This is a genomic window from Massilia sp. Bi118 (genome assembly GCF_918697865.1).
Lineage (GTDB): Bacteria > Pseudomonadota > Gammaproteobacteria > Burkholderiales > Burkholderiaceae_D > Telluria.
Window position 1 is genome coordinate 508,327 of record NZ_CAKKMV010000001.1, and the last position, 57,671, is coordinate 565,997.

A 57,671-nucleotide genomic window follows, 5' to 3' on the forward strand; every position below is an offset into this window, starting at 1 on the left:
GAGAGGATCTGTTCGATTTTCATTATCGAAGTGTAATGAAAATCGGGCGTTAATGCAGCGTCCGCTTTCACGCGCTCAGGCTGGCCCAAAGATGGGCGGCAGCCATCGTCCGATGCGGGCGATATGTTGCGAGAAAGGCCGCGGCTTCCGCCAGATTCGGACGTTCCGCGGAACCGAGCAGGCGGCCGATGGCGGTACGCACGGCCACGTCGCCTTCGAGCGAGCAATCGGCGAAGCCATAGCCGCGCAGCAGCGCGTAGTTCACTGTCCAGGGGCCGATCCCTTTCACCGCCAGCAGGCGCTCGCTGACCGTAGGCAGGTCGGCGTCGCGCGCCAGGTCGAGCGCGCCTTCGTCGGCCAGGCGGGCCAGGCGCAGCAGGGTCTCGGCCTTGGCACGCGAGAACTTGCGGCTCGTAAGATCCTCGAGTTCGAGGCGGGCGGCATCCGCGGCTTCCGGATAGCACCACAGGCCGCCCGGATGGGCGCGGCCGGCCAAGGAAATGAAGGTGCGCCGCAAGGCAATCGCGAAACCCAGGTTGATCTGCTGGCCGATGATGGCCCAGCTCAGGGCCTCGAAGATGGTGGCGGACTGGATCACGCGCAGGCCAGGTTCGCGCGCCACCAGCGGCGCGAACAGCGGGTCGTCCCGCACGGCGGTCTCGAAGGGCTCGGGAGCGATGCGCAGGCCCAGCACGTTGCGCAGGATGTCGTCGAGCTGCGCCGGGGCCAGCGCGCCGTCGGCGTCTGCGGTGCACAGGGCCTGGCCGGGCCGCGCACCCAGGTCGATCGCCAGCGCGACCGGCACGCCGTCCACCATCACGCCTTTGCGGATGCACTCGCCATCGATGCGCTCGGCCAGGCCTTCGGCATCGCGGCCGTGGAAGCTGAAGAGATCCTGCCGGCGGTAGTCCTGCGGCAGGTCGATGGCCAGTTCGACCTTGTTCATTTGCTGGCGGCCGGCGCCGCGGCCGTACGACGCTTGATGCGCGGCACGAAGCCCGTCACCAGTGCGGTGCCGACCAGCGTGATCGCGGAGCCGGCGATGGTGTACCAGCCGACCGTCTCGCCGAGGAAGAGCGCGCCCCACAGGATGCCGAAGACAGGATTCAGGAAGGTGACCGTCAGCGCGGAGGTGGTGCCGACTTCCTCGATCAGGCGGAAGTAGAGGATGTAGGCGATGCCGCTGCACAGCACGCCCAGCGCCACCACGGCGCCGACGATGCCGGCGGTGGGCTCGCCCGTCATCGGGAAGAAGGACAGCACCGGCAGCACCATGATGCTTGATGCCCACATGGTGCCATGCGCATTCGCGAAGGGTTCGACGCTTTTCGCCGCGCGCGCGTACTGGCTGGCGATGCCGTAGCTCAGGCTTGCTGCCAGCGCGGCGATCACGGCGAGGCCGGCGCCCGGCTTGCTCGACACATGATCGAAGCCGACCAGCAGGGCCACCCCTAGAGTCCCCAGCAGCAGCCCGACAGCGGTGCGCAGGCCGATCGCATGGCGGGTCCACACGGCGCCGACCAGCGCGCCCCACATCGGCGCGGTGGCGTTCAGCACCGACAGCACCGAGGCGGACAGCGTGCGCGCGCCAAACGCAAACAGCAGGAAGGGCAGGGCCGAGTTGAAGAAGCCGAGGATGAAGAAATGCTTCCAGTTGGCGCGCAGGTCGAGGCGCTTCTTCAGCACGAAGCCGACGATCGCCAGGAACAGCGCCGCGAACAGCACGCGGAACTCGATCAGCACCGCCGGCCCGAGCACGGGCGCGCTGATGCGCATGAAGAGGAAGGAACCGCCCCAGATGGCGGCAAGCAGGATGAGGCGCAGCAGGTTGGCGGTGTTCATTGCGGTCTTCTTGGTTGGAGCGCAGGCATGATGGCCTGGCTCTGCGGCTTTGCGCTTCCTGATTCTTGCGATTGAATCCGGGAGGCGGCCGGGGAATTGGCAATGATACAAGCAATGCGGGATGGTTGCTGACGGCCCGGGACTTATAAACGTCATTCCCGCGAAGGCGGGAATCCAAGTTTGTGTGCGTAGCCGTAACGTATGCCAGCGGCCCGCGACGAACTTGGGTCCCCGCCTGCGCGGGGACGACGGTCTTGAAGCTAAAGGCTCAGGGCACCAGCGCCTTCTTCGCCTTCTTGTCCGCCTTGATCTCCGCCTGCGCTTTTCCAATCGCTGCCAGGCGTGCCGCCAGCGCCGGGTGATTCGCGTTGTACCCGTTCAGCACCGTGGCCGGGTAGGTTTCGTTCAGGCGCTTCCAGAAGTTGTCGGCGTCGTCGACGTCGTAGCCGGCGCGGGCGGCCAGGTAGAGGCCGAGGCGGTCGGCGGCGGCGTCCATCTCGGGCGGCATCGCCTTGATGCCGCCGCTGCCGATCAGCATCGAGGTGTCCGGCGTGACGCTCTTGAGGTTGTCGATGATGCTGCCGATGGTGGAGACGTTGCGCTGCGCAGCAGCGTGGCCGAGCATGTTGTGGGCCATGGTCTTGGCCAGCACATAGGCCAGTTCTTCATCGTTGCGGGTGAAGGCGATCATGCCGCGCGTGACCAGCACGCGCGAGCCGTCGGCATAGGCGTTGACGTTGTCGGCGTTACCGAGTTCGATCGCGAAGGCGCAGGCGCGCGTGACCGGGATCGACAGCTGGCGCTCGCTGTTGCGGCGTTCGACCGTCAGCGGCAGCGCGGCCTGGGAGGCGGTGATCTTGTTGAAGACAGCGCCGGCCTGGCTCAGCGCATGCTGGCCGGTCGGCAGCGGCTTGCCGGCGGCGGCCAGCAGCACGTCGCCGGTCTGCAGGCCGGCCTTGGCGGCGCCGCTGCCGGTCAGCACGCTGGTGACCTGCAGGCGCTCGTCCATGCCGAACGCCAGGTGCGCGGCTTCGTTGTAGTCGCCCGGGTAGGACCAGCGGTTCTTGGCGGTGAAGCCGAGCAGGGGCCGGGCCTGGCCCTTGCACAGTTCGGCGTTGTGGATGAGGAGCGGAGAAGCGGCCTTGTACAGGCGGTTCTGCAGGTCGGCCATCTTGCTGAGCGTGTCGGCGGCGGCGGCCATCTGCGGATTCAGGCCGGGCGCTTCTGGCGTGCGTTCGACGACGCGCGGTGCGGTACCGGGCTGCTGCGGCGCCTGGGTGGCGCAGCCGGTCAGCAGAAAGGCGGTGGCGGCCAATACGGCCGCAAGGCGAGTGGCGCTCATAAGCTCCTCATGTCATTTTATTGTTTGCCGGTGCTGCCGAAACCGCCGGCGCCCCGGTCGCTCGATGCGAATTCCTCCACGACCTTGAAACCAACCTGAACGACGGGAACCACGACCAGTTGCGCGAGCCTGTCCATCGGCTGCAGCGTGAACGCGGACTGCCCCCGGTTCCAGGTCGAGACCATCAGCTGGCCCTGGTAATCGGAGTCGATCAAGCCTACCAGATTGCCGAGAACGATGCCGTTCTTATGGCCGAGCCCGCTTCGCGGAAGGATCATGGCCGCATGGCCCGGATCGGCGATGTGGATGGCGAGGCCGGTCGGCACCAGCACCGTCTGTCCCGGTTCGAGCGTCAGCGGGGCATCGATGCAGGCGCGCAGATCCAGGCCCGCGCTGCCGCCGGTGGCGTAGGCGGGCAGGAAGTCCTTCATGCGCGGGTCGAGAATCTTGAGGTCTACTTGTTTCATGGAGAGCGGTGCGTTGATGGGTAAATCAGGGGTGGTTCAGGGGTGCGTCAAGTAAGCAGCGAGCGCTGTTCGAGGCGCTTGGCGATTTCGGAGACCAGCTGGCGCGCCAGCTGCAGCTTGCCCGCCTGCGGCAGCACGGTGTGGCCGCTGTCGTCGAACAGCACAATCGCATTCTCATCCTGCCCGAAGGTATGGTGGCCGATATTGCCGACCAACAAAGGGATGCCCTTCTTTTCGCGCTTGGCGGCGCCGTATTCGATCAGGTTTTCCGACTCCGCGGCAAAGCCCACGCAGTAGGGCCAGCCGTTCAGCGACGTGGTGCCGGCCACGGTCGCGAGGATGTCCGGGTTCTGCGCGAACTGCAGCTGCGGCGTGCCGCTGCCGTCCTTCTTGATCTTCTGTTCGCTGGCATTCTCGACGCGCCAGTCGGCCACCGCCGCCACGCCGATGAACACGTGCTGGCCGTGGATGCCGGCCATGACGGCGTCCAGCATCTGCTGCGCGCTTTGCACGTCGATGCGGCGTACGCCGTGCGGCGTCTCCAGCGCGGTGGGGCCGGACACCAGGGTGACTTCGGCCCCGGCTTCGCGCGCGGCGCGCGCCACCGCATAGCCCATCTTGCCGGACGAGAGATTCGTGATGCCGCGCACCGGGTCGATCGCCTCGTAGGTCGGGCCGGCCGTGATCAGCACGCGCTTGCCCGCCAGGAGCTTGGGCTGGAAGGACGCCACCAGTTCCTCGAGCAGCTCGTTCGGCTCCAGCATGCGGCCCATGCCGGTCTCGCCGCAGGCCTGGGAGCCGGCGGCCGGGCCGAAGATGCAGACGCCATCCTCGCGCAGTTGCGCGACGTTGCGTTGCGTGGCCGGCTTGTCCCACATCTCGACGTTCATGGCCGGCGCCACCAGCAGCGGCACCTGGTTCGGGCGCGCCAGGCACAGCGTCGACAGCAGGTCGTCGGTGGCGCCGTGGGCCAGCTTGAACAGGAAGTCGGCCGAGCAGGGCGCCACCAGGATCGCATCGGCGTCGCGCGTCAGGTCGATGTGGGCCATGTTGTTGGGGATGCGGCCGTCCCACTGGTCGGTGTAGACGGTGCGGCCCGACAGGGCCTGCATCGTCACCGGGCCGATGAAGTGGGTGGCGGCCTCGGTCATCACGACCTGCACGCTGGCGCCTTCCCTGGTCAGCGCGCGGCACAGCTCCGCGGCCTTGTAGCAGGCCACGCCGCCGGACAGTCCGAGGACGATCTTCTTGCCCTTCAGCTGGGTGGTCATTTGTTCACCCGGCGCAGTTCGTCCACGATGAACAGGATCGCGCCGATGGTGATCGCGGTGTCGGCAATATTAAAGGCCGGGAAGTGGCCCACGCCGGACAGGTGGAAGTCCAGGAAGTCGATCACGTGGCCGTAGGCCAGGCGGTCGATCAGGTTGCCCAGCGCGCCGCCCATGATCAGGGCCAGGGCCCAGCAGAACATCCTCTGGCCGGCATGCTTGCGCAGCAGGTAGAGGATGAAGACGACCGCGCCGATGGCGATGGCGGCGAAGAAGTATTTCTGCCAGCCGCCCTGGTTGGACAGGAAGCTGAAGGCCGCGCCCGGGTTATAGGCCAGCACCAGGTTGAAGAAGCCGGTAATCGGCTTCTCTTCGCCATGCATGAACATGCGCGTGATCGTGATTTTGCTGATCTGGTCGAGCAGGATCACGATGAAGGCGATGCCCAGCCAGGGCGTCAGGCTGGCCCCGCCGCTGGATTTGACGGCGGTGAACGAGGATTTCTTCTTGGTTGCCATCTCTATCCTTATCAAGCGAAGCGGCGCGGCTCGCCGCTGCCGAACAGGTTGCTCGTGCAGCGTGCGCACAGGCCCGGATGGGCTGCGTCATGGCCGACGTCGCGGCGGTAGTGCCAGCAGCGCTCGCACTTATCAAACGTCGACGGCGTCACCGTGACCGCTTCCTGGGCCGCGTCTTCGGCTTTTTCCACGCTTGCCTGCGAGGTGATGAAGACGAACTTCAGGTCGTCGTCCAGGCTCGCCAGGGCGTCGTACTTGTCGCCGGCAGCCTTGAGCGCCAGTTCCGCCTGCAGCGAGGAGCCGATGGCGCCCGAGGCGCGCACTTCTTCCAGCTGCTTGGTGACGTCGGTGCGCACGGCGCGCAGCAGCGTGTACTTGGCCAGCAGGGCTTCACGGTCGGCGATCTCCGGGAAGTTCCAGAGCGTCTGGGTGAAGATGGTCTCGTCGCTGTCCGCGAAGGCTTTTTCGCCCGCGAACACGGCCCAGGCTTCCTCGGTGGTGAAGGACAGGATCGGCGCCATCACACGCAGCAGGCTGTGCGCGATGTGCCACAGCGCAGTCTGGGCCGAGCGGCGGGCCAGCGAATCGACGCCGGTGGTGTACAGGCGGTCCTTCAGGATATCGAGGTAGAAGCCGCCCAGGTCTTCCGAGCAGAAGTTCTGCAGGCGTGCGACCACCGGGTGGAACTCGTAGCGCTCGAAGTGCGCCGCGATGTCGCTTTGCAGGCGAGCGGTCTCAAGCAGCGCGTAGCGGTCGATCTCGAGCATCTCGGCCACCGGCACGGCGTTCTTGATCGGGTCGAAGTCCGAGGTGTTCGCCAGCAGGAAGCGCAGGGTGTTGCGGATGCGGCGGTAGGACTCGGTCACGCGCTTGAGGATCTCTTCGCCGATCGACAGCTCGCCGGTGTAGTCGGTCGAGGCCACCCACAGGCGCAGGATGTCGGCGCCCAGGGTATCCGAGATCTTCTGCGGCGCCATCGTGTTGCCCAGCGACTTCGACATCTTCTTGCCGTTCTCGTCGACCGTGAAGCCGTGGGTCAGCAGGGCTTTGTACGGCGGACGTCCGTTCAGCATGGACGAGGTCAGCAGCGACGAGTGGAACCAGCCGCGGTGCTGGTCCGAGCCTTCCAGGTAGAGGTCGGCCGGGAACGCGGACTGCTGTTCGTGCGAGCCGCGCAGCACGGTCTGGTGGGTGGTGCCGGAATCGAACCAGACGTCCAGGGTGTCGCGGTTCTTTTCGTAGGTCTCGGCATCGTCACCCAGCAGCGTACGAGGATCAAGCTCGTGCCATGCGTCGATGCCCTTCGCTTCGATCAGCTTTGCCACCTGCTCCAGCAGTTCCGGGGTGCGCGGGTGCAGCTCGCCGGTCTCCTTGTGGATGAAGAAGGCCATCGGTACGCCCCACTGGCGCTGGCGCGACAGGGTCCAGTCCGGACGGTTCGCGATCATGCCGTGCAGGCGCGCCTGGCCCCAGTCCGGGAAGAACCTGGTCTCGTCGATGCCGGCCAGCGCGGTCTCGCGCAGTGTCGGGCCGCCATCCTTCGGGGTGACGTCCATGCCGGCGAACCACTGGCTGGTGGCGCGGTAGACGATCGGGGTTTTATGGCGCCAGCAGTGCATGTAGCTGTGGTCGAACATCTTGAGTTCGAACAGGGCGCCGGCTTCGGTCAGGGCCGAGCAGATCGGCTTGCTGGCTTCCCAGATCGTCATGCCGCCGAACAGCGGCAGGGTGCTCGCGAAGCGGCCGTCACCCATCACCGGTTTGAGGATCTCGTCGTCCTTCATGCCGTGGGCTTTGCAGGACTGGAAGTCTTCCAGGCCGTAGGCCGGCGCCGAGTGGACCACGCCGGTGCCGCTGTCGGTGGTGACGTAGTCGGCCAGGTAGACCGGCGACAGGCGGTCGTAGAACGGATCGGCCGCGTGCAGCGGGTGCTTGAAGCGGATGCCGGCCAGGCTGGCGCCTTCGGTCGTGGCGACGACTTCGCCCTCGAGCTTGTAGCGCGCCAGGACCGATTCGGCCAGGTCCTTCGCCAGGATCAGCAGCAGCGGCTTGCCTTCTTTTTCGGCTTTGACCAGCGCATACGTCACTTCCGGGTGCACGTTCAGCGCCTGGTTCGACGGGATGGTCCACGGGGTCGTGGTCCAGATCACGATGAAGCCATCGCCTTCCGGCAGTGCGCTCAAGCCGAACGCGCTTGCCAGCTTTTCCGGCTCGGCAAACGGGAAGCCGACGTCGATCGCCGGGTCGCGCTTGTCCTGGTATTCCACTTCCGCCTCGGCCAGCGCCGAGCCGCAGTCGAAGCACCAGTTGACCGGCTTCAAGCCGCGGTACACATAACCCTTCTCCAGCAGCTTGCCGAGGGCGCGCAGCTCGTCGGCCTCGTTACCGTAGGCCATGGTCATGTAGGGGTTGTCCCATTCGCCCAGCACGCCCAGGCGGATGAAGCCGGCGCGCTGGCGGTCGATCTGCTCGAGCGCGTAGGCGCGGGCCTTCTGCAGCACTTCGGCGGTCGGCAGGTTCTTGCCGAACTGTTTTTCGATCTGGATCTCGATCGGCATGCCGTGGCAGTCCCAGCCCGGCACATAGGGGGCGTCGAAACCGGCCATGGTACGCGATTTGACGACCATGTCCTTCAGGATCTTGTTGACGGCGTGGCCCAGGTGGATGTCGCCGTTGGCGTACGGGGGACCGTCATGCAGGATGAACTTCGGACGGCCGGCAGCCGCCTTGCGCACGCGTTCGTAGATCTTCTTGTCCTGCCACTGCTTGACCCAGCCCGGCTCGCGCTTGGCGAGGTCGCCGCGCATCGGGAAGGCGGTGTCGGTCATGTTGACCGGGTATTTGCTGTCGGGTTTGTTGCCTTGCTTGGCGCCTTTCGGGCCGTTCTTCGTATCGGACATAGGATTCTTCTAAAGTGAAATGCTGTTGTGCGTGACGTGACGCCAGGCCGCGGCAAGCGGCCTGACCGTATCGTTCACGTTCAAATTCGGTCGGTGGCGGTGAGGGCGGACCTGCGCTGGGCGAACCAGGCGCGCGCCTGCTGGGCGTCGCGGTCGATGGCGGCAGTCAGCGTCGGCAGGTCGATGTATTTTTCTTCGTCGCGCAGCTTCTTCAGGAATTCGACGCGCACCAGTTTGCCGTAGCAGGACTGGTTCCAGTCGAACACGTGGACTTCGAGCAGCATGCGGCCCGCATCCTCGACGGTCGGGCGCACGCCCAGGCTGGCGACGGCCGGCAGCGGTTCATCCGCGAGGCCATGCACCTGCACCACGAAGATGCCGGCCAGGGCCGGGCGGTGGGCGACGCGCAGGTTCAGGGTCGGGAAGCCCAGCGTGCGGCCCAGCTTGGCGCCATGGATCACGTGGCCCGACATCGAATACGGGTGGCCGAGGAGGGCGCGGGTGGCGTCGAAATCGCCGGCCGCCAGTGCGGCGCGCACGGCCGAGGAGGAGATGCGGGTCGAATCGTGGAGCACGGCCGGCAGGCTGTGGACTTCGAAGCCGAATTCCTTGCCGGCCTCAAGCAGCTGGGCGACGTTGCCGGCGCGCCTGGCGCCGTAGCAGAAGTCGTCGCCGACCATCAGCCATTTCACGTGCAGACCTTCGACCAGCACTTTTTCAGTGAACGCCTGCGGCGACATCGAGGCGAAATGCTCATTGAAATGTTCGACGATGACGCGGTCGACGCCGGCCTCGGAGAGCGATTCCAGCTTGTCGCGCAGGTTGGCGATACGGGCCGGGGCCTTCGATAGATCGTTGGCACGGCGGGCGAAGTATTCACGCGGATGCGGCTCGAAGGTCATCACGGCGGATTCCAGTCCGAGGCGGTGCGCGGCTGCGGTCACGTGCGCCAACAACGCCTGGTGTCCGCGGTGGACACCGTCGAAGTTGCCGATCGTGAGTGCGCAAGGGGCGCGCGCCCTGTCGTTGGGAAGTCCGCGAAATACCTTCATTGGATGATTCGTGCTCCGAGGCGAAATACCAGATTATACGGCAACCCGCAGGAAACAAAAAAAGCGCCCCCTGCTAGGCAGGGCGGCGCTTTTCCGCTTAAGCGAGGCTAAGTCTGAACTCAGGCTGCCGGCTTGTTGATTGCCATGATGAAGTAACGGGCCAGTTCGGCGGTACCTTCCTTGCCGCCCACACCTTTCAGGGTGCTGATGGCCTGCGCCTTCTTGCCGGCCACGGCATAGGCTTCGCCCAGGTGCAGCTTGACTTCGTCCGGATACTTCAGATCGCCGGCCTTGATGGCGGCTTCCATCATCTTCAGGCCCTTGTCGCTCTGGCCCGACTGGACCAGCGCGTAGCCCAGGGTAGCCAGGCCGTCGTGGTCGCCGGCCTTGGTCATTTCGGCTTCGTCTGCAGCCAGGGTCTTGTTCTGCTCGGCCAGATTCTTCTCGGCCAGGTCCTTCAGGCGCTGGTGGCGGGCGGCGTCCGGGCCGGTGCCCAGGGCGCCTGCCTTGTAGCCCTTGTCGATGACCTTGATGGCTTCGGCCGGTGCTCTTGCCTGCAGGACGAGCTGGGCCATTTCCATGAACTCGCTCGGCTTCTTCATCAGGTTGTTGGCCAGTTTCAGGCGCCAGACGTCAACCGAGAGGCGGCTGGAGAAGTTAGGCTTGCCCTGCACGCGGTTCAGCAGGTCGGTCCAGTAGCGCGCGCTCGGATAGTTGGCGGCCAGCTTCTCGATGGTGTTGACGTAGCCTGCCTTGTCGTTCTTCTTCAGCTGGATGTTGGCCAGCATGCCCAGCATGTCTTCGCTCATCGCGCCGCGCTTCTCGGCGTTGCGCAGTTCGTTTTCAAGCGCGGTGACGTTGCCCTGCTTGTAATAGTTTTGCATCAGGTAGGCGCGCAGTTTTGGATCGTCGCGCTCTTTGAGCTGCTTCTCGATCGCGGCGTTCGCCTTGCCCAGGTCGCCTGCGCGCATGTAGATGCCGATCAGGCCTTCCGAGAACTGGGCTTTTTCCTGGCTCGACAGCTTGCCGGAGCCGATCAGGTACTCGAAGGACTTGGCGGCGGTGTCGTAATCGCCGGCAGCCGATGCGGCGCCTGCGCGGGTACGTTCGATCAGGTAGGTTTCATTCGCGGATTTGCCGCTGACGCTGTCGAGTTGACGCAGCTTGTTCAGGGCATCTTTGTTCTTGCCCGACTTCATCAGTTGCTGCGCTTCCTGCAGCGGCTTGCCGATTTCCGGGCGGACAGTTTCGGCGGCGTAAGCGGGGGCCAGGCCAACAACCGGAACAGCGGCGGTAAAGCCGAGGGCGGCGAAGGCAAGGCTGAGGTGTGCGAGGCGGAACTTGATCATTATCGGAATTCTTTCTTCAAAATAGACACGGCAGGGAATCCCTGCCGTGTTCATTATAGCCAAAGCTAATTACTGGAACTGTTCGTTACCGACCATACCGATCTTGGTCACGCCCAGACGCTGGGCCGAAGCCATCACGCCTGCCACGACCTTGTATTCGACCAGTTTGTTCGGACGCAGGTGCACTTCCGGCTGATCAGCCTGGGCCGCCACGGCGGACAGCTTCGATTCAAGAGTGGCGCGATCGGGGACGGGGACGTTATCCCAGAGGATAGTGCCGTCGAAGTCCACGTCGATCGTGATCACTACGGGTTCCTTGGTCGGCGGCGGCGGATTGCCAACCGGCATGTTCAAGTTGACCGAGTGATTCTGCTTCGGAATGGTGATGATCATCATGATGATCAGCACCAGCATGACGTCAATCAGCGGCGTCATGTTCATTTCCATCATCGGTTCCGGATCTGCTCCTTTAGCTCCGGAAGAACCAACGCTCATAGACATGGTGTTTCCTTTCAAATCTTGGGGATCCGCCCGATGCCGGCAATACCGGCATCGAGCGGAAGGGTTGGGCCTTTGTCAGGTTTAACCCTTGTCAGGCGGTTCAGTGATGAAACCGACCTTCTGAACCCCGGCACGCTGGGCCGTGTACAGCACCTTGCCGATGAATTCGTAGCGGGTTTGCTGGTCGCCACGAATCTTCACTTCCGGCTGCGGGACCTTCACCGATTCCTTGCTCAGGAAATCGAACAGCTCATCGGTGTTGGCCAGGCGCTTCTGGTTCCAGTACATTTCGCCATCTTTGTTGACGACAATGTTCACGTCTTCCGGCGTGGTTTTAACAACCTGGTTGGTCTCGATCGGCAGGTTAATCTTCTGCAGGTGGAGGACGACCGGGCTGGTGATCAGGAAGATGATCAGGAGAACCAACATGATGTCCACGAGGGGCGTCGTGTTGATCTCCGACATCACGGTATCTTCATCTCCGCTATCGGAGCCGACACTCATCGACATGGTTTAACCAACCTTTTTAGTACCAGCTGCGCGGGCAGCTTCCGAGGTGTGCATGGCGCCCGAGATCAGGACCGAGTGCACGTCGGCGCTGAACGAACGGACGTCTTCCATTGCGGTCTTGTTACGACGGACCAGCCAGTTGTAGCCCAGAACGGCCGGAACTGCAACGAACAGACCGAATGCGGTCATGATCAGTGCTTCACCCACCGGACCTGCAACCTTGTCGATCGATGCGTTACCCGACATACCGATACCGATCAGCGCGTTGTAAATACCCCAGACGGTACCGAACAGACCGATGAACGGTGCGGTCGAGCCGACGGTTGCCAGGAACGACAGGCCATCTTGCAGACGCGACTGGACTTTGTCCACGGCGCGCTGGATCTGCATGGTGGTCCAGGTCGACAGGTCGATCTGCTCGAGCAGGGCGCCGTCGTGGTGCTGGGTTGCCTTGGTGCCGGTTTCAGCGATGAAGCGGAACGGCGAGCCATTCGACAGTTGAGCCGAGCCAGCAGCGATCGACGGTGCTTTCCAGAACTTCTGGTTGGTTTCCTTCGACTGCTTGAAGATCTTCATCTGGTCCAGCAGCTTGGTGATGATGATGTACCACGAACCCATCGACATCAGGGCCAGGATGATCAGGGTGCCGCGCGACACGACGCCGCCAGCCCAGACGGCTTCGAAGCCGTACGGATTCTCGACTTCTTCGGTCTTGCCAGCTGCGGCCGGAGCGGCTGCTGCCGGTGCTGCAGCGTCGGCTGCCGGCGCTGCTGCAGGTGCAGCTGCGTCAGCGGCCGGGGCGCTTGCCGCTGCCGATGCCGGGGCGTCGGCGAAGGCCGGTGCCGACACCAGTGCCGAAGCGGCCGTAACCGAGAACAGGACAGCCGCCAGCAGAGCGGACAAACGGGTATTCTTAAACATGCTTCCTCCAAAAATTTAAAATGAACTGTTCGCTGAACAGATGACAACGAAAATCACAATTTGAGACGATCCTGCTGCCTCGGGTTAGTCCAGCGTCCAGACGTACTGCACAGGCTGCGAGGATTCTACCGCTTGGCCGTTCTCAGTTGCCGCTTTGAATCGGCATTTGCTCAAGGCTGCCATTGCTGCCTTGTCCAGGTCTCGGAAGCCGCTCGATTTCTGAATCGAAGCTCCCTGCACCGAACCGTCTGCTGCGATCTTGAACAGGATGGTCGAAACACCTGTTTCTTCGTTACGCAGCGACGATTTCGGGTACTCCGGTTTCGAACACGTATTGAAATCCACCACTGCTGCAGTCCGTGCCGGGCCTTTCGGTGCGGCGGGTGCCGGTGGCGCCGGAGGCGCTGGCGGCGTGCGGTTGAGTTCAGTAGTCGCAGGCTTTGCCTGCGTCGTGTTAGCGATCACATTCTGTTGCGGCGGTGGCGTCTGCACCTGCACTTCGACCGGCGGGATGAATGGAGGCGGCGGGGCCTTCATTTCCGGCGGCGGAGGCGGGGGCGGCGTTTCCGGCGGTGGCGGCGGTTTCACGTCTTCGACAATCTTGGTTTCCACTGCCTCGGCCATCTTGGTGACCATCCGCTTACCGAGACCAGTAACGATCCCGTAAGCAACGATCAGGTGCAAGACGATGACAATGGCGATACCAGTGACGTTTTTCCCGGGGTTCTTCTCGTGCGAAAAATTCATCCTGCTTTCTCCAATACCAACCTTTTTTGTTGCTACTTAAACCCACAAAACACGACAAAAAGCTCAGAGCCGCATCCGGGACATCGGCGAATTATACCTACGAATTCTTTTTTGCACATACATTTTTATACCTTCAAAGAGGGGCTAACTGCCTGTAAAACCAAGCAAACAAGCTCATCAGTTATGAGGGTCCGTAGGGTGCATGATGCGGAATGTACTTAGTTATTTTGCAACATTAATGATCACCCTTTCTTGATGTGTAGAAGATGAGGCTGGTTTACGCATTTCGCCAAATTTTCGATGCTGCTTTTGCCAGCTGGCAAATATCATATGATCGATTCGTGGCGTTTCTGCAAACTATAGCCAGATTCATCAAGGTGGGGCGTACTGTTGAAACGACTTCTCCCTTGTGGTAAGGGGAACAGTCATAAGAGGCACTTATGTGCAGACACCTCTTTGATATGGCTCAGCAGCCACGGAGAAAATTTTTTGCGTTGACACAGAAAAAAAGCCTGCTCTTAAAGAGCAGGCTTGTTGGCGCGACGCCGTCAGCGGCGTTCAATAGCGGGCGCGCTTCTCGCGGCGGCATTCGAGGCTGCTGACCACGCGGCCGGAGGGGTCCACCGTTTCAAGGCGGACGTCGAAGCCCCAGAGCCGGGCCACGTGCTTGAGCACTTCATGCGCCTGCTGGTTCAGCGGACGGCGCTGGAACTGGGTATGGCGCAGGGTCAGGGCGCGGTCGTCGCGGGTGTTGACCTGCCAGACCTGGATATTCGGCTCGCGGTTGCCCAGGTTGTACTGCTCGGCCAGCTGCTGGCGCACGTAGCGGTAGCCCTGCTCGTCGTGGATAGCCGAAATCGTCAGCTTGTCGCTGCGGTCGTCGTCCAGCACGGCAAAGAAGTGGAAGTCGCGGATCAGTTTGGGCGACAGGTACTGGGCCACGAAGCTCTCGTCCTTGAAATTGCGCATCGCAAAGTCGAGGGTCTTGATCCAGTCGCTGCCGGCAATGTCCGGGAACCAGGCGCGGTCCTCATCCGTCGGGTCTTCGCAGATCCGCTTGATGTCGGTCATCATCGCGAAGCCGAGCGCATAGGGATTGATCCCATTGTAATAAGGACTGGTCGCGGCCGGCTGGAAGACCACGTTGGTATGGCTCTGCAGGAACTCGAGCATGAAGCCGTCGCCGACGATCCCCTCTTTATATAGTTCCTGCAGGATGGTGTAGTGCCAGAAGGTAGCCCAGCCCTCATTCATGACCTGGGTCTGGCGCTGCGGGTAGAAGTATTGGGAGATCTTGCGCGTGATGCGCACCAGCTCGCGCTGCCAGGGTTCCAGCAACGGGGCGTACTTCTCGATGAAGTAGAGCAGGTTTTCCTCGGGCTCGGGCGGGAAGCGCATCGGGGCGGCATCGCGCTGGGCCTCTTCGCGCCGCGGCAGGGTGCGCCAGATCTCGTTCACCTGCGACTGCGCGTATTCTTCGCGTTCTTTCTGGCGGTTCTGTTCCTGGGCGACCGACAGCTTGGCCGGGCGCTTGTAGCGGTCCACGCCATAGTTCTGGATCGCATGGCAGGAATCGAGCAGTTCCTCGACGGCGTCGATGCCGTGCCGCTGCTCGCATTCGGCAATATAGTTCTTGGCAAAGACCATGTAGTCGACGATGGCGTCGGCGTCGGTCCAGGTGCGGAACAGGTAATTGCCCTTGAAGAAGGAGTTATGGCCGTAGGCCGCGTGCGCGATCACCAGGGCCTGCATCGTCAGGCTGTTTTCCTCCATCAGGTAGGCGATGCAGGGATTGGAGTTGATCACGATCTCGTAGGCCAGTCCCATCTGGCCGCGGCGGTAGCTCTTTTCCGTGCTCAGGAAATGCTTGCCGAAGGACCAGTGGTTGTACGAGACCGGCATGCCCACCGAGGTGTAGGCATCCATCATCTGTTCGGCGGTGATGATTTCGAGCTGGTTGGGGTAGGTGTCCAGGCCGAACTTCCTGGCCACCCGGCGGATTTCCTCGTGCGCCTGCTCGATCAGGTCGAAGGTCCACTCCGACTGGTCAGGCAAGGCGCGCGGGTTTTTCGGATCTCTTGGCATGAGCGGGCCTCGTCTACTTGGGCTGCTTCTTGAACAATTCGCGGAACACCGGATAGATGTCGGCCGGCGTCACGATCTTCTGCATCGCGAAGTTCGCATGCGTGGTCGCGACCTCGGAATACTGCTCCCACAGGTTTTGCGGAGGGCCGTCCGTGATCTCGACATAGGTGTAGTACTGCACCCGCGGCATGATGGCATTGGTCAGGATCTGTTTGCACAGGACCGAATCGTTGTCCCAGTTGTCGCCGTCGGAGGCCTGGGCCACGTAGCTGTTCCAGTCGCCGCTGCTGTAGCGCTCGCTGATCACCTTGCTCAGCAGATGCAGCGCCGAGGACACCACGGTGCCGCCGGATTCGCGCGAGTGGAAGAAATCGTTCTCGTCGACCTCGGCCGCAGCGGTGTGGTGGCGGATGAAGACCACGTCGATCTTCTCGTACACGCGCTTGAGGAAGAGGTAGAGCAGGATGAAGAAGCGCTTGGCCGTGTCCTTGCGGCTCTCGTCCATGGAGCCGGACACGTCCATGATGCAGAACATCACGGCCGCGGTCGAGGGCTTCGGGATCTTGATCCGGTTGCTGTAGCGCAGGTCGATCGGATCGATGAAGGGAATCGCCAGCAGCCGCGTGTGCAGGGCATGGATCTTGTGCTTCAGTTCGAGCACGCGCGGGTCGTCGGGATCAAAGCCGAGCGCCTTGATTTCCTCGAGCTCTTCTTCGAGTTTCGCCAGGGTTTTCTTGCTGGGGCCGCCGACCGCGATGCGCCGGCCGAGCGCGCCGCGCAGCGAGCGCAGCACGTGGATGTTCGAGGGCGTACCGGAGATGTTGTAGCCGGCGCGCTGGTTCTTGAATTCGACGACCTGGGTCAGCTGCGTCTTGACCATGTTCGGCAGCTCGAGGTCCTCGAAGAAGTAATTCATGAATTCTTCGCGGCTCAGTTCGAAGATGAAGTCATCCTCGGTGGTCTGCTCGCTGTTGCCGGCACGGCCGCGGCCGCTGCCGCCACCGCCGCCGCGCGGACGGTTGATCTGGTCGCCTTTCTGGTATTCGGTGTTGCCGGGGTTGACGACTTCCCAGACACCCCCGTGGGCGTGCCCGAAATGCGGCTCGCTCACATCCTTGACGGGGATCGAGACCTTTTCGCCATTTTCGATGTCGGTGATCGAGCGACCCTTGATCGCCCGGCCGACCGCATCCTTGATCTGCGCCTTGTAGCGGCGCAAGAAGCGTTCGCGGTTGACCGCAGACTTGTTCTTGCCCTGCAAGCGTCGGTCGATGAGGTAAGTCAAAACAGGCCTCCTGCTCAAATTCGCGGCGGGCCGGAAACTAACCGGTACCCTATATTAACGCGCTTTGGGTAGGGGCGTGATAAACCTGCTGCGCGTCGCCCAGGCGGCCTGCGATGCTCGCCGTACCGTAGTACGGCTGCGCTTCTCGGCCACCTGGACTTCCGCTCGCTACGGTTTCTCAAGCCCCTGTGACGCTAACTCAAAGCGTGCAAGTCTCTTATGACGATTTGCGCACGCGGAGGTACCACTCGCACAACAGACGAACCTGCTTCGGCGTGTAACCCTTCTCCACCATGCGCGCCACGAAGTCGGCGTGCTTGGTCGCGTCTTCCGTGCTGGCCTTTGCATTGAACGAAATGACGGGCAGGAGTTCCTCGGTATTCGAGAACATTTTTTTCTCGATCACGGTGCGGAACTTTTCGTAGCTCGTCCAGGCCGGATTCTTGCCGCCGTTCGTCGCACGGGCGCGCAGGGCAAAGTTGACGATTTCGTTTCGGAAATCCTTCGGGTTCGAGATGCCGGCCGGCTTCTCGATCTTCTCGAGCTCGGCGTTCAGCGATTCGCGGTCGAAGCTCTCGCCGGTGTCCGGATCGCGGAACTCCTGGTCCTGGATCCAGAAGTCGGCAAAGGTCACGTAGCGGTCGAAGATGTTCTGGCCGTACTCGGAATAGCTTTCCAGGTAGGCGGTCTGGATTTCCTTGCCGATGAAGTCGACGTAGCGTTGCGCCAGGTGTTCCTTGATATAGGACATGTAGCGCTGCTCGGTCTCGCCGGCAAACTGCTCGCGTTCGATCTGCTGTTCGAGCACGTAGAGCAGGTGCACCGGGTTCGCCGCCACTTCGGTGTTGTCGAAGTTGAAGACCTTGGACAGGATCTTGAACGCGAAGCGCGTCGACAGGCCGTTCATGCCTTCGTCCACGCCGGCGTAGTCGACGTATTCGTGCATCGACTTGGCCTTCGGATCGGTGTCCTTCAGGTTCTCGCCGTCGTACACCAGCATCTTCGAATAGATGCTGGAGTTTTCCGGATCCTTCAGGCGCGACAGGATCGCGAACTGCGCCATCATGCGCAGCGTGCCCGGGGCGCAGGGCGCTTTATCCAGCGAGGAGTTGCGCAGCAGCTTGTCGTAGATCTTGATCTCGTCGGAGACGCGCAGGCAGTAGGGCACCTTGACGATGTAGATACGGTCGAGGAATGCCTCGTTGTTGCGGTTGTTGCGGAAGGTCTTCCACTCCGATTCGTTCGAGTGCGCCAGGATGATGCCTTCGAAGGGGATCGCGCCGAAGCCTTCCGTGCCCTTGTAGTTGCCTTCCTGGGTCGCGGTCAGCAGCGGGTGCAGGACCTTGATCGGGGCCTTGAACATCTCGACGAATTCCATCAGGCCCTGGTTGGCCAGGCACAGGCCGCCGGAATAGCTGTAGGCGTCCGGATCGTCCTGGGAATAATCCTCGAGCTTGCGGATGTCGACCTTGCCGACCAGCGAGGAAATGTCCTGGTTGTTCTCGTCACCCGGTTCCGTCTTGGCGATCGCGATCTGCTTGAGGATGGACGGATAGCGCTTGACCACGCGGAACTTGTTGATGTCGCCGCCGAACTCGTGCAGGCGCTTGACCGCCCACGGGCTCGGCACGTTGCGCAGGTAGCGGCGCGGGATGCCATAGTCTTCTTCGAGGATGGCGCCGTCCTCTTCTTCGCTGAACAGCCCGAGCGGCGATTCGTTCACCGGCGAGCCCTTGATCGCGTAGAAGGGGATCTGCTCCATCAGGTGCTTGAGCTTTTCGGCGATCGACGATTTGCCGCCGCCCACCGGGCCCAGCAGGTAAAGGATCTGCTTGCGTTCTTCCAGGCCCTGGGCCGCATGGCGGAAATAGGAAACGACCTGCTCGATCACTTCCTCCATGCCGTAGAACTCCCGGAAGGCGGGATAAATCTTGATGACCTTGTTGGCGAAGATGCGCGACAGGCGCGGGTCGAGGCGGGTATCGACCAGGGTGGGGTCGCCGATGGCGGCCAGCATGCGCTCCGGAGCGCTGGCGTAAGTCAGGGGATCCTTCTTGCACAGTTGGAGGTACTCCGTCAGGGAGTATTCCTCTTCCCGGGTACGCTCATAGCGGGCTGCGTAGTTATCAAAAATGGTCATGTGAATGTCCTCTAATGTGCTAACACTGATCACTGTCGCGGCAGCCGATGAAAGACGGCTGTCCAGGCCCCGTTCCGGCATCGAAGCTGTGTGGGGTCGCCGTCTGCATTCGAGAGGTCAGGCCGTGCAGCCTGACGTGGAAGCGGAGGGCGATTTTCTTGTTCTCGACCGGTATGGCCACCGGCTTGTTAGCGCCCGCTGAGAGCGTCTTCTTACGCTTATGAAATTTATTATGTGCCTATTAGTTCCCGAAGTCAAAACAGTGTCGTGAGTTGCATGTCAATGGTGGTAAGTCTATGAAAATAAAGAAAAAAACAGCCATTTTGACGAGCCTGCCGATTCAGTCTTGACGCCGCTTTTCGGAGTCTTGGCGAGGTCATGTTGGCGGGGCTTTTGACCCCGGTTGACTACGTCATGTTTATCAAAAGGTAAGTAGATAGTGCACCAACTTGCTAAGCAGTGGCGCACGCGTATCGTGCCGTCTTTCTATAAAATTCCAGAGTGAAATGACCCTCGGCGGCGCATGCGCTACACTTTCCTTTCGAGGCGTTTATCGCCGGTCCAACGTGGAGATCCCCGATGCTGAATGAAGAGCTGCGCCGCACCCTGACGGCGATGCCGAAGGCAGAATTGCACATCCATATCGAGGGCTCTTTGGAACCCGAGTTGATTTTTGAGCTAGCGCAAAGGAACGGTGTTTCCCTGGCTTATCCCTCCGTGGAAGCGTTGCGGCAGGCGTACGCCTTCAGCGATCTGCAATCCTTCCTCGATATTTATTATGCAGGCGCCAGCGTGCTGCTCACCGAGCAGGATTTCTACGACATGACCGCGGCCTACCTGCAGCGCGCGGCGGCGGACAATGTGCGCCATGCCGAGATCTTCTTCGACCCGCAGACCCATACCGCGCGCGGCATCGCCATCGAGACCGTCATCAACGGGATCTGGCGCGCCTGCCAGGACAGCCCCGTGAGCGCGAGCCTGATCCTGTGCTTCCTGCGCCACCTGTCGGAAGAAGAGGCGATTGCCACCCTCGAAGATGCGATTCCCTGGCGCGACAAATTCATCGGCGTCGGCCTGGATTCGTCCGAGGTCGGCCACCCGCCGGAAAAATTCGCGCGCGTGTTCGAGCGTGCCCGCAATCTCGGCCTGCACCTGGTGGCGCATGCGGGCGAGGAGGGCCCGCCGGCCTACATCGAAAGCGCATTGGACGTGCTGAATGTGGAGCGCATCGACCACGGCGTGCGCTGCCTCGACGATCCGGCCCTGGTCGAGCGCCTGGCGCGCGAGCAGATGGCGCTGACGGTGTGCCCGCTGTCGAACATCAAGCTGCGCGTGTTCGACGTGATGGGCGAGCATAATCTGCGCCGCCTGCTCGACGCCGGCCTGGCCGCCACCGTCAACTCCGACGATCCGGCCTACTTCGGCGGCTACGTCAACGATAATTACCTGGCTGCCTTCGAAGCCCTGCCACTGGACGCCTCGCATGCGCGCCAGCTCGCGCGCAACAGCTTTGCCGCCGCCTTCCTCGAGCCCGAGCAGAAGCGCGCTTACCTGGCCGAAGTCGACCGCTTTTTCAGTGAGACCCCTCAGTGAGGCCCACCCAATGCTGATGCAATCCCTGCGCATGACCGCGCGCGACTGGCGCGCCGGCGAGCTGCGCTTCCTGCTGGTGGCCCTGGTGGTCGCGGTGTCGGCACTGACCGCGGTCGGCTTCTTCGTCGACCGTATGCGATCTAGCCTGAACCGCGACGCCCACCAGCTGCTCGGCGCCGACCTGCTGATCAACGCCGACCAGCCGCTGCGCCAGGACTGGCGCGACGAAGCTGCGAAGCGTGGCCTGCTGCTGGCCGATACCGTGACCTTCCCCAGCATGGCGCAGGCAGGCGAGGGCGATGCCTCGCAGGCCGTGCTGGCGTCGGTGAAGGCGGTGTCGTCCACCTATCCGCTGCGGGGTCAGTTAAAAATCACGACCAGCGCCGACGATGCCAGCGAAGCGCTGGGCGACGCCACCCATGACACGCCGGCGCCGGGCACGGTCTGGGTCGACGTCAACCTGCTGCCGGCTTTGAAGGCGAAGATCGGCAGCAGCATCCAGCTGGGCGACAAGCGCTTCAGGATCGCGCGCCTGATCGCCTCCGAGCCGGACCGCGGCGCCTCGTTCTCGAACTTCGCCCCGCGCGTGATGCTGGCCATGGCCGACCTGAAGGCCACCGGCCTGGTCGACAACTACGCCCGCATCACCTACCGCATGCAGGTGGCGGCAAAGTCGCCGAACGACCGCGCGACGGTGGCCGGCTACGAACAATGGCTGCGCGAACGGATGGCCGCCGACAATGTAAAAGGCGTGCGCATCGAGACCCTGGAAAACGGCCGTCCCGAGATGCGTTCGACCCTCGACCGCGCCGAGCGCTTCCTGGCCCTGGTCGGCCTGCTGTCGGCGATGCTGGCGGCGGTAGCGGTCGCGATGGCGGCGCGCCGTTTCATGCAGCGCCACCTGGATTCGGTGGCCATGCTGCGCTGCCTGGGCATGACGCAGAACGAGGTCGGCGTGCTGTTCCTGATCGAGTTCGCGCTGGTCGGCCTGGCCGGCAGCGTACTGGGCGTGCTGGTCGGCTTCGGCGCGCATTACGTGCTGCTCGAACTGATCGGCAATCTGATCCCGACCGAGCTGCCGCCGGTGTCGCTGCTGCCGGCGCTGCAAGGCGTCGCCACCGGCATGCTGCTGCTACTCGGCTTCGCGCTGCCGCCCGTCTTGCAATTGCGTAACGTGCCGCACAACCGCGTGATCCGCCGCGAGCAGGCGCCGCCCAAGCCGATGGCGCTGGCCACCTATGGCCTCGGCACCGCCGTCTTCATCGGCCTGCTGCTGTGGCAAGCGGGGGACCTGAAACTGGCGCTGCTGATCGCCGGCGGCTTCCTTGGCGGCCTGGCCGTGTTCGCGCTGGTCGGCTGGCTGGCGCTGCTTGGCTTACGCAGCCTGCGTGGCGTGTCGAAGAACCAGGGCTGGCGCTTCGCCATCACCTCGCTGCAGCGCCGCCCCGGCGCAACCGTGGTGCAGATCGTCTCGCTGTCGCTGGGCCTGATGGCGCTGCTGGTGCTGACCGTGGTGCGCGGCGACCTGATGGAAGCCTGGCGCGTCGCCACCCCGCTTGACGCGCCGAACCGCTTCATCATCAACATCCAGCCCGACCAGAAAGCGGGCGTGGAGAAGAACATCCGCGCGGCCGGCGTCGGCGATCTCATGCTGTACCCGATGATCCGCGGCCGCCTGGTAGCGGTCAACGGCAACCCGATCACCGCCGGCACCTATACGGACGAGCGGGCGAAAGCGCTGTCCGACCGCGAATTCAATCTCTCCAGCGTCAAGGATCTGCCCGAAGCGAACGACATCGTGGCCGGCCAGTGGTACCGCGACGCACCCGGCGTGGCCGAAGCCTCGGTCGAGCAGGGCATCGCGCAGACACTGCGCCTGAAGCTGGGCGACACCGTGCGCTTCGACATGGGCGGCCTGCTGGTCGACGCCAGGATCACCAGCCTGCGCAAGCTCGAATGGGGCTCGATGCGCGCCAATTTCTTCGTCATCATCAATCCGGCCGCCATGAAGGACGCGCCGACCACCTACATGACCGCCTTCCACCTGCCTGCACGCGGCGTCGGGCTGGCGAACGCGCTCACGCGGCAGTTCCCGAACCTGACCGTGATCGACGTCAGCGGCATCATCCGGCAGTTGCAGGACGTGCTCGACCAGGTCGTGACCGCGGTCGAGTTCCTGTTCCTGTTCACGCTGGCCTCCGGCGTGCTGGTGCTGTACGCGGCGCTGATGGGATCGACCTCCGAGCGCACCCGCGAAGCCGGCCTGCTGCGCGCGCTGGGCGCCACCCGCGGCCAACTGGCGACGGCGCAGCGGATCGAATTCGTGCTGGTGGGTGGCCTGTCCGGCCTGCTGGCGGCGAGCGGCGCGGCGGCGCTTGGCTGGGCGCTGGCCGAGTACCAGTTCAAGTTCCCCTGGCATTTCGAGCCGCAGGTCTGGGCGGCCGGGCTGCTGGTGGGCGCCGCGTGCGCGCTGGTCGGCGGCTGGCTTGGGCTGCGGAATGTGTTGCGGCAGCCGCCGCTGCAGACGCTGCGCGAGGCCTGAGATAAAATGGGAAGATGCAAGAATCTCAGAATCCCCCACAGGACCAGGACGCGGCGCAGGAGCAGGAGCAGGAGCAGAATCAGCGCACCGCCTATGAACTGATCGGCGGCGAAAGCCGCCTGCGCGAACTGGTCGACCGCTTCTACGACATCATGCAGCTGGAGGCCGACTTTGCCGGCATCCACGCCATGCACCCTGTACCCAACGACAGCTCGCGCGAGAAGCTGTTCATGTTCCTGTCCGGCTGGCTGGGCGGGCCGAACCTCTTCATCGAAAAATACGGCCACCCGATGCTGCGCGCGCGCCACCTGCCGTTCGCGATCGGCACCACGGAGCGCGACCAGTGGCTGCGCTGCATGGCAATGGCGCTCGAAGACCTCGGCTACGACTACGACCTGCGCCTGCGTCTGATGGGCGCGTTCTACCAGACCGCCGACTGGATGCGCAACCGACCGCACTAATCTACAAACATGTCCACCATCGAGTTCATCGTTCTCGCGGCCGGCCTGCTGGCCGTGCTGGCGCTGCAGTTCGTCGTCTTCACACGCAGCAAGCGCACCGACGGCTCCGCCCACGCCTTCGAGCGCCTGGAGCGCGAACTGCGCCACGAACTGCAGGCCAGCGCCCAGGCCACGCGCCAGGAAATGGCCAACCACCTGGCGCAGAACCAGGCCGCCACCGCCCAGCAGCTCGAAGCGATGCGCCAGCAGATCCAGTTGCACGCTGCCGGCGGCCGCGAGGAGCAGGCGCGCGCTTTAAAGCGCTTTGCTGACGGCATGAACACGGCCATCGCCACGCTGACCGAATCGAACGCCCAGCGCATGCTGGAAGTGCGCGGCACGCTCGAGACCAAGATCCGCGACCTGCAGGCCGACAATGCGCGCCGCCTGGAAGAGATGCGCCAGACCGTCGACGAGAAGCTGCATGCGACGCTGGAGACGCGCCTCACCGAATCCTTCCGCCAGGTGTCCGACCGCCTCGAGCGCGTGCACCAGGGCCTGGGCGAGATGCAGCAGCTGGCCGTCGGCGTGGGCGACCTGAAGCGCGTGCTGACCAATGTGAAAACGCGCGGCACCTGGGGCGAGGTCCAGCTCGAAATGCTGCTCGAGCAGGTGCTGACCGTCGACCAGTACGCCAAGAACGTCGAGACCGTGGCGGGCACCAACGCCCGTGTCGAATTCGCGATCAAGCTGCCCGGCACGGTCGAGGGCGGCCCGCCGCTGTGGCTGCCCATCGACGCCAAGTTCCCGAAGGAGCAGTACGAGCGCCTGGTGGAAGCGGCCGACATCGCGGATGCCGACGGCGTCCTGCGCTTCGGCGCCGAGCTGGAACGCGCGGTGCGCAACGAGGCGAAAACCATCTGCGAAAAATACGTCTCGCCGCCGCAGACCACCGACTTCGCAATCCTGTTCCTGCCCACCGAAGGCTTGTACGCCGAGGTGATGCGTCGCCCCGGCCTGGCCGACGACCTGCAGCGCACGCTGCGCGTGACCATCGCCGGTCCGTCGACCTTGACGGCGCTGCTGAACAGCCTGCAGATGGGCTTCCGCACCCTGGCGCTGGAAAAGCGCTCGTCCGAAGTGTGGCAGGTGCTGGGCGCGGTGAAGACCGAGTTCGGCAAGTTCGGCGACGTGCTGGCCGCGACCAAGACCACGCTGGAGCGGGCGGCCAAGAATATCGAGAATGCCGAGGTGCGCAGCCGGCAGATGGCGCGCAAGTTGAAGTCGGTGGAGGCGTTGCCGAGTGAGGCGGCGCAGTTGATGTTGGGTGGTGCGCCCGCGGACGGCGACGACCTGGCTTGATCATTCGCCGCCGTAATCTCCCGTCGTCGGAATCAGTGTCGCGCCGCATGTCGTCTTGTGGCCGTCGTGCGCAACTTCGATCCCGTCGATGACGTGATGCGGGTCGCCTTCTGCGATCGTGCAGTTGTCGTGGCCCTTGATGGGACAACTGCACTTGTCCCCGACGCGGGCGACCGGGATGCCGTCGACCGTGAAGTGCGTGGCACTTACGCTTTCGACCTTGCCGCCGTGTGAGGTCGGGTCGCCCAGACGGATGACGTTGCGCATCGCTCAGCCTTTCTTGTCTGTTGGCGTCTCTGTTGCCAGGTGGGTGGGGGCTGGCGGATCGCCGTATCCGACCAGTTTCCATACGGTCGCCGTTTGGTAAGAGGGGCGTTCCCCTTTTAGTTTTTGCCACAGGGACGGCTCGCCAAGCGATACCACATGCGGCATTCTTTCGCCGGCCTTGATGTGCTGGCGCCGGCCTTCTTGTGTCGCTGCAGGTTCGTCGGCTTCCCACCAGCCGGTTTGCGGGCAAACGCGACCGGTGGCGGCGAGTTCTCCCAGCGGCAACTGTGGTCCCGCGTCGGCGGTCTTGGCGGCTGTCCCTGTCGGGCGCACGCGGATCGTGCTGGTGATCTTGTCCCAGACGGCGATGGCTTCTTCGTTGGTCAGGCTGGCTTTGGTGGCGCCGACGGCGTTATTGGCGACGCCGGTTTGCATACGGATATCCGCAAAGGGTTTCAAATAGTCCCCCGCGACGCCTCTGAACGCGATAGCGAAATCATGAACTGAGTGTACAGTGCTTTGTTCTGGCGAACGTGACAAGCCCTCAAAGCCATTTATCCAGTCATGGATCTGGCGAGGGCCTCTTCGAAAATAGACAGTTTTCAACATTGGATGATTGGGATCTTCTGCTTTCAGATCCTTCTCCAGTCGCTCCAGTTGCCATTCCAGCGAGTCGCTTTCGGAGTAATGAGGGTTCGACGGGCGAATTTGGATCGAAAGGTGCACGTCTGGAAATTCCTTTAGGCGGAAACCGATACTCAGGAGTTCAGCCGGCGGCTCTTTGGGCGGCCCCGGTTCATCTGGCAGGAAGGCGTATTCGATGCAGTTGCCGGGCTCGGTCGGAATCTCGTTTTCGCCGCGCAGGCGCAAACGGTGAGCCATGCTCTTAATGCGAGCTGTAGCACTCTCCCGACGGTCTTTCAGGGGGCGGGCGTCGATGACAACGCCATCGTCATTGAGTCTAAAGTATCCGTTGATTTTAAGTGCCCCAATTGCTTCAAAACCATCATAACCCGTTACGATCTGGCCTTCGGGGTCTTTCAAGTTCTCAACTGAAATCAGCAAAGGGATATCGTTGAGATAAATAGCTTTTTCGCTTTTCAACTCATTGATGAGCTTTTGCGCCAACGCATTTACTTCCTCAACGCCATTTGGGTAGACATTCACGCCCAACGGTATATCGGCTCCACCCCAAGCCACAGTCGTCGCTGCAGGTACCTCTACCATAAATCTACCGAAGCAAACGGTTTTGGTTTTTTCGAACATTGGTTGAATACGGGGTGAGAGCGCGATCATGTTCGACTTTTTCCATTGTTGGGGTTTGGGATCGCAGGCAGTGAGCAGCAATGCCGCGCTTGAGAGAAGAATAAAGGACAAGTATTTCGTAAGAGCCATACGCAATTACCCCTTCTCGTTTTTCCATGTGGCGTTCTGAGCAATCCGAACAATACTGTACAAGGTAGCGGCAACAGCCCGCGGGTCTTTGTAGCTGGACTGATGTTCGTATCCGGTTTGGCGAAATATACCTTTGAAACTACCGCTGTGCAGTTGATGGTCTGAAGATTTGGCGGGTACGGTCTGGTCTCCGGGAGACGAAGCCGGCAGGATCCTTGCGAATACTGGGGCGGGAACGACATCCTCGGCCAGTAAGCTAGCGATGTTATTTACCGCGCCAGGATCCCAGTCAACCAACCTCAATTGGCCCTGTTTGTTATCTCCAAGAATCGGCCAGTTTTGCCATCCGATCGCGGCGGTGCAATTCATGATTTCCCATACCACCTCACCGAAACTTTGCCGCTTGCTATCGGCGCCGTAATGGGCATAGCTGTTCTGGTGGTAGGTTTCAGTAATCATTTGATGAAAGACTTTGGCTACGTCGAGATATTCGCAAGTACGTTTGAACGTTCCTCCTCCTTGTCGGAATGAGCGTCCGGAAGGGTTGATCCAATCCTTCCGGAACAATGCATACCATTTACCCTCCAACTTGTATATTTCGTTGTAAGGGTCGCCATTTTTTGGCCAAGCTTCTAGGTCATGCCCATTGTGGTGAACGCGTAGCCAGCCATTTCCGTATGCTTCGCTAGGCAGCAATTGAAGCCCACCAGGCGCGTTCGCCAGCACTGCCGTGACTTCATCACCATGATTCCCCGCTACTTTGGCAGCAACGCTCGCTTCGATATTGGCTTTGCTAGCACTAAGCAGGCCGGGATCTTCGAAACCTGCGCGCATGCGTCGATAAGCTGCAGGCGCACCAATGGCTGGCATCACGCCATGCACGATACCCAACACCTTGTCTTGCAAATTACCGAACTTGGGGTGAATAAGGGCACGACCGACAAGTCCGCCCATCGAATGGGTTACAACAATCACTTGATTGCATTCGTAGCCTGAACCGTTGAAATCGTTGATGACCTTACTGATTCGGGCAGCAATAATCTTTGCGCTGTCGCCATTCGATTGCAACCAGTTATAACCAAACGCATAAACTGGAAACCAGCAGCCCGTCGCAAGCTTTTTGAGGTCTTCCGCTGTTAATACCTGTTGGGGTAGTTTCGGATCTGCACCCCAGGTCTTTGGATCCACTCCCACGACATCATGCCACTCTGAACGGAGCTTGCCTTCTAGAAATGTGCTGTTAAGGCGTGACTCAAGATGTTGCAGGAGTTGCCCATAGCTCTTGAAAAAGACTTCGCCCCAACCTCGTGCACGTGCTTTTTGTACAGCAGTGCCGCCGCCAGGTAAGGCGACTGGATCGCTCGCTAGTAATGCAGAGTCGAAGTTCGGGGTGAGTTCGACATTACCATGGCGTCCGTCTCCCGCTACGTCCCGAAGTCCAGAGGGATCGTAAATATCTACAGTCGTTTGTAATGGGTCCAGTTGCAGTTGGCGATCGGCTGGGCTTTCGTTGGCGGCAGCGGTGATATTGATTGGCTTCGACGGGTCAAGCGTGTCCGGCCGCCACGCGATATTGTCTTTCCGCCGCATTTCCTTCTGCCGCTCCGCACTCATCCGCAAATTCGACCCCATAATCCCCGGCAAAAAGACGATGGGCAGCACCCGTTTCGGCAGCATCCGCGCGCACTGCGGTTTTTTATCCTGCTTCGGTGTCGCAAACCCTTCGGCTTTGCGGGCGGCGCCAGCATGCGCTTGCGCGGGCAAGGGATGTTCGGCAGTCGTCATCGTATTCTCCCCGTGAAATCAGTCGTCCAAGGCTTCGATGCTGTAGCGCCCGAACGGAATCGCACTGGTAAATCGCTCCGTCAGACCAGCCGCATCGGTCCGTCCCTCGAACGTGCGTCCGTCTTCCGTCGTAATGCGATAGCGCTGGTTCTTCATCGGCTCATCGGTGCCAATCCATCGAAGAACCGTCTGCTGATCGTGCGCCGACTCGCTTGCGATCGAAGGCACGGCAACCGGGCTACCGCCCCCCGGCCCGACATGCGCAAATTTCGAAGACTTGATGGTGTGCTCGCCGCTGCTCTGTTGTGTGATGGCGCCGCCACCGATATCCACTTGCGCGCCTTGCGCTACCACGTGGATCTTCGGCGCCTGCAGCACGATCTCCTCAGTGGCGGTCAGGACGATACGCTTGGAAGAGGTGAGCTCAATATCGTCGGCATGGGTCTGCAGTTCGAGCTTGCCACTCGCGGCGATCAGCTTGATGCCGAGCCGATGCGCGAACAGGCTGATGCTCTCCGAAACACGCGCCAGCAGCTTTCGACCGACCGACAACTGGGTATTCCCGATGCTGACCACGTCGACATGCGTTTGCGCGCCGATCGCGATGTTGTCCTGGCTGGTCATTGCAACGCCCGCAGGCGCGGATAGCGCGACCACGGGTTGGCCACCAGCACCCGTAGCACCGCTTTCGGTATTGCTGCCGGTCTCCCACTGCTTCAGGTAATCGATCAGTTGTTTGAGTTCCTTGGCATCGGTGTCGTCCGCATGATGCGTCGCCGACAAAGCCGATAACTGCTCCTGCACACCTTGCAGCGCCTCGAGCAAGCTGGTCAATTCGTCCCGGTCGAGTTGCTTGCCGCTGGCTTTCTGACGCGCGGCCGCGCTGATTAGCACACCTTGTGCACCGCGCACCGCGACGGCGAGATCGCTGCGCAGCTCGGCGCCTTCGCCCCGGGCTTCACCTTTGCCGTCGTGGCGCGGATGGGTGAGCCATCCGAGATTCAGTTCGCTATGTCCGTGCTCCGAAGATAGTTGCGCATTGATCTGGCTCGGTGTGTCGTCTAGCCGCAGTTGGTTGTAGCGCCTGCCTTGCACTTCCTTGCTCTTGATGCCGGCCAGGTATCTGTTCCCGGGGAGCGTTCCGGTATGGCTGAAAGAAGGAGGCGGGGCCATTCGGCCATACACGCGGGCCACGATGATCGGCTTGTCCGGGTCTCCGCCCAGAAAATCGACCATGACTTCGTCGCCCACACGCGGCAGCATATTCGCTCCCCACTGATTGCTGGCCCATGTGCTGGCGACCCTTACCCAGGCGGAGTCGCGGTCGCTATCGCTGGCGCCGGCACCTTGCGCGTTGTCGTGGTCTTCGATTCTGGTGCCGGGAAAGCGCACTTTGACGCGTCCATGCTCGTCGCAATGCACTTCTTCACCGGGCGGCCCGACCACGATCGCGCTTTGCATTTGTGGACGCGGCAAATCGATACGATGGTCGAAAGCAGGTACGATCGGAATGCCGCGGCGCACGCAGGCAAAGCGGTTCGTATAGCGCATGCCGCGTTCTTCGCTGGCTTGCCGCAGCGCGCCGCCAGAAGGACCGTCATCCCAACGATTGAGCGCAAACAGGCGCTGTATGCGGTCGTTGACGGTCTTGGGCAAATTGTTTTCCGCATCGACTTCCAGGCGCGTGACGACGAATTCCCGTTCATTGGCCGGATGCGTGTCGATTTCCGGATGGCCACTCAAGGCCATCCATTCGCCAATACACAGCGCACGCACGCTGCCTTCGCCGTAAAAACATTTGGATTCGTACTCATGGCGCTTCATGCGCAGTTCGCCAAGGTTCCGGTAATCTTCGCCATTCTCCCCCGCATGCGGCACGTCGATCAGGTAGTCGTCGAGGCTGGCAGCGAACTGGTTGCCCGTCGTCCCCTGATCGATACGGGATGGCGAATTGCTGGTCGCCGGACGGCCTTGCATGTAGTCCCAGCTCAGGCGATTGAGATTACCAGGCGTGATTTTGCGGACCGGACTCCATGCGATGATGGTGTCACTTTGCTCGGTACCGTCATCCCGGTGATAGCGCACGGTCCCTGCGGCGTTTTGCGGCAGCTTGTAGGCGTCGTCGAACAGCACCAAGGTATGGGCCGGTATGTCCTGGCTTTGTGCCCGGCTCGCTTGGCCGGGCCGCATGAACCAGGCAATGCCGCGTCGTTTCCATAAGCGGCGCAGAAATCCTGCATCGGACTCGTTGTGCTGCATGGTGAATGCACGCGCCGGATAGGTACCGGTCACATACGTCCAATCCACATCAAAGGCCTGGGCAAGTATCGGATTACTGCGGCGCCACTCGTTGATAATGACCTGGGCGATGTCCAGTTCATTCAGGTTGCGGAAGATGCGTGTATTGGTGCGATATTCCATCATCGCCAACGCGTCGCGCACGAGCAGTTCGTAAGTCGCCAAGCCGCCATCGCTTTCGCCGGCCGCTGCTTGCGCGACGATGCCGCATACCGCGCGAAGCTCGCCACGATCCGTCACGAACTGGATCGCCACCGGCAGAGCAATGAATTCCTTTAAGGGGAGATCTGCGCGTGTCGATACGCACAGGAGGCGGTATTCAAGTCCGCCGCACAGGGTTTCACTTCCCGTAACGCGCTTGACCAGCAAAACGTCTTCGAGCAGTTGCCGCTCTTTCGACAGCCGAATGCGGATGGGGCGATTAGCCTCGGTCAATCCGCTTGATCCTGCGAACAAATCCTGGAGGTTCATTCAGGTTCCTGATTAGTATGGGCACAACTGCCCAATACTAGGAACCTGCATCAGCACCACATTGATATCAATAAAGCCAATGCGTAATACCAATTACGCATAGAGGCCCGACCGCGACGGAATTTAAATCAAGCCCTCGAACATCAACACATCCACCATCTCGCCCGCCTGCACGCCACCCTGCTCATCGTGCAGCACCACCATGCAGTTCGCCTCCGACATCGAGCGCAGGATCCCCGATCCTTGCGAACCCGTGATGCGAACCTCCGGCAGCCCATCCGCGCCGCGCGACAGCACGCCGCGCTGGTATTCGGTACGCCCCGGCTTCTTGCGAATCGAAGCCACCGACCGCGCACGCAGCAGCTCCAAAGGCGCCTCCGCCCCCATCATGCGCAGCAGCGCTTCGCGCGCGAAGAAGTAGAAGGACACCATCACCGCCACCGGATTGCCCGGCAGCCCGAACAGGAATGCGCTTTTCCCGCCGGAGGCGATGCGGCCGAAGGCCAGCGGGCGGCCCGGGCGCATGCCGATCTTCCAGAAGGTGACGTCGCCCAGGCGCGCCATGATCTGCCTGGTGTAGTCGGCGGCGCCGACCGAGACGCCGCCCGAGGTGATAATGGCGTCGGCGTTCTCGCAAGCCTCGCGCAGCGCCGCTTCGAGCGCGGCAGGGTCGTCGCGCACCACGCCCATGTCGATGATGTCGCAGCCCAGGCGCTGCAGCATGCCGTAGATGGTGTAGCGGTTGCTGTCGTAGACGCAGCCCTCATCCAGCGGCTGGCCGATCGAGCGCAGCTCGTCGCCGGTCGAAAAAAAGGCGACGCGCAGGCGCCGCTGCACCGGCACTTCGGCCACGCCGAGCGACGCCAGCAGGCCCAGGTCCGCCGGCCGGATGACTTTTCCTTTACGCAGGGCGGCGCTCCCAAGCTTCAGGTCTTCACCGGCAAAGCGGCGGTTGTCGCCGGGGCGGATAGTGCCGGGGGCCATGACGATGACGCCACCCTCTTCACGAACGAATTCCTGCGGCACCACGCTGTCGCAGCCGGCCGGCATCACGCCGCCGGTCATGATGCGCACGCACTCGCCGCCAGACGGCACGGCAGAAGAAGTACGGCCGGCATACACCGTATCGATCACGCGCAGGCGAACGTCCCCATCGACAGACAGATCCGAACCGCGCAGCGCATAACCATCCATCGCCGAGTTGTCGTGGGCCGGCACGTTGATCGGCGAGACGATGTCGGCCGCCAGCACGCGTCCCAGCGCGGAGCGCAACGCCACCTGTTCGGTCGCGCGCACGGGCGCCACGAAGTCGCGGATGATCTTCTGGGCGTCGCGCACGGGCAGGGCGTCCGGGTCGTAGGCGGACAGGCAGCTGACGACGTCCGCCAGACGCGGAGGACGTGCAGGGTCCAGCGATTGCAGTTCGTCGCGGGTATTGATGTTGCGGAAGGCCGAGGCATCTTCGAACAGCACCTCGGTCACCTTGATCTGCGGGTACCAGCCATCCATGCGGCGTCCGCCGGCGGCCAGGTAGTTCGACAGCACCTCGGCCTTGTCGGCCTTGACCAGGCAGAACACCGGATGCGGCTGGCGCAGTCCGTTCTCTTCGGTGACGGCCAATGCAAGGTCGGCGTCAGCCGCTTGCAAACCGGCCGACAGGCGCGCAGCCAGGTCGGAAGGCAGGAAAGGCGAGTCGCACGGGACTACCAATAAATAAGGTGACGCGCAGCGGCGCAGACCCGCTTCCAGCCCGGCCAGCGGACCGGCATAGCCCGGCGTATCGTCGGGCCACACCGGCACGCCGAAGGCGCCGTAGGCGTCCAGGTTCTGGTTGGCGTTGATGGCGACGGTCGCCACTTGCGGGCGCAGGCGTTCGAGCACGTGCGCCGCCATGGTCGAGCCGCCGAAGGGCTGCAGGCCCTTGTCGACGCTGCCCATGCGCGTGCCGCGTCCGCCGGCCAGGACCAGGCCGCTGATCGATGCAATATTCATTTTGTTTTAACCACCGATATAAGACATTTCGATTTTCTTCGCAGAGCCGCCGCGCGACAGGCCTTCCGTGTTGATGGTGCGGGTCTCGGAATAGCGGTCCGCACGCCGGCTCCACAGCTGGGCGATGCTTGATGCGATCTCGAGATCGCTGCGGTCTTCGCGCAGGAGGGCGCGCAGGTCGTGGCCGCGGGTCGCGAACAGGCAGGTGTACAGCTTGCCCTCGGTGGACAGGCGGATGCGCGAGCAGTCGCTGCAGAAGGCCTGGGTCACGCTCGAGATCATGCCGACCTCGCCGGCGCCGTCCGCGTAACGCCAGCGCGACGCGGTCTCACCTGGATAGTTGGCGCCGATGGGTGTTAGAGGCATCTCGGCCGAGATCCGGCGCACTACTTCGCTGGACGGGATCACCTCGTCCATGTTCCAGCCGTTCGAGGCGCCCACGTCCATGTATTCGATGAAGCGCAGGATGGTCGGCGAGCCCTTGAAGTGGCGCGCCATCGGCAGGATCTGGCTGTCGTTCATGCCGCCCTTGACCACCATGTTGACCTTGACCGGGCCGAGACCGGCGGCATGCGCGGCGTCGATGCCGTTCAGGACGTCGGATACCGCGAAGTCGACGTCGTTCATGCGCTTGAAAATGGCGTCGTCGATGGCGTCGAGCGAGACCGTAACGCGATCCAGGCCGGCACCCTTCAGGCTGCGGGCCTTGCGCGCCAGCAGCGAACCGTTGGTGGTGAGGGTCAGGTCGAGCGGGCGGCCGGAGGGCGTCTGCAGTTCGCGCAGTTGCGCGACCAGGCGCTCCAGGTCCTTGCGCAGCAGCGGCTCGCCGCCGGTCAGGCGGATCTTCTCGACGCCGTGGGCGATGAACAGGCGCGCCACCCGCGTGATCTCCTCGAAGCTGAGCAGGGAGGAATGCGGCAGGTAGGCGTAGTTCTTGTCGAAGACTTCCTTCGGCATGCAGTAGACGCAGCGGAAGTTGCAGCGGTCCGTGACCGAGATGCGCAGGTCGTGCAGCGGCCGGCCGAGCGCGTCGGCCAGCAGCCCGGTCGGCGCCTGCAGGTCCGCCGGAATCGGCATCGCCGGGGAGCGGGCGTCGCCCAGCATGATGATTTTTTCAGACATGCCAATACGATAGCACGCCCCGTTCTTCCAGACCGATGCAAAGCTAATCGTACTTAGCTTCGCTGCTGGATTCCTGCTTCGTCGGAGCCGGTTTCACCTAGTGTTTGCGCACCAGGTCAGCGCCTTCCCCTCCACAGGCAGTGACGGTAGAACTGACCGCCATGTTCATCAGGTTGACTGCCGCGTTGACGTCACGGTCGAGCGCCGTGCTACAGCGTGGGCAGTTCCACCTGCGCTCTGCCAAAGGCATTACTTCGAGCACGTAGCCACAATGCGAACACGTCTTGCTGCTCGGGTACCAGCGATTTACCACGATAAGCTTACATCCACATTTCGAAGCCTTGTACTCGAGTTGGCGCCGGAACTCATAAAATCCCATGTCGATGATTCTCCGCGCCAGCCTCCTGTTCTTGAGCATGCCCCTGACATTTAGATCCTCAATGCCGATTATATGGAAGCGTCTGGTCAGGTCAGTGGTGAGCTTGTGCAGGCTATTACGACGGATATTGCTAATCCGCTCATGCAATCTGGCGAGTTTCACTTTGGCCTTAGCGCGATTTGCAGAGCCCATCACTTTGCGGGCCAATCCACGTGAAAGGTGGCGCACACATTCCAGCAAGCGGTGCAACGCATTTGGTCCGTCGACGCTCTCGCCGTTCGATAGCGTCGCTAAATGCGAAATGCCTAGATCCACCCCGACCGCGCCTTGGTTTTCGGAAGACGGTCGGGGGACATCGGGAGTATTGACGGTAATACTGGCGTACCAGTGACCGGCCTTGCATGAGACTGTTACCGACATGATGTGGCCTGCAAAACGCAGGGCTTCGCGCATACGCACCCAACCGAGCTTAGGGATTCTGATATGTTTGCCGTCGACTTGGACTTGGTCGTTGGAAATGGAAAAGCGGTCGTTGAGGCCCTTGCGCCGGAATGTCGGGTAGCGTGCACGACCAGCGAAAAAATTTTCGAAAGCACGCCCCAACTGAATGATCGCAATTTGTAGAGCACACTTAGTTACGTCGAACATCCAAGCGAGTTCACTTCGCTTGATACTGTTGAGCTGGCGTCCTAGCGCGGCGGCGCATGGGCGTGTCAACTTCGGGTCGGCTTTATACGCGGCATACTGGCGCCCCCACTCGGCCAGCGCCCAGTTATATGCAAAACGCGCAGTGCCTGCAGCGCGCGCGAGGTAATTGCACTGAGACTTGTTAGGTACCAATCGGATGCGGTGCGCCAAGAGTGTCGAGCAATCCGAAGCTGATGAGGCGGTATGCCTAAACGCTCGCTTCACGGCAGCAGTTCCTCAAGACGTCAATTACATGTTTTCGTTTGACTGGACGAGCATGAATAAGTTCGAAATACACTTAAACCCTCAGAGTACAGGGCCTTGCACACTGGTAAGGGGGGGCGGCACTTCTACACGGATGAGCGCGAAGATTGCTTATCTTACTTAATAAAAAAGGGGAGCCGAAGCTCCCCCTTTGTTAAAAGCCGCGCGATGACGGCTCAAACCCTGCTTACTGACGCGTCGTATCCACCTGGATCAGCGGCTCCTGCACTGGCGGCGGGGCCACCTTGCGGGTGCGGCCGAGACGGACCGGCTGCTGGGACTGCGCGGCAGCTTCCTGCGCGGCGCGCAGCTTTTCCGGATCGGTTGCGGCCAGTTGCAGGCCGGCCTGGGCCAGTACTTCACCCAGATCGGCGGCCGGCGCTTGCGCCACCGGTGCAACGGGCGCCGGCATCACGACAGGCTGCGGAGCCGGAGCGGCAGCAACCGGTGCGGCAACTTCAACCGGCGCCGGAGCGGCCGGAGCAGCAACCGGAGCAGCAGCGGGGGCCTCAGCAACAACCGGAGCAGCCTCCGCCTCGGCGGCAGCGGTAGCACGTGCATTCGCCTCAGCCACCGACTGCGAAGTCGGGAAAGGCCACGGGCTCTGGGCTGCTGCTTTCGCGGCATCGGCGGCAGCTTTTTCGGCGGCAGCCTTCAGCGCGGCGGCAGCAGCTTCCTCGGCGCGCGCCTGGACGGCGGCGTGTTCGGCGGCGGCCTTCTCGGCAGCGGCTTTATCGGCAGCGGCCTTCACGGATGCAGCGGTCGGGAAGGGCCACGGACCCGGCGTTGCAGCCTTGGCCGGCTTGGCGCCTTTGGTCTTCGCAGCCTTGGACTCGGCCTGGAACTTGGCGGCTTCTTCATCGGCCACCGGTGCGAAGGCCGGTGCGCCTTCTTCACCGCTCGCGTTTTCGATGACGTCGCCATCTTCGCGGTCGCGGCGGTTACGGTTACGGCCGCCACGACGGCGACGGCGGCGCGGCTCGTCGCCACCTTCGGTGTCAAGCTCCTCGCCGTTCGGACCGATCGTGGTGACGGTCTTCACGACTTGTTCCTGGATGATTTCCTGCTCGCCGTTCGGGCCGGTCGATGCGATCGTGACGCTGGTCGCAGCTGTGGCCTGGACCACGTTCAGTTCGTCGGATTTGGCGTCAAGCGCAGGTGCGCGTTCGGCACGCTCACGCGGCTGGCGCGGCTGACGTTCCGGACGCTCGGCACGTTCCGGACGCTCACCGCGTTCGGCACGCTCGGCGCGCGGCGCCAGCTGGGCTTGCAGCTCGGCCTGCGCCTGCTCGCGGGTCTCGCGCGGCTCACGTGCTTCACGCGGCTCGCGCTGTTCACGCGGCTTGCGCGGCTGGCGTGCCGGCTTGCCTTCGGCATCGGCCGGCTTGACGGTCTCGTCGACGCTTGCGCCTTTCGCGACCTGTTCGCGGTCCTCGCGCTCGCGGCCCTTGCCGGTGCCGGTGCGTCCGCCGCGGCCATTGCGCTGGCCACGGTTGCGGTCGCCGCGTTCGGCGGCTGCCGTCGCCGGTTCAGCCGGCTTGACCGGCGCTGCGGCCGGGGCCGGCGGCGGGGTCACGGCAACCGGCGTGCCGAAGAAGAAGTTGCGCAGCTTGGCGAAGAAACCTTGCTCCGCCGGCGGCTGGATCACAGGCGCGGCTTGCGCGACCGGGGCAGGGGCTGCCTCGGCCTTCGCAGGCTGGCGCTCGACCACCGGCGCCGGCTGGGCCGGGGTGATGGTCTTGACCACGGCTTCCTGGCGCGGCTTGGCTTCTTCTTTCTGGCGCTTGGCAAAAGCCATGTCGGTCTCGGCCGACTCTGCCAGCGTGTAGCTGGAGGCGGCGTCTTCCAGGCGCGGATCGTCGTGCTTGATGCGCTCGAGCTTGTAGTGCGGGGTCTCGAGGTGCTTGTTCGGCACCAGAATGACCGTGATGCGGTGGCGGGTCTCGATCTTCAGCACTTCGCCGCGCTTTTCGTTCAGCAGGAAGGCGGCGACGTCGACCGGGACCTGCACGTGGATCGCGGCCGAATTCTCCTTCATCGCCTCTTCCTGGATGATGCGCAGGACTTGCAGGGCCGAGGATTCGGTATCGCGGATGTGGCCGGTGCCCGAGCAGCGCGGGCAGGTGACGTGCGAGCCTTCCGACAGCGACGGACGCAGGCGCTGGCGCGACAGTTCCATCAGGCCGAAACGCGAGATCTTGCCCATCTGGACGCGTGCACGGTCATGGTGCAGGGCGTCCTTCAGGCGCTGTTCGACTTCGCGCTGGTTCTTGGCGACTTCCATGTCGATGAAGTCGATCACGATCAGGCCGCCCAGGTCGCGCAGGCGCAGCTGGCGGGCCACTTCGTCGGCCGCTTCGCAGTTGGTGTTGAAGGCGGTGGTTTCGATGTCTGAGCCGCGGGTCGCGCGGGCCGAGTTGACGTCGATAGAGACCAGGGCTTCGGTGTGGTCGATCACGATCGCGCCGCCCGACGGCAGCGGGACGGTACGCGAGTACGCGGTCTCGATCTGGTGTTCGATCTGGAAACGCGAGAACAGCGGGACGTCGTCGGTGTAGCGCTTCACGCGGTGCGCCATGTCGGGCATCACGTGGCTCATGAACTGCTGGGCCTGGTCGAAGATCTCGTCGGTGTCGATCAGGACTTCGCCGATGTCGGGCTGGAAGTAGTCGCGGATGGCGCGGATGACCAGCGAGGATTCCTGGTAGATCAGGAAAGCGCCGGGGGCCGATTTGCCGGCGCCTTCGATCGCGCGCCAGAGTTGCATCAGGTAGTTCAGGTCCCACTGCAGTTCTTCGACCGTGCGGCCGATGCCGGCAGTGCGGGCAATCACCGACATGCCCTGCGGCAGGTCCAGCTTGTCCATGGTCTCGCGCAGTTCCTGGCGTTCTTCGCCTTCGACGCGGCGCGAAACGCCGCCGCCACGCGGATTGTTCGGCATCAGGACCAGGTAGCGGCCAGCCAGGGAAATGAAGGAGGTCAGTGCCGCGCCCTTGTTGCCGCGCTCCTCTTTCTCCACCTGGACCATGATTTCCTGGCCTTCGCGCAATGCCTCCTTGATGGTGCAATTGCGGACATCGACACCATCACGGAAATAGGAACGGGCGACTTCTTTAAAGGGGAGGAAACCGTGGCGGTCTTCGCCGTAGCTGACGAAGCAGGCTTCAAGGGAGGGTTCGATGCGGGTGATGACACCTTTGTAGATATTCGATTTGCGCTGTTCACGACCAGCGGTTTCGATATCGATGTCGATCAGTTTTTGGCCGTCGACAATCGCTACGCGCAGCTCCTCTTGCTGCGTAGCGTTAAACAACATACGTTTCATTTTTATTAACTCCGCGGCCCGTAGACCGTTGTAATTGCTAGAAACGTACGCGGGGAGGGGAGTGTTGGCGGTGGTATGCCCGGGGGTGGCACGGCATTGCCGGCCACAGGGCGCAAATGGCATCGAACGTCATTGTCGCGCGCACGCCGCAACCTTGTTTGGCCGGCGCGGCCCGGTCAGGGCGGCGCAAAGGGCCTCGGGGCGGGTGCTAACAGCGACCACAGCCGGACCGCGGGGCGGCCGCATCGGGAACCTGGGCCAGGCGATCTATCAGCCTTGGCCTGCGGGTTCCCATAGGGGATCCTTGCAGCGGGTCCGGCGCAAACGACAAGCGTTATCGACGCCATCACCCGGCGAGCCGAAAAAGCCGGCTTGCCGGTACTTATCCTTAAGATTCCAAACAATCCAATCCTGCAGTCCTGTGCGCTACCCGATTACAACTGCGGTGCAACCCTGGCGCTCACAAGACCGTGCGTACACGTTTTTTCTTCATCGAATTCGCATTTAGCGGGACCGACGAAGACGCCCCCTGTGTAAAATATCGTTTTAATTCTTACACCTGCAGAGGTTTGACCGCCGCCTGTCGATTATATATTCAAAATGAAGGACTTAGAGAAGAATTCTGTCCAGCTTGTAACGATCGCCGAAGAAGAAGCTGGACAGCGCATCGACAACTACCTGCTGCGCGTCTGTAAAGGTGTCCCAAAAAGCCATATTTACCGCATCCTCCGCTCCGGCGAAGTGCGCGTGAACAAAGGGCGTATCGATCAGTTGTATCGCTTGCAAGCCGGCGACGTCGTGCGCATCCCGCCGATCCGCATCGCCGAAAAGGCTGCCGGCAACGCCCCGGTGCCCGGCGCCGAGTTTGCCATCGTCCACGAGGACAGCCACCTGCTCGTCATCGACAAGCCGGCGGGCGTCGCCGTGCATGGCGGCTCGGGCGTGTCGTATGGCGTCATCGAACAGTTGCGCGCGGCGCGTCCACAGGCCAAGTTCCTGGAACTCGTGCACCGCCTGGACCGCGAAACCTCGGGGCTGCTCTTGCTGGCCAAGAAGCGTTCGGCGCTGACCAGCCTGCACGAGCAGATGCGCGAGGGCAGTACCGACAAGCGCTACCTGACTTTGGTGAGCGGCAACTGGACCAATCCGCGCCAGCACATCAAACTGCCGCTGCACAAATTCACGACCGGCGACGGCGAACGCCGCGTGGTGGTGCAGGCCGGCGGCCAGGAAGCGCACACCGTGTTCAATCTTTTGCGCAAATGGGAAAGCTTCGCCCTGCTCGAAGCCGAGCTCAAGACGGGACGCACGCACCAGATCCGCGTGCACCTGGCGTCGAGCGGCTTCCCCATCGCGGGTGACGAGAAATACGGCGATTTTGCATTGAACAAGCAGCTTCAGAAGGCAAACGACGCGCGCGGCGCCCTCAAGCGCATGTTCCTGCACGCCTACCGGATTACCTTCCAGCACCCGGAAACCGGCAAGCCGATGACCCTGACGGCGCCGCTTCCGGCGGAGTGTGAGCGTTTCTTGGTAAGCTTGGGGCAACCAATAGGCAAACACTCATAATGGCTCGCAAGCAATTCGATCTGATCGTCTTCGATTGGGACGGTACGCTGATGGACAGCACCGCCACCATCGTCAAATGTATACAGTCCGCCGCCAAGGACCTCGGCCTCGGCGTTCCCAGCGACGCCGCGGCCGCGCACGTGATCGGGCTCGGCCTGCTTGAGGCCATGCAGGCCGTGATGCCGGACATCGATCCGGTCCTGTATCCGCGCATGGTGGAGCGCTATCGCTACCATTTCCTGACAAAAGACCATGAACTGGTGCTATTCAAGGGCGTGCCGGCGATGCTGGAAGAGCTGTCCCAGCTCGGCTATTTCCTGGCGGTCGCCACCGGCAAGAGCAGGGTCGGCCTGAACCGCGCGTTGAACGCCTGCAGCCTGCTGTCGACCTTCGATGCGACCCGTTGCGCGGACGAGACATTTTCCAAGCCCCATCCTGCAATGTTGCAAGAATTGACAAGGGAACTGGGGCAGGACATGCGCCGTACCGTTATGATCGGCGACACAACGCACGACTTGCTTATGGCCAACAATGCGGGCGCGGCCGGCCTCGCGGTCGAGTACGGCGCGCATCCTGTGCAGCAACTGCAGGCATGTCACCCGATCTTCACGGCAAAGAACGTGCCGGAACTTCACCAGTGGCTGATCGAGAACGCATGAGCGAGGCGAACGAAGTCTATATCTGCGGGTCCGATGCGCTGGCCGACGGCGGCACCGGCGTGCGCTTTCCCGTCGTCGCGTTTGGGGACGAAGCGACCGGCTTCGTGGTGCGCCATGGCGGCAAGGTCTATGGCTACCTGAACCGTTGCGCCCACATCCCGGTGGAACTGGACTGGTTCAAGGGCGAATTCTTCGAGTCGAGCAAGCTGTACCTGATGTGTTCCACGCATGGCGCGATCTATGTGCCCGAAACCGGCGTCTGCACCGGTGGGCCATGCCGGGGCGGCAGGCTGCGCCCCATTGCCGTGCGCGAAACGGAGAATGGCGTGTATTGGCAGCCGGACCAGCATTTCCAGGCGCCAAAGTAAATCAAGCAGACACTTATGAGCGAAAACAACAGCAACGAGAATCAGAAAGCGAACGACGGCCCAGGCACGGTTCGCAACTGGGAGCGTGAAACCTTGGAGCGGCTGGTGTTCGCCACCGTGCGCGAGCAGCGGGCTGCGCGGCGCTGGGGAATCTTCTTCAAAATTTCGTTCTTGTTGGTGGCATTGTTCGCGATCTGGGCGTATTCCGATTTCTACACCGGATCCGACCTCGAATCGCTGGGCCGCCATACCGCCTTGATCGAAATCGACGGCGCCATCGACGACGAAGGCAGCGGCGCCGCCGACACCGTGATCCCGTCCCTGAACAAGGCTTTCGCCGACGCCGGTTCGGCCGCGGTGGTGCTGCGCATTAACAGCCCGGGCGGCAGCCCGGTGCAGGCCGGCATCATCGTCGACGAGATCCAGCGCCTCAAGAAGGGCTACCCGAACAAGCCGCTGTACGTGGTCGTGGACGAAATCTGCGCCTCGGGCGGCTATTACATCGCGGCCGCAGCCGACAAGATCTATGTAAACAAGGCGAGCATCGTCGGTTCGGTCGGCGTGCTGATGGACGGCTTCGGCTTTACCGGCCTGATGGACAAGCTGGGCGTCGAGCGCCGCCTGCTGACGGCCGGCGAGAACAAGGGTTTCCTCGATCCCTTCAGCCCGCAGTCGGACAAGCAGAAGCAGCACGCGCTGACCATGCTGAACGAAATCCACGAGCAGTTCATTTCCGTGGTGCGCGCCGGCCGCGGCAAGCGCCTGAAGGAAAATCCGGAAATCTTCTCCGGCCTGTACTGGACCGGCGCCAAGGCGGTCGAGATGGGCCTGGCCGACGGCTTCGGCACGGTCGACACCGTGGCCCGCGACGTGGTCAAGGCCGAGGACATCATCGACTACACCGCCCATGAAGGCCTGCCGGAGCGTGTGCTGAAGAAATTCGGCGCCTCGGTGGGGTCGGGCGCGGTGAAGTCGATTTATCGTGGGGCGGTGCCTAGCCTGCGCTGATCAATCAATATTCGCCTTGAAACTTCCGGAGCGTCGGCTATAGTTGTTTTGTAGCTTACAACTACAGACCCGCATACGTGCGGTATCGAGTGAACTTCATTCCTCAGGTTGGATCCCGCAATGGGAGGAAACGACGGCGAAAGCCGTCGTTTTCATTTATTCGGCATGAGAATCGGCATGAAAACCGCCAGCCTCAAGCCAGGCCTGGAACTGGCGCTGGGCTTGGGCATACCATGCGGCGCGCATGGGAGCATGGCGAGCGGACGAAAAGACGTGCGGGATGTCGCCGCCCCGGGTCCAGCGCGCAAGCGCAAGGCGGGTCGGAAAGACGGCGACGTAATCTTCGGCGGCGGGCCGGTAATAGCGGCTCGGGCTCGTCCGTAGCGGGAAAGGCTCGCGGTTTTGATGCTGTTCGATGTGCACTTTATCCTCTTTCTCTTATGTAGTCGTAGTCCTACGCTCAATATTTGTAGGTCGATTCCTAACGAGGTTTCAGTGTAACAACAGGAATCGCGGCGCTTTTGATGTTCGTCAAACGTGTCCTAGACACGGATTCAAACTGTTGAACTATCTGAGCTTTGCCATATACATCGGTTCTGTTAAAGTCGCGCCCCATGAGCAAACTATCCCTTGACCGCGTGCTGCAATCGCAAGGCTTCGGCACGCGCAAATACTGCCGCGCCCTGATCGAGGACGGCGACGTCGCCATCCATGGCGAAGTGCACGACAACTACAAGACGGCGGTCGAGACCGACGGCCTGGTCCTGACCGTGTTCGACGAGGAATGGGTCTACCGCGAACGCGTCTACATCGCCCTCTACAAGCCGGCCAACTTCGAATGCTCGCGCAAGCCCAGCCACCATCCGGGCGTGCTGACCCTGTTGCCCGAACAGTTTACCTGGCGCGAAGTGCAGCCGGTCGGCCGCCTCGACCACGACACCACCGGCCTGCTGCTGATGTCGGACGACGGTCCCTTCATCCACGCCCAGTCTTCGCCCAAGCGCCACGTGCCCAAGGTTTACCAGGCGACGACCCAGGAGCCGGTGACCCAGGCCCTGGTCGACCAGCTGCTGGCCGGCGTCCAGCTGATTGATGAGCCGGCCCCGCTGGCGGCCGTGAGCTGCATCCAGCGCGGCGAGCACCTGCTCGAGATCGTGCTGGAGCAGGGCAAGTACCACCAGGTCAAGCGCATGCTGGCGGCCGCCGGCAACCATTGCTCGGCGCTGCACCGCTCGCAGATCGGCGGCTTGACGCTGGAGGCGCTGGGCCTGAAGGAGGGAGAGTGGTGTTTCCTGGAGCAGGCGCAGCTGGATTTGCTGGTGCCGTAGCCGTCATTCCCGCGAAGGCGGGAATCCAAGTTTGCATGCGTATCGATTGCTCAAGCAGAACTTGGGCCCCCGCCTTCGCGGGGGCGACGAGAAGCGGCGGGAACGACCGTGTGCCGTGCGACGTAATTGACGCATTTCCGCCACACTCGTTATCTCGATGCTTGTCAACAAGATAACGACCCATGCCTCCGAATTCGTATAGATTCCTCTCCGTTTTAACACTCTTCATCTTTAACCCAGCCCTGGCCCAGCAGGCCGCCCCGGACTTGTCCGGCTGCGTGCAGATCACGGACTCCACCCTGCGTCTCGCCTGCTATGACCGTTTGGCCGGCGTCAACACGACGCCGGCCACCGTCGCGACCAGCGCACCCGCCGCCGCCAAAGTCGAGGTCGACCGCGAAGTCCAGGCATCGCTCGACCTGTCGCCGGAAAAGATCCGCGGCTTCAGCCTGGCGGACCACTGGGAACTGGACCAGGAGCACCGCCGCGGTGTGTTCAATTTCCGGCCGCACAACGTGAACTACCTGATGGTCACGCGCACCGCGCATCCGAACGACGAACCCTACCGGCCCTTCCGCGACCTTGCCGACTTCAACACCGACTTGGCGCGCAACGAACTGGTCTACCAGCTGAGCTTCAAGACCAAGGTGGTGGAGGGCATCGCGAAGAAGCCGGTCGATCTCTGGTTCGGCTACACCCAGAACAGCTTCTGGCAGGCCGGCAACCGCAAGGCCTCGAGCCCCTTCCGCGAGACCAATTACCAGCCCGAACTGATGCTGGTGACGCCGCTGAACTTCGACGTGCTGGGCATGCACGCGAGCTTCCTCAACCTGGGCGTGGTGCACCAGTCGAACGGGCAGGCCTCGACGCTGTCGCGCAGCTGGAACCGGTACTACGCCCAGGTCGGCCTCGAGCGCGCCGGCTTCACCGTGCTCGGGCGGGTGTGGAAACGCGTTAACGAAGCGGCCAGTGAGGACAACAATCCAGACATCGTCGACTACATGGGCCGCGGCGACCTGACCGTCACCTACCGCAACAATGGCCACGATTATTCGGCCCTGCTGCGCCGGAACTTCTCGACCGAGCGCGGCGCGGTCCAGCTCAGCTGGGCCTTCCCGCTGGCCGGCCATTTCAAGGGCTATGTACAGTACTTTTCCGGTTACGGGCAAAGCCTGATCGACTACAACTACTACCAGAACGTGGTGGGCGTCGGCCTGCTCGGTTCGTTCTGAGAGCGCCAAACAAAACCTCCATGGCGGCGTTGCATCGTCTCGCCGTACTAACGTACTGTCTTCGACGATGCGCCTTGCCCTGGAGGCCTTGTTTGACGCTCTGCGCCGCCGCTGCACTACAATGGCGGGATGAAACTTGCCACCTTCAACGACGGATCGCGCGACGGCCAGCTGGCCGTCGTTGCGCGTGACCTGAAAACCGCCCACATCGCCGACGGTATCGCGCCCACCTTGCAGGCCGCCCTCGACGACTGGGCCTTCATCGCCCCCCAGCTGCAGGCGCTGTACGAGGAGCTGAATGCCGGCCGCACCCGCCGTCCCTTCGACTTCGACCCGGCGCGCTGCATGGCGCCGCTGCCGCGCGCCTACCAATGGGCGGACGGCTCGGCCTACGTCAACCACGTCGAACTGGTGCGCAAGGCGCGCGGCGCCGAGATGCCGGCCTCGTTCTGGGAAGACCCGCTGATGTACCAGGGCGGCAGCGACGATTTTATCGGCCCGATGGACGACATCGTCCTCGCCCACGAGGAGTGGGGCATCGACTTCGAGGCGGAAGTGGCCGTGGTCACGGGCGACGTGCCGATGGGCGCGACGCCGGACGAAGCCCACCAGCAGATCCGCCTGCTGATGCTGGCGAACGACGTCTCGCTGCGCAACCTGATCCCAGCCGAACTGGCAAAGGGCTTCGGCTTCTTCCAGTCGAAGCCGGCCACCGCTTTCTCGCCGGTGGCGGTGACCCCGGACGAACTGGGCGATGCGTGGAAGGGCGGCAAGGTCCACCTGCCGCTGCGTTCGACCTGGAACGAGCGCCTGGTCGGCCAGCCGGAAGCCGGCGTCGACATGGTCTTCAACTTCCCGCAGCTGATCGCCCACCTGTGCAAGACCCGCAACGCACGCGCCGGCAGCATCATCGGCTCGGGGACGGTGTCGAACAAGGATGCCTCGAAGGGCTACTCGTGCATTGCCGAACAGCGCTGCCTGGAGACTATCGAATTCGGCCAGCCGGTCACCCAGTTCATGCGCTTCGGAGACACGATCCGCATCGAGATGCTGGATGAGAAGGGCAAGTCGATCTTCGGCGCCATTGAGCAAAAAGTAAAACGCCTGGAGCGTTAACCTCCACCCGTCGTCCCCGCGAAGGCGGGGACCCAAGTTCAGTAAGCGGAGTTGAAAAAATCCCCGCTCACACTGTCGCCTCTCAAATCCACTTCCACCGGCCGAGAAACCCGACGCACCGCATCCGCCACCCGCAGCGTCCCATCCGGCTCATGCACCCGATACCAGAGAAAAGCCACCCCGGACAAACGCAGCTTCTGCCCCGTGAACAGCCCATCCTTCACGATCGTCATCCCCTCCAGTCGCAAATCGAAATCCAGCAGGAGCATGCCCTCGGTGCGCGCCGCATAGCCCAGGTAGCGCGCCGCATTGAACAGCGGACTGCGATCGCCGGTCTCGCCGGCCCTGAGCGAATCGATGAAGGCGTCGACCGTCTTCAGCAGCGCGCCCGCTCCCGAGGCCACCGCCGCCAGCTCGCGCTTCTCCTCGCCCTTGGCCGCATCCGCCAGGCGCTCCACGGCGCCGATCCGCTGCGCGAACTCGCCACGCTGCGCCGCCAGCGCACGCACGCGGGAGAGTAGCGAGGCGTACTGCTTGCCATCCAGCTCACCGAGGTAGCCGGCGCCCAGGCCCGCAAGCTTGTCCGGGCAGCCGTGCGCCAGTTGGGTCGTGAACAGGCTCCTGGCGCCATCGCCGTAGCCGATGCCTTGTACCGATACGTCGGTCTTGAACAGCGAAGACAGGTCGGCGCCGGCCTTCAGCGTGGCCGGCACCGCCGTGAGCAGGGTGAAGGCGATAGCGGCCGAGCTGCCTTTCGGCGTATGCGCTTCGATCACCTGCTGCAATTCCTTGTTCTGCTTCGCCAGGTCGTCCTTCAGGCGCTCGATGGCATCCGCCACCTGACGCGCGGCCAGGATGCCCTGGGCGGCGGCGGGTTCGTAGATGGTGGTTTTGCGGTCGGCGGGGAGGGCGGTGCAGACCTCGACCGCCAGCTCGCGCGCCAGGTCGAAGGCCTTGGCGAGGCCGGCGGCGCCGAACTGCTTCGTGTCGATATTTCCCTGCAGCGGCTTGAGGGAAGAGGGCGGCAGGCGGGCGAGAAGCTCTGCGCGTTCGGCCTCGGCGATGGCGGCGCGGGCTTCGGCGTCGCGCCGGGCGGCCAGCAGGTCTCCGCTCTCAGGTGCGCCGTAGGCCGTCTGTGAAATTGTCGCAATTACCAGGCAAATCGTTTGAAATATTTTTATATCAAATCGTCTATTCATATTAATTTGATTTCAACATATTTGATGTTCTGTTAATCGATTTGTGAATATGGTAATCGTTCACAATCTCACCAAAAATCACGCTGGTATTACATCGGCAAGATCAATCTACGCATAGATAAAGACGGCGCGTTTTGCGCTCTTGCTAATCCCCCATCGAAGGGGTATTGGACTGTGGCAGATATGCCGAATTTCACATCAATGGCGACGAATTGAGTAGAAACGGAGACAACAAAAGGGTTCCTATCCCCATTGCCCTCGGGTAAAATGGCAGGCTGTTTGAAACGCGTCCACGCCCCATTCCTCCCAAGACCAATGTTCAAGTTAAACAAGAGTTTTACAGCCGTCGCCCTAGCAGTGACTGCTTTTGCCGCTTCCGCCCAGGAGGCCAGCAAGGCCGACATGTTCGGCCAGGAAACGCCGTCGTCCGTCGGTGACTCGGCTCCTGCGCCCGCATCCGCCTCGCCTCGCAAGCTGACGATCACCAACACGGCGGCAGGCCTGGCAAGCGGTCAAGCTCAGGGGCAGGGTCGTGCGGCAGCGAATGGAATGAACCAGACCGGTCGCTTTGCGGTGCCGGCAAATGGCGCAAGGGAGGGAATGGATTCCCGCCAGCTCCCGAAGCAAATGGCCGAGCAAAATGCGCCATTGAGCGAATTCCAAAAATTCATCGCAGATAATACCGGCAGGGTATTGCCGATTTTCGGTTCCGAATTCTTCGCGAATGCACCGTCGACCTTTGCGCCTATCCTGAATTCCCCGGTCCCCAGCGATTATCCGCTGGGCCCTGGCGATGAATTGATGATCCGCGGCTGGGGCACCATCGATATCGATTTCCGCGCCACTGTCGACCGTAACGGCACGATCAATATCCCGACCATCGGTTCGGTGGTGCTGGCAGGCGTCAAGGCCGGCGAAGCGGAAAACGTGATCCGCAATGCCGTGGCGCGCCTGTACAAGGGCGTGACGGTCAGCGTCAATTTCGGGCAGCTGCGCGCGATCACCGTGTACGTCGTCGGCCAGGCCAGCCGTCCCGGCACCTACACCGTATCGAGCCTGTCGACCCTGGTCACGGCCCTGTTCGCAAGCGGCGGTCCGAACGCCAACGGCAGCATGCGCCGCGTGCAGGTCAAGCGCGGCGGCAAGGTCGCGGCGGAACTGGATCTGTATTCGTTCATCGCCAAGGGCGACAAGTCCGCCGACATCAAGCTGCTGGACGGCGATACCATCTACATCCCGCCGGCGGGCGGCTATGTGGCGCTGGTGGGCAAGGTCAACAGCCCGGCTATCTACGAACTGAAGAACAGCAGCGACAGCGTCGCCTCGCTGCTCGACGTCGCCGGCGGCCTGCCGGTGGTGGCCGATCCGCGCCGTGCCTACCTCGAGCGCATCGACCCGACCAAGAGCCATCCGCGCAGCGTGGAAGAGTTTGCGCTGAACACCGAAGGCCTGCAGCGTCCGCTGAAGAATGGCGACGTGCTCAACGTAACCTCGATCACCCCGGACTTCTCGAACGCCGTGATCCTGCGCGGTAACGTCGACCAGCCGGTGCGCGCGCCGTTCAAGCAGGGCATGCGCGTCAGCGATCTGATTCCTTCGCGTGAGTATCTGATTACGCGCGAATCGACCCGCCGTCAGAACAATGTGGTGGCGGCCGGCGACCTCGAAAAGGATACGACCGAAGATGCGGACAAGATCGCTGCGCGCATCGGTAACCTGATCGCCCCGATCAACTGGGATTACGCCGTCGTCGAGCGCGTGAACCGATCGGACCTGAGCGTCCAACTGGTTCCGTTCAATCTGGGCGCCGTGTTCACCAACCCGACCGGTCCGGACAACGTCCAGCTGCAGCCGGGTGACACCGTGACCATCTTCTCGCAGGAAGATGTGGCGGTGCCGATGGACAAGCGCCAGGTGTTCGTACGCGTCGAGGGCGAGGTCAAGGTGCCGGGCGTGTATCAGATGACTGCTGGCGATACGCTGCAGAGCCTGATCGCGAAGGCCGGCGGTCCGACCGGTAATGCCTACCTGTTTGGTACTGGCTTCTTCCGCGAAGAGGTGAAGAAAGAGCAACAGGCGAACCTGCAGCGTGCTGCGGATCGTCTGGAAGCGCAGGTCCGTAGTGAACAGTCAGCCCAAGCAGCGAATCTGGCGGCCCGGTCTCCAACCGACGCCGCTGCTACTGCTGCTCAGTTCGAAACCCAGCGCCGCCTTGCGGAAGAACGAATCGCTCGATTCCGCAAGCTGCAACCGACCGGCCGTATCGCTTTTGGCCTAGATCCGAACGAGCGCTCATTTGCGCGCCTGCCGCAAGTCACGCTGCAGAACGGCGACCGCCTCGTCGTGCCGTCGAAGCCGGCCTTCGTGCACGTGTTCGGTGCGGTTAACGTCGAAGCGTCGCCGCTGTGGAAGGCAAACAGCCGCGTTAAGGACTACTTAAAGCTGGCCGGTACGACCTCGGATGCTGATATTGACAATGCCTTCGTGCTGCGAGTGGACGGCACTGTGGTGTCGTCGGAATCGCAGGGCTGGTTCTTCGGCAAGATCGGTGGCCTCGAAGTTATGCCGGGCGATACGATTGTTGTGCCCGAGAAGCTGGACAAGCAGACTGCGTGGACGAAGTTCACTCAGGGTGCGCGCGAGTGGACGCAAATTTTGGCGAACTTCGGGCTCGGCGCTGCAGCGATCAAAACGCTACGTGATTAATGATCATCAAGAAAAGATTGAAAGACATAAAGCATGAGTAGCATGAGTAATTTTCCAGTCGCCGAAGGCGAAACATCCGATCGCTTAGAAGAGCAAGGCACGACATTGTTCGACGTTCTTGTTGCTTTAAGCCGGCACAAGCGAATGATTATTGTCATACCCCTAATTGTGGCAATCATTGCTGCCGCCGTCAGCTTCATGATTCCGAAAAGCTACAAAGCTTCGACTAATTTGTTGCCCCCGCAGCAAGCGCAGTCGAGTGCCTCTATGCTGCTCTCGCAATTAGGAAGTATCGCTGGGATGGCGGGAGGCATGGCCGGGATCAAGAATCCAAACGATTTGTATATCGGAATGCTGAAAAGCCGAACCATTGCAGACAAGTTGATCGAAAAGTACGACCTAAAAAAAGTCTACAGCACTGAGTCACAAGAACTTGCGCGAAAGAAGCTGGCCGAAAATACCAACATCAGTTCAGGCAAAGATGGACTGATCGTCATTGAGGCCGAAGACGAGAATCCAAAACTCGTCGCAAAGCTTGCAAACGGTTATGTAGATGAACTCTTTCAGCTGACCAAAAACCTGACTGTTACTGAGGCGTCCCAACGCAGGGCATTTTTCGAGCGTCAACTCGAGCACGCTAAGGACAACCTGGCAAATGCCGAGATGTCGCTTAAGGGATCGTTAGATACCGGTGGTGTAATTAGTGTCGATACTCAAAGCAGAGCAGTCTTGGAGACTGCAGCTCGCCTTAGGGCACAGATTTCAGCAAAGGAAATTCAGCTGAATTCGATGCGTCCTTTCGTGACCTCTAGTCACCCCGAATACAAACGGACTGAGCAGGAATTGTCGAGCTTACGAGACGAGTTGGCTAAACTTGAGCGTGGTACTGGCGGCGACACACACGAACTGGCAGCGGACAGCCGTACAAGTACTGGTGGACTAGGCAGCATAAAGCTTCTGCGTGACGTCAAGTATTACCAAATGCTGTATGAGTTGCTGGCGAAGCAATACGAAGTCGCAAGACTTGACGAGGCCAAAGAGCCATCAATGATACAAATTCTTGATCGCGCAGTGGATCCCGAGCGTCCCTTTAAGCCAAAGCGTCTAATTATTGTCTTCATCACGACGATGTTTGCATTCCTGCTGACTGTTGTTGCGGCGTTGTTGCTGGAAGCGAAGAGAAAATTGCTGGCCTCTCCTGCAGGTGCTGCAAGATGGACCGAAATCAAATCGAATCTGCGATCCAAATGAAACGATTAATAATAGATCTCGATGACACAATCTGCAAAACCGTGGCAGGAGACTACCGCAATGCAACTCCGATCGCCTCGGTCATAGAACAGATTCGAAATTACAAGCGCGACGGCTTCGAGATTGTCGTGAATACCAGTCGTAATATGCGTACATTCGAAGGCAATGTCGGAAAGATAGCGGCTCATGCGTTACCGATTATTATCGAATGGCTGAATCGCCACGAGGTTCCATTTGACGAAATCTACGTCGGAAAGCCATGGTGCGGGTTTGACGGATTTTATGTGGACGACAGGGCGGTTCGCCCCTCCGAATTCGCCAAATATAGTATCGAAGAGATTCATGAATTGCTGAGGCAAGAAAAGTGATTCTAATTGCCTCTGCAGCATACGTTAATGCCGAATTTCAGATAGAGTTCGGCAAGCTGCCACCTGCTTTATTGCCAATTGGGAATAGGCGTTTGTTTGAGTATCAAATCCAAACTCTACGTGCTAAGTTTCCAGGCGAAGAAATTTATCTGTCGTTGCCGGACTCGTACGTGCTCGGCTATAAAGACGCATATTTCCTCAAGCGAGAAAATGTATGCCTTTTACGAAGCGATGAGAACCTATCCCTTGCCGAAGGTATTGCTCAAGCTCTTGACCAGTCGGGATGTCGCGGACAGTCGTTACGGCTCCTGCATGGAGACACGTGGCTTCAGACGCTTCCGGAAATTAACGACTGCATAGGTATTGTCGAGACCAACGAAGACTATGTCTGGGAAGTCGAGGATCAGGACGCACATTCGGAATCGATCTGGTGCGGGTACTTCGCGTTTTCGGACTTGTTGACTTTCCATTCTCTGTTGAAAGAACCTGCGGCAAGATTTTCGTCTGCCGTTCGTAAATATGACGAGTTAAAAAATCTGCAACGTATTCATGTGGAAGGATGGCATGACTTCGGACATGTGAATACATACTTTCAAAGCCGTGCTCAACTAACGACTGAACGTGCCTTTAACGAACTCCGTATAACCGACGGATGCGTTCGTAAAATGGGCACGCCTTATGAGAAAATCGAGGCGGAATCCGTCTGGTTTGAGATGCTGCCCGCAAAATTGAAAGTATTCGCGCCACAATTAATCGATAGTGGCTTCGAATGTGGGCGGCCATTTTATATTCTCGAGTACTTGCCTCTCCCACCTCTTAATGAGGTCTTTGTTCACGGAAAGAATCCGACCTTTTATTGGGACAAGGTTTTCGGTCTCTGCTCGAACTTCTTGGAGCAATGCAGGCAAGTGCAGTTGCAGGAAGATCAGCTTGTGTCGATTCGGAAGGACGCATGTGAGTTGTTCACGAACAAGACATCGCAACGTCTTGATCGTTTTGTGAACGCCAGCGGACATCCTGGACTACATGTCCCGTCTGTTATCAATGGGATTTCAGTCCCTGGGCTCAAAACAATTGCCGAAGAGTGCCAGGAAGCATTGCGTCAACAGGATGTTCAAGCGGGACTTCTGCATGGTGACTTTTGCCTAAGTAATATCCTGTTCGATTCACGTAGCGACAGGATAAAAGTGATCGACCCGCGTGGGCTCAATGCCGAAGGCAAAAAGACACAGTTTGGCGATATTCGTTATGACCTTGCGAAGCTCTCTCACTCAATATTGGGACTTTACGATTTCATCATCGCTGGCGCGTTTGAGCTTGACTATAAGTTTTCTAAAGACGTATGTGAATTCGATCTTCGTATTCATGTTGATGAAAGAATTCAGGAGATTCAAAACGTTTTCCAATCGAGAACGTTTGCAGGTTGCCTGCGTTCTATTGATGTCATGCCACTGACGATATTGTTGTTCCTCTCGATGCTTCCACTGCACGACGACGATGTACGCCGCCAACACGCTTTGTTGGCTAACGCGTTGCGTCTCTATACAACATTTATTCGGTGAGCCAACTGGCCTAATATGATCATTATTCCTATGCTCGGCAGAAGCTCGAGGTTTTTCAACCACGGGTACGAACTGCCAAAATACCAGTTGCCGCTGGCGGGTGAGACGGTGTTCGCACAGTCTGTGCGCTCGTTCAGCGAGCAGTTTGCCTCTCAGCATTTTGTTTTTCTCGTCCGCAATGATTTTAATGCAAAGAAATTCGTTGCGAACCAGTTAATCGAACTCGGTTTGAGTGACTATAGAATCATCGAATTCTCACATGAGACTAAAGGTCAGGCCGATTCAGTTATGCAAGGAACTCGAGATTACCGCGGTTCGCAACCAGTTGTGATTTTCAATATCGACACAATCCGCCATGGTTTTCCTTGGCCGACAATAGACGAGCTCGGTGACGGGTTTCTAGAGGTTTTCAAGGCGCCGGGCGACGGTTGGTCATTCGTGGAGCCCGGTCATGATGGTATTGTTGTCAGAACGACCGAAAAAGACCGCGTTTCTGATTTGTGCAGTAACGGTATGTATGGCTTCGCGCGGCTCGAAGATTTTCGGAATGCTTATAACGACTATAACGAGCGCGGTCTTGAAGTGAATGGTGAGCAATATATCGCTCCTCTATATAACAACCTCATCGCTCGTGGCATGAATATAAGATACCGATTGATCGACAACGGACTCATCGATCATTGTGGGTTACCTGCTGACTACGAGCGCTTGAAAGCAAAGCTCGGTGATTGACGTTCCGATGTTCGCTGTCCCTAAAGCTAACCTAAGGTGTTGAGCCCCAATCTACCCGGTTAGATCGAGTACTTCGTTTATCCATCAAATAAATGCTTAATGTAATTGTAGTTGCCGATTTTCCGCTGGAGAAGACGGGTATCATGTCGAATGTGGTTGGTCTGCTTTCTCCTATAGGAGCAGCGGATTTTCGCCTTTATTCCGACCAGGCAATATCGGTTGGAACAATTAAAGCGGAACCAATGCCGACTTGCGAATTAAGCGGGCAGACCATTATTTTTACTCACCTTGAATATAAACGGCTGGCAGTTCTGGTCGCCGCAATTCCCCATGCGACGGTACATGTAGGTGACTGGCCCGGGATCTACTGGAACTCGGTGCTTAAAACGGGACGGTGGCTCAAAGGCATCGCAGCAATGCTTCGCTTCCGTTATCGGTTGGCGAAGTTGTCTTGCAAAACTAAACTCGTCTTTGTCTCACGCGAGGATACTGACGCTGCGATAGCAAATGGCTTCACAGACTCACATTATGTGCCGATTGGTATCAATCCGCCATCGGTACAACGTCGCGACACCATCAGTCTGGATCAGATCTGTTTTTCCGGTAACTTTCGTTATGAACCCAACCGTTTGGCCGCACTAGCACTCATTAAATGTCTCAAGAACGTTTCAGATGTTAAATTAGTCTTCGTCGGCTACTATGCGAACGATCTTCGCGAATACGATGACGGAATCGAGTTATTTGATAACGTACCCTCAGTGGTCGACTTCCTGGCCACTCGTCGTCCTGTTTATGTTTCTTTGATTTCCATAGGTGCCGGTGCGAAAAATAAGATCCTAGATGCTGCACTTGCGGGTTGCCCGATTATTTGTACAACCGCATCTCTCGATGCTTCGGTTCTCGATTTGCCTTCACTTAAGGTCATTTCGGACGACGGAGATGTCGAGAAAATGTACTTCGAAATCGTAAATAAGGCGGCCGAGTGGAACGAGACCACCGAACAGGTCGCGGAAGCCCTCGCGCGTACGCGGTCGTGGCCAGCGATTTCGAGTCTGATGTTTAGCAACGTTTGCGTTGTCAGCCAGCGCGACTCCAAATGATCCGGTTCGATACATACAAGCTTTACCTTCTAGGCCTGCTGATGGCCTTGTTGTACGGTTTTAGTCCCGCACTTTCGTCGTTGTTCTTCGACACCGATGTACCGGGACTAGGCATGTACACGATGTATTTTTCCCTGTGTTTGCTAGCGTTTTTCCTCGTTTGCTATCCAAGTGTTCGCTTCGTCGAATTTCGAATGGAAGTATCGCCGACGCGTCTGACAACTTGCTATGTAATTGCAGTCTTATCATACATCGGCGTCCAGATAGCGCATTACGGAGACTTCACGTCCGCGTTCGTAGTGTCGTATACAGATAGAACCGGTGTCGAGATCGATGGTCCGATCAAGTTCATTTTTTACCCGATAACGACACTGTTTATTGCGATTACGTTCGTCTATGCATTGCATCTATATACGGAGAAATCGGCGAGATCATGGTGGAAAGTTCTTTTGCTGGCAAGTTCAATGTTTCTGATTTCCGCACTGGGCAGTCGAAACATTCTTCTATGGTGTTTGTCAGGAGTATTGGCGCTGGTCATATCTCGCTTAAAATTCCGATATGTGTTCATGCTACCCATGGCCTTTTACTTATTTGCGGTGCTTTTCGCGTTCATCCGTAATACTGGCCTGCTTGCAGTCATATTGGGAACAGATGAGGTTTCAGAAGGCCTGAGCTGGGTCTATTTTGACCCAAATATTCACGAGTTCGGCAGTTCGTATCGTGCTTTTGAGCTTATCAGGTCAAATAGCTCAGCAATCGAAGAGTTGTCAAACGCACCTTATGGGCAAGTCTCATCGTTTTTCATCAATCAGCTCCCTTCTTTTCTAAAACCCGCAGATTTCATTAGTTTCACAGAATACATCTCGAAACTTTATGCTCCACCTGGAGAGGGAATCGGCAGTTCGCCCATGCTGGAGGCGCTAACGTCTAATGGCGCGTCTCTGTTTTTGTTAATTGGGCTGGCCGCTATGTTTTTTTGGCCGGCATACTACCTTCGGCGTGGACGAAGCATTTCGTTCACTGCACTTTCGCTTTCGATCGCATTGTTTTTTAACATTTGGCGAATCGGCTCTGCCGAGGTGTACAAGATGTATATTTCGTTTGTGGTCGTAATATTCGCAATTCAGCCAATTATTGGTCTACGTTTGACGCGTCTGGCCGGAGATGGGAAAAAAAGCCACGCTACGAAGCTTACAGTTCGAACCAAGGCAGGCATAGCAGATTCGTCGAGTATCCATGAGTAAGGTTGCAGCGTATAGTTGGCGTTGGTTTTCTGCCATAAGTTTTCTTAGTCAGTTTCTTCGTGTTCCAGTACTTTTGTCTGTAGCAAGTCACGCAGAATCGCTTACCTTATATTTTTTGGTGACCTTGGCGTCCATTCCATTCCAATTCTTGGCGTTAGAGGTTTTTCAATATCGCAAAAGAGGCAGCCCATACCATAAGCACGAACTGGGAATAATAGTGGTCGTCCTGGCTGTTACGCTCGTTCACATCTTGCTTGTTCACGGCATTGAAACCTTGGCTTGGTACCTCATATTCGGCATCTCGCTTTTGTTATACGGAACGGGTATCGGCAGAATAAGGTCACAAGGCGGCGCGCATCGCGTGCTTTTCGCAGAGGCGATAAGCGGTGCCGCAGGTACGGTCTCTATCGCGCTTGCAGCTGCGGTCGTGCCGGAACATTTGCTGTCGAAAGTTGTTTTATCGATCTTGGCGGCAACGAATTTTGTGATCTTCATATTGGTGAAGAACAAGAGTGCCCCTCTCGAAAAATCGCAGCTCGATTCAAACTTGGCTAGGCACGGGATTTTGCCTTTGACAGGAATCTTAATTAGCACACAGTTGGAGCGTCTGGTCCTCGGAACTATTGCTCCTACGTTTCTGACCGTTATTTCGCTCGCTGCAGGGCTGGTTCAGGCTTGGCGAAAGGTAGGAATGGATGATGCAATCGTATTCGAGTCCCTGTCACACACATCAAGTGAAAAACTCGGTAAAGCCATGTCATCCCAGCAAAGGAGGGGCTTCGCAGTATTTCTGCCACCTGTTTTGCTGTCGATAATTGGCTTTTACTCGGTGCCATATATTCATCCTTTCCTGCTCAAATTTGGGATACTAAAATCTCTCTCTGTAACTACTCTTCAGGCTGCGCCGATGCTTATGGCCTTATATATGGCATCACTTCCCGCCGGTATTGTGATGATCAATATGTTACGTGACGGTCGCATGCGTCCTAATATGATTGGCACTAGTTTCTTAATTGGCGTGATCGTCGTCGAAATTAGCCTGCTCGTCTTTTCCGGGGCGACCATTTTCGTAGAGTTGTCTCCTTGGCTGGTGGTTGGTTTAACAGCATCGTTAAATCTCATACTGTATAGATCCCTGTTTGCATCAGAAACAAGGGCGCTACGATATTTATACTGGTTAAATGTAATAATTTACTTCTTGGTCGTGTTATGGACAGTTCTTTGCTCCCACTATTGAACGTAGTTATCATCACCAATGGAAAGGGTGAAAATATTGACCGATGTATCGAGGAGTGGGTCACACGCGGTCAATTTGTATTAGGCGCCGACATTTATCTATGTGGCCCAAAAGATATTTTGCTCGAAAAGCGTGTTCCTGAA

The 57,671-nt window shown here is 60.4% G+C and carries 47 protein-coding genes (2 of these 47 only partly in view); 20 read left to right on the plus strand and 27 right to left on the minus strand.

Annotated features, from left to right (window positions below; translation table 11 throughout):
• The 17 genes from LQV39_RS02295 to LQV39_RS02375 form a co-directional block, all read right to left on the minus strand.
• Positions 1-23 carry the 5' portion of a hypothetical protein gene (locus LQV39_RS02295; RefSeq protein WP_230019998.1) on the minus strand. It extends 1,036 nt beyond the left edge of the window, so the window shows 23 of its 1,059 coding nt (coding positions 1-23); its start codon is at positions 21-23; its stop codon lies beyond the left edge, outside the window.
• A gap of 44 nt (positions 24-67) precedes the next feature.
• The gene (locus tag LQV39_RS02300; RefSeq protein ID WP_230019999.1) at positions 68-946 is read right to left on the minus strand and encodes a DNA-3-methyladenine glycosylase 2; all 879 of its coding nucleotides are present in this window, start codon (positions 944-946) and stop codon (positions 68-70) included.
• Positions 943-1,842: a DMT family transporter gene (locus LQV39_RS02305; RefSeq protein WP_230020000.1), complete on the minus strand. Its 900-nt coding sequence runs from the start codon at positions 1,840-1,842 to the stop codon at positions 943-945. Before LQV39_RS02305 ends, LQV39_RS02300 begins: the two co-directional genes overlap by 4 nt.
• Before the next feature lie 268 nt (positions 1,843-2,110).
• Positions 2,111-3,184, minus strand: coding sequence for a M48 family metalloprotease (locus LQV39_RS02310; RefSeq protein ID WP_230020001.1), 1,074 nt, complete (start codon positions 3,182-3,184; stop codon positions 2,111-2,113).
• A gap of 17 nt (positions 3,185-3,201) precedes the next feature.
• Positions 3,202-3,651, minus strand: a complete 450-nt coding sequence (dut, locus tag LQV39_RS02315; RefSeq protein WP_230020002.1) for a dUTP diphosphatase — start codon at positions 3,649-3,651, stop codon at positions 3,202-3,204.
• A 47-nt stretch (positions 3,652-3,698) separates the two neighbouring features.
• The gene (gene coaBC, locus LQV39_RS02320; protein ID WP_230020003.1) at positions 3,699-4,922 is read right to left on the minus strand and encodes a bifunctional phosphopantothenoylcysteine decarboxylase/phosphopantothenate--cysteine ligase CoaBC; all 1,224 of its coding nucleotides are present in this window, start codon (positions 4,920-4,922) and stop codon (positions 3,699-3,701) included.
• Entirely contained in the window at positions 4,919-5,437 is a 519-nt protein-coding gene (gene lspA, locus LQV39_RS02325) for a signal peptidase II (RefSeq protein ID WP_230020004.1), read from the minus strand. Before lspA ends, coaBC begins: the two co-directional genes overlap by 4 nt.
• Before the next feature lie 11 nt (positions 5,438-5,448).
• The gene (gene ileS, locus LQV39_RS02330) at positions 5,449-8,337 is read right to left on the minus strand and encodes an isoleucine--tRNA ligase (protein WP_230020005.1); all 2,889 of its coding nucleotides are present in this window, start codon (positions 8,335-8,337) and stop codon (positions 5,449-5,451) included.
• 80 nt (positions 8,338-8,417) lie between these two features.
• Positions 8,418-9,389 (minus strand): bifunctional riboflavin kinase/FAD synthetase, encoded by a 972-nt coding sequence (locus LQV39_RS02335; RefSeq protein ID WP_230020006.1) that lies wholly within the window; start codon positions 9,387-9,389, stop codon positions 8,418-8,420.
• Between the two features lie 119 nt (positions 9,390-9,508).
• Positions 9,509-10,738 (minus strand): tetratricopeptide repeat protein, encoded by a 1,230-nt coding sequence (locus tag LQV39_RS02340; RefSeq protein WP_230020007.1) that lies wholly within the window; start codon positions 10,736-10,738, stop codon positions 9,509-9,511.
• A gap of 69 nt (positions 10,739-10,807) precedes the next feature.
• Entirely contained in the window at positions 10,808-11,239 is a 432-nt protein-coding gene (locus LQV39_RS02345; protein WP_230020008.1) for a biopolymer transporter ExbD, read from the minus strand.
• Positions 11,240-11,320: 81 nt separating this feature from the next.
• The gene (locus LQV39_RS02350; RefSeq protein WP_230020009.1) at positions 11,321-11,749 is read right to left on the minus strand and encodes a biopolymer transporter ExbD; all 429 of its coding nucleotides are present in this window, start codon (positions 11,747-11,749) and stop codon (positions 11,321-11,323) included.
• Between the two features lie 3 nt (positions 11,750-11,752).
• Positions 11,753-12,670, minus strand: coding sequence for a MotA/TolQ/ExbB proton channel family protein (locus LQV39_RS02355; RefSeq protein WP_230020010.1), 918 nt, complete (start codon positions 12,668-12,670; stop codon positions 11,753-11,755).
• A gap of 84 nt (positions 12,671-12,754) precedes the next feature.
• The gene (locus LQV39_RS02360) at positions 12,755-13,417 is read right to left on the minus strand and encodes an energy transducer TonB (protein ID WP_230020011.1); all 663 of its coding nucleotides are present in this window, start codon (positions 13,415-13,417) and stop codon (positions 12,755-12,757) included.
• A 558-nt stretch (positions 13,418-13,975) separates the two neighbouring features.
• Positions 13,976-15,502 carry a SpoVR family protein gene (locus tag LQV39_RS02365; RefSeq protein ID WP_230020012.1) on the minus strand — a complete coding sequence of 509 codons (1,527 nt, stop codon included), beginning with the start codon at positions 15,500-15,502 and terminating at the stop codon, positions 13,976-13,978.
• A 13-nt stretch (positions 15,503-15,515) separates the two neighbouring features.
• Positions 15,516-16,787 carry a YeaH/YhbH family protein gene (locus tag LQV39_RS02370; protein ID WP_230020013.1) on the minus strand — a complete coding sequence of 424 codons (1,272 nt, stop codon included), beginning with the start codon at positions 16,785-16,787 and terminating at the stop codon, positions 15,516-15,518.
• A 217-nt stretch (positions 16,788-17,004) separates the two neighbouring features.
• Positions 17,005-18,927 (minus strand): PrkA family serine protein kinase, encoded by a 1,923-nt coding sequence (locus LQV39_RS02375; protein ID WP_230020014.1) that lies wholly within the window; start codon positions 18,925-18,927, stop codon positions 17,005-17,007.
• A gap of 579 nt (positions 18,928-19,506) precedes the next feature.
• Here LQV39_RS02375 and LQV39_RS02380 point away from each other — a divergent pair.
• From LQV39_RS02380 to LQV39_RS02395, 4 genes are read left to right on the plus strand one after another with little or no spacing between them, the layout of a single operon-like run.
• Positions 19,507-20,520, plus strand: coding sequence for an adenosine deaminase (locus LQV39_RS02380; protein ID WP_230020015.1), 1,014 nt, complete (start codon positions 19,507-19,509; stop codon positions 20,518-20,520).
• A 10-nt stretch (positions 20,521-20,530) separates the two neighbouring features.
• Positions 20,531-23,062, plus strand: a complete 2,532-nt coding sequence (locus tag LQV39_RS02385) for an ABC transporter permease (protein ID WP_230020016.1) — start codon at positions 20,531-20,533, stop codon at positions 23,060-23,062.
• A gap of 14 nt (positions 23,063-23,076) precedes the next feature.
• The gene (locus LQV39_RS02390) at positions 23,077-23,523 is read left to right on the plus strand and encodes a group II truncated hemoglobin (protein ID WP_230020017.1); all 447 of its coding nucleotides are present in this window, start codon (positions 23,077-23,079) and stop codon (positions 23,521-23,523) included.
• Between the two features lie 9 nt (positions 23,524-23,532).
• Positions 23,533-24,864, plus strand: coding sequence for a DNA recombination protein RmuC (locus tag LQV39_RS02395; RefSeq protein WP_230020018.1), 1,332 nt, complete (start codon positions 23,533-23,535; stop codon positions 24,862-24,864).
• Here LQV39_RS02395 and LQV39_RS02400 read toward each other — a convergent pair whose 3' ends face one another.
• The 8 genes from LQV39_RS02400 to LQV39_RS02435 all read right to left on the minus strand — a co-directional run bounded on the left by LQV39_RS02400 (position 24,865) and on the right by LQV39_RS02435 (position 38,849).
• Positions 24,865-25,131 carry a PAAR domain-containing protein gene (locus LQV39_RS02400; RefSeq protein ID WP_230020019.1) on the minus strand — a complete coding sequence of 89 codons (267 nt, stop codon included), beginning with the start codon at positions 25,129-25,131 and terminating at the stop codon, positions 24,865-24,867.
• A 3-nt stretch (positions 25,132-25,134) separates the two neighbouring features.
• A complete protein-coding gene (locus tag LQV39_RS02405; protein WP_230020020.1) occupies positions 25,135-26,526 on the minus strand; it encodes a T6SS immunity protein Tli4 family protein in 1,392 nt (463 codons plus the stop codon).
• Between the two features lie 6 nt (positions 26,527-26,532).
• The gene (locus tag LQV39_RS02410) at positions 26,533-28,311 is read right to left on the minus strand and encodes a triacylglycerol lipase (protein WP_230020021.1); all 1,779 of its coding nucleotides are present in this window, start codon (positions 28,309-28,311) and stop codon (positions 26,533-26,535) included.
• Positions 28,312-28,329: 18 nt separating this feature from the next.
• Positions 28,330-31,080 carry a type VI secretion system Vgr family protein gene (locus LQV39_RS02415; RefSeq protein ID WP_230020022.1) on the minus strand — a complete coding sequence of 917 codons (2,751 nt, stop codon included), beginning with the start codon at positions 31,078-31,080 and terminating at the stop codon, positions 28,330-28,332.
• Positions 31,081-31,203: 123 nt separating this feature from the next.
• Positions 31,204-33,072, minus strand: coding sequence for a gephyrin-like molybdotransferase Glp (gene glp / locus LQV39_RS02420; protein ID WP_230020023.1), 1,869 nt, complete (start codon positions 33,070-33,072; stop codon positions 31,204-31,206).
• A gap of 6 nt (positions 33,073-33,078) precedes the next feature.
• On the minus strand, positions 33,079-34,194 hold the full coding sequence (gene moaA / locus LQV39_RS02425; protein WP_290368542.1) for a GTP 3',8-cyclase MoaA: 1,116 nt from the start codon (positions 34,192-34,194) through the stop codon (positions 33,079-33,081).
• Between the two features lie 97 nt (positions 34,195-34,291).
• On the minus strand, positions 34,292-35,485 hold the full coding sequence (locus LQV39_RS02430) for a transposase (RefSeq protein ID WP_230020024.1): 1,194 nt from the start codon (positions 35,483-35,485) through the stop codon (positions 34,292-34,294).
• 226 nt (positions 35,486-35,711) lie between these two features.
• A complete protein-coding gene (locus LQV39_RS02435; protein ID WP_230020025.1) occupies positions 35,712-38,849 on the minus strand; it encodes an Rne/Rng family ribonuclease in 3,138 nt (1,045 codons plus the stop codon).
• Between the two features lie 600 nt (positions 38,850-39,449).
• Between LQV39_RS02435 and LQV39_RS02440 the strand changes: the two genes are divergently transcribed.
• The 4 genes from LQV39_RS02440 to LQV39_RS02455 are packed head-to-tail and all read left to right on the plus strand — an operon-like array spanning position 39,450 to position 42,453.
• Positions 39,450-40,418 carry an RluA family pseudouridine synthase gene (locus tag LQV39_RS02440; protein WP_230020026.1) on the plus strand — a complete coding sequence of 323 codons (969 nt, stop codon included), beginning with the start codon at positions 39,450-39,452 and terminating at the stop codon, positions 40,416-40,418.
• Positions 40,418-41,077 carry an HAD-IIIA family hydrolase gene (locus LQV39_RS02445; protein WP_230020027.1) on the plus strand — a complete coding sequence of 220 codons (660 nt, stop codon included), beginning with the start codon at positions 40,418-40,420 and terminating at the stop codon, positions 41,075-41,077. Before LQV39_RS02440 ends, LQV39_RS02445 begins: the two co-directional genes overlap by 1 nt.
• The gene (locus tag LQV39_RS02450) at positions 41,074-41,445 is read left to right on the plus strand and encodes a Rieske 2Fe-2S domain-containing protein (RefSeq protein ID WP_230020028.1); all 372 of its coding nucleotides are present in this window, start codon (positions 41,074-41,076) and stop codon (positions 41,443-41,445) included. The genes LQV39_RS02445 and LQV39_RS02450 overlap by 4 nt, the downstream gene beginning before the upstream one ends.
• Positions 41,446-41,460: 15 nt before the next feature.
• Entirely contained in the window at positions 41,461-42,453 is a 993-nt protein-coding gene (locus LQV39_RS02455) for a S49 family peptidase (RefSeq protein ID WP_230020029.1), read from the plus strand.
• Positions 42,454-42,609: 156 nt separating this feature from the next.
• Here the strand turns inward: LQV39_RS02455 and LQV39_RS02460 are convergent, their stop codons facing one another.
• Positions 42,610-42,876, minus strand: a complete 267-nt coding sequence (locus tag LQV39_RS02460) for a hypothetical protein (protein WP_230020030.1) — start codon at positions 42,874-42,876, stop codon at positions 42,610-42,612.
• A 191-nt stretch (positions 42,877-43,067) separates the two neighbouring features.
• On the opposite strand from LQV39_RS02460, the gene LQV39_RS02465 reads away from it, so the two are divergent.
• The 3 genes from LQV39_RS02465 (at position 43,068) to LQV39_RS02475 (ending at position 46,129) form a co-directional block, all read left to right on the plus strand.
• Entirely contained in the window at positions 43,068-43,781 is a 714-nt protein-coding gene (locus tag LQV39_RS02465) for a pseudouridine synthase (protein WP_230020031.1), read from the plus strand.
• Positions 43,782-43,963: 182 nt separating this feature from the next.
• Entirely contained in the window at positions 43,964-45,013 is a 1,050-nt protein-coding gene (locus tag LQV39_RS02470) for a phospholipase A (protein ID WP_230020033.1), read from the plus strand.
• Between the two features lie 129 nt (positions 45,014-45,142).
• Positions 45,143-46,129, plus strand: coding sequence for a fumarylacetoacetate hydrolase family protein (locus tag LQV39_RS02475; RefSeq protein ID WP_230020034.1), 987 nt, complete (start codon positions 45,143-45,145; stop codon positions 46,127-46,129).
• A 38-nt stretch (positions 46,130-46,167) separates the two neighbouring features.
• Here the strand turns inward: LQV39_RS02475 and LQV39_RS02480 are convergent, their stop codons facing one another.
• Positions 46,168-47,328, minus strand: coding sequence for a hypothetical protein (locus LQV39_RS02480; RefSeq protein ID WP_230020035.1), 1,161 nt, complete (start codon positions 47,326-47,328; stop codon positions 46,168-46,170).
• A gap of 315 nt (positions 47,329-47,643) precedes the next feature.
• Here LQV39_RS02480 and LQV39_RS02485 point away from each other — a divergent pair, with 315 nt between their 5' ends.
• From LQV39_RS02485 to LQV39_RS02525, 9 genes are all read left to right on the plus strand, one after another.
• Entirely contained in the window at positions 47,644-50,034 is a 2,391-nt protein-coding gene (locus tag LQV39_RS02485) for an SLBB domain-containing protein (protein WP_230020037.1), read from the plus strand.
• A 42-nt stretch (positions 50,035-50,076) separates the two neighbouring features.
• The gene (locus tag LQV39_RS02490; protein ID WP_230020044.1) at positions 50,077-51,285 is read left to right on the plus strand and encodes a Wzz/FepE/Etk N-terminal domain-containing protein; all 1,209 of its coding nucleotides are present in this window, start codon (positions 50,077-50,079) and stop codon (positions 51,283-51,285) included.
• The gene (locus LQV39_RS02495) at positions 51,282-51,653 is read left to right on the plus strand and encodes a capsular biosynthesis protein (protein ID WP_230020046.1); all 372 of its coding nucleotides are present in this window, start codon (positions 51,282-51,284) and stop codon (positions 51,651-51,653) included. The genes LQV39_RS02490 and LQV39_RS02495 overlap by 4 nt, the downstream gene beginning before the upstream one ends.
• Complete coding sequence (locus LQV39_RS02500) at positions 51,650-53,215, plus strand: phosphotransferase (RefSeq protein ID WP_230020048.1); 1,566 nt, start codon at positions 51,650-51,652, stop codon at positions 53,213-53,215. The genes LQV39_RS02495 and LQV39_RS02500 overlap by 4 nt, the downstream gene beginning before the upstream one ends.
• A 15-nt stretch (positions 53,216-53,230) precedes the next feature.
• Complete coding sequence (locus LQV39_RS02505; protein WP_230020050.1) at positions 53,231-53,947, plus strand: capsular biosynthesis protein; 717 nt, start codon at positions 53,231-53,233, stop codon at positions 53,945-53,947.
• Between the two features lie 92 nt (positions 53,948-54,039).
• Positions 54,040-55,047, plus strand: coding sequence for a glycosyltransferase (locus LQV39_RS02510; RefSeq protein ID WP_230020056.1), 1,008 nt, complete (start codon positions 54,040-54,042; stop codon positions 55,045-55,047).
• A complete protein-coding gene (locus LQV39_RS02515; RefSeq protein WP_230020057.1) occupies positions 55,044-56,291 on the plus strand; it encodes a hypothetical protein in 1,248 nt (415 codons plus the stop codon). Before LQV39_RS02510 ends, LQV39_RS02515 begins: the two co-directional genes overlap by 4 nt.
• Positions 56,284-57,528 (plus strand): hypothetical protein, encoded by a 1,245-nt coding sequence (locus LQV39_RS02520; protein ID WP_230020058.1) that lies wholly within the window; start codon positions 56,284-56,286, stop codon positions 57,526-57,528. The genes LQV39_RS02515 and LQV39_RS02520 overlap by 8 nt, the downstream gene beginning before the upstream one ends.
• Positions 57,513-57,671: the 5' end (the start) of a hypothetical protein gene (locus LQV39_RS02525; RefSeq protein WP_230020059.1), read on the plus strand. The gene runs 822 nt beyond the window's last position; only the first 159 of its 981 coding nucleotides appear in the window; it begins with the start codon at positions 57,513-57,515; its stop codon lies off the right edge, out of view. The genes LQV39_RS02520 and LQV39_RS02525 overlap by 16 nt, the downstream gene beginning before the upstream one ends.

Excerpts from the sequence above, each read along its gene's own strand:
- LQV39_RS02445 (WP_230020027.1), top strand. The coding sequence starts at position 40,418 with ATGGCTCGCAAGCAATTCGATCTGATCGTCTTCGATTGGGACGGTACG.
- LQV39_RS02440 (WP_230020026.1), top strand. The coding sequence starts at position 39,450 with ATGAAGGACTTAGAGAAGAATTCTGTCCAGCTTGTAACGATCGCCGAA.
- LQV39_RS02510 (WP_230020056.1), top strand. The coding sequence starts at position 54,040 with ATGCTTAATGTAATTGTAGTTGCCGATTTTCCGCTGGAGAAGACGGGT.
- LQV39_RS02465 (WP_230020031.1), top strand. The coding sequence starts at position 43,068 with ATGAGCAAACTATCCCTTGACCGCGTGCTGCAATCGCAAGGCTTCGGC.
- LQV39_RS02355 (WP_230020010.1), bottom strand. The coding sequence starts at position 12,670 with ATGTTTAAGAATACCCGTTTGTCCGCTCTGCTGGCGGCTGTCCTGTTC.
- LQV39_RS02365 (WP_230020012.1), bottom strand. The coding sequence starts at position 15,502 with ATGCCAAGAGATCCGAAAAACCCGCGCGCCTTGCCTGACCAGTCGGAG.
- LQV39_RS02385 (WP_230020016.1), top strand. The coding sequence starts at position 20,531 with ATGCTGATGCAATCCCTGCGCATGACCGCGCGCGACTGGCGCGCCGGC.
- LQV39_RS02360 (WP_230020011.1), bottom strand. The coding sequence starts at position 13,417 with ATGAATTTTTCGCACGAGAAGAACCCCGGGAAAAACGTCACTGGTATC.
- LQV39_RS02305 (WP_230020000.1), bottom strand. The coding sequence starts at position 1,842 with ATGAACACCGCCAACCTGCTGCGCCTCATCCTGCTTGCCGCCATCTGG.
- LQV39_RS02380 (WP_230020015.1), top strand. The coding sequence starts at position 19,507 with ATGCTGAATGAAGAGCTGCGCCGCACCCTGACGGCGATGCCGAAGGCA.
- LQV39_RS02480 (WP_230020035.1), bottom strand. The coding sequence starts at position 47,328 with ATGAATAGACGATTTGATATAAAAATATTTCAAACGATTTGCCTGGTA.
- LQV39_RS02505 (WP_230020050.1), top strand. The coding sequence starts at position 53,231 with ATGATCATTATTCCTATGCTCGGCAGAAGCTCGAGGTTTTTCAACCAC.
- LQV39_RS02345 (WP_230020008.1), bottom strand. The coding sequence starts at position 11,239 with ATGTCTATGAGCGTTGGTTCTTCCGGAGCTAAAGGAGCAGATCCGGAA.
- LQV39_RS02520 (WP_230020058.1), top strand. The coding sequence starts at position 56,284 with ATGAGTAAGGTTGCAGCGTATAGTTGGCGTTGGTTTTCTGCCATAAGT.
- dut (WP_230020002.1), bottom strand. The coding sequence starts at position 3,651 with ATGAAACAAGTAGACCTCAAGATTCTCGACCCGCGCATGAAGGACTTC.
- LQV39_RS02515 (WP_230020057.1), top strand. The coding sequence starts at position 55,044 with ATGATCCGGTTCGATACATACAAGCTTTACCTTCTAGGCCTGCTGATG.
- LQV39_RS02455 (WP_230020029.1), top strand. The coding sequence starts at position 41,461 with ATGAGCGAAAACAACAGCAACGAGAATCAGAAAGCGAACGACGGCCCA.
- LQV39_RS02410 (WP_230020021.1), bottom strand. The coding sequence starts at position 28,311 with ATGACGACTGCCGAACATCCCTTGCCCGCGCAAGCGCATGCTGGCGCC.
- LQV39_RS02470 (WP_230020033.1), top strand. The coding sequence starts at position 43,964 with ATGCCTCCGAATTCGTATAGATTCCTCTCCGTTTTAACACTCTTCATC.
- ileS (WP_230020005.1), bottom strand. The coding sequence starts at position 8,337 with ATGTCCGATACGAAGAACGGCCCGAAAGGCGCCAAGCAAGGCAACAAA.
- LQV39_RS02490 (WP_230020044.1), top strand. The coding sequence starts at position 50,077 with ATGAGTAATTTTCCAGTCGCCGAAGGCGAAACATCCGATCGCTTAGAA.
- LQV39_RS02485 (WP_230020037.1), top strand. The coding sequence starts at position 47,644 with ATGTTCAAGTTAAACAAGAGTTTTACAGCCGTCGCCCTAGCAGTGACT.
- LQV39_RS02400 (WP_230020019.1), bottom strand. The coding sequence starts at position 25,131 with ATGCGCAACGTCATCCGTCTGGGCGACCCGACCTCACACGGCGGCAAG.
- coaBC (WP_230020003.1), bottom strand. The coding sequence starts at position 4,922 with ATGACCACCCAGCTGAAGGGCAAGAAGATCGTCCTCGGACTGTCCGGC.
- glp (WP_230020023.1), bottom strand. The coding sequence starts at position 33,072 with ATGAATATTGCATCGATCAGCGGCCTGGTCCTGGCCGGCGGACGCGGC.
- LQV39_RS02435 (WP_230020025.1), bottom strand. The coding sequence starts at position 38,849 with ATGAAACGTATGTTGTTTAACGCTACGCAGCAAGAGGAGCTGCGCGTA.
- LQV39_RS02310 (WP_230020001.1), bottom strand. The coding sequence starts at position 3,184 with ATGAGCGCCACTCGCCTTGCGGCCGTATTGGCCGCCACCGCCTTTCTG.
- LQV39_RS02415 (WP_230020022.1), bottom strand. The coding sequence starts at position 31,080 with ATGAACCTCCAGGATTTGTTCGCAGGATCAAGCGGATTGACCGAGGCT.
- LQV39_RS02390 (WP_230020017.1), top strand. The coding sequence starts at position 23,077 with ATGCAAGAATCTCAGAATCCCCCACAGGACCAGGACGCGGCGCAGGAG.
- LQV39_RS02395 (WP_230020018.1), top strand. The coding sequence starts at position 23,533 with ATGTCCACCATCGAGTTCATCGTTCTCGCGGCCGGCCTGCTGGCCGTG.
- lspA (WP_230020004.1), bottom strand. The coding sequence starts at position 5,437 with ATGGCAACCAAGAAGAAATCCTCGTTCACCGCCGTCAAATCCAGCGGC.
- LQV39_RS02450 (WP_230020028.1), top strand. The coding sequence starts at position 41,074 with ATGAGCGAGGCGAACGAAGTCTATATCTGCGGGTCCGATGCGCTGGCC.
- LQV39_RS02350 (WP_230020009.1), bottom strand. The coding sequence starts at position 11,749 with ATGTCGATGAGTGTCGGCTCCGATAGCGGAGATGAAGATACCGTGATG.
- LQV39_RS02495 (WP_230020046.1), top strand. The coding sequence starts at position 51,282 with ATGAAACGATTAATAATAGATCTCGATGACACAATCTGCAAAACCGTG.
- LQV39_RS02340 (WP_230020007.1), bottom strand. The coding sequence starts at position 10,738 with ATGATCAAGTTCCGCCTCGCACACCTCAGCCTTGCCTTCGCCGCCCTC.
- LQV39_RS02375 (WP_230020014.1), bottom strand. The coding sequence starts at position 18,927 with ATGACCATTTTTGATAACTACGCAGCCCGCTATGAGCGTACCCGGGAA.
- LQV39_RS02335 (WP_230020006.1), bottom strand. The coding sequence starts at position 9,389 with ATGAAGGTATTTCGCGGACTTCCCAACGACAGGGCGCGCGCCCCTTGC.
- LQV39_RS02405 (WP_230020020.1), bottom strand. The coding sequence starts at position 26,526 with ATGGCTCTTACGAAATACTTGTCCTTTATTCTTCTCTCAAGCGCGGCA.
- LQV39_RS02475 (WP_230020034.1), top strand. The coding sequence starts at position 45,143 with ATGAAACTTGCCACCTTCAACGACGGATCGCGCGACGGCCAGCTGGCC.
- LQV39_RS02300 (WP_230019999.1), bottom strand. The coding sequence starts at position 946 with ATGAACAAGGTCGAACTGGCCATCGACCTGCCGCAGGACTACCGCCGG.
- moaA (WP_290368542.1), bottom strand. The coding sequence starts at position 34,194 with ATGTCTGAAAAAATCATCATGCTGGGCGACGCCCGCTCCCCGGCGATG.